The sequence below is a fragment of the Streptomyces sp. NPDC088400 genome (assembly GCF_044753355.1).
GTDB lineage: Bacteria > Actinomycetota > Actinomycetes > Streptomycetales > Streptomycetaceae > Streptomyces.
The window spans coordinates 381,941-439,611 of the sequence record NZ_JBIVMZ010000003.1 but is presented as its reverse complement, the minus strand read 5'-3'; the positions used below and the strand labels follow the sequence as shown (position 1 = coordinate 439,611).

Here is a 57,671-nt window from a genome sequence, read left to right as displayed (position 1 = left end):
AGGGCCACGCCCAGGGTCTCCCCACGCGCCCGCATCGGCACCACCATCAGATGGAACCCCGATCGCGGCGCCGCGTGGACCGCTGTGTCCTGATCCGCCCACGGCCCGCTGGTGGAATCCGGCCCGGTGACCAGTCGCAAAACGGTGCGCCTGGTCCCCAGGCACTCAGCCTGGGGCGAAGCCTCCGGATAGGTCCGCAGGTCGTCGACCGTGAGGGGAATCTCGGGGCAGGTCTCGGTGATCGACGCATGGGCGAGATGGCGGAGCACTATGGGCGTGACCGTCCGCGAGGGGGAGTCCGGCTCACCATCGACGTCACCGGGGGTGAGTATGTCCACACCCACGAAGTCCGCCAGCCCTCGAACGGCCACGTCGACGAGTTCCTGTGCGGTGCGCACCACGTCCAGGGTGCTGCCGATACTCGCGCTCGCCTCGTTGAGCAGTTGGAGCCGCCGCCGCGCCCAGTACTGCTGGGTCTCGTCGTGCCCACTGAGACATACGGCGTTCACCTCGCCGTCGGCGTCTCGCAGCGGGGCGAGGGCGACCGCCCATGCCTGGTGGCGGCCCTGGCCGGGTGTACTGAAGACATTCTCCCGATGCTGTGGCCTGCCCGTCTCCAGCACCTCGCCTATGGCCTTGTCGGTGGCCTCCAGATCAGGGTGCGGAACGATCTCCGACACACGCAGCCCACGTATCTCCGGCAGCGCGAGACCCAATCCCCGTTCCATCACCACGTTGGCCAGCCGCATGCGCCGGTCACTGCCGTAAATCGCGACGCCGCAGGACTGCTGGGCGAAGGCCCGCTCCAGCAGTTCGGCGTCGTCCTGAGGGCTGGCCTTGCCCACGACGGGCGACACGACCAGCCACTCGCTCTCCCCTTGGCTGCCGAAGAACCGCCGATGCGCCAGCAACCTGACCTCCACGCTGCGACCGTCCCGGTGCCGCAGCCGGACCGTCCCGTGCCATCGGGGCTGGTCCGCCCAGGGAACCCGGTCCGCCAAGGATCGCAGTGCTGGTCCAGACAGGTCTTGCGCCAACAGACTAGCGGCGGCCTGTCCCACGATTTCCGCGGTTGTATAGCCCAGCAGCATGTGGGCCTCCGCACTCCAGCCCGTCACGTTGCCCCGCCCATCGACGACGGCTGAAGCGGTGTAGCCGACGGAAGTGTCGTGCTCCATGGTCTGATCCCCTCATTCCGGGGAGCCCCCTCCCGTGTCCCCCAGAGGGCTTCACCGGCGAGCCGTGTATTACCAGCATGCGCCCTCGCACGGCGAAAGCCCAAGGCTGGTGCTTGCCGTCAGCGCCAGGCGGGGTCGCCGCGGCGGTACGGCTGGCACGGCCCCGCACCGTTGTCGCCCGGCCTTCAAGAGAAGGGGGCCTTCCCCCAAGGCCGGGTAGTTAACGTTCTCGCAGGTTACGCAAGCCAGTCGGAGGAATTCTGACGCAGGACAACGGAGCTCGTTGGTACAGGCAGTCGACCAAGACAGCTTGTATCCGAGGAGCTCCGTTGCCTTTGCACGGTGTCCTGCCGCCTGCGCTGACGACTATCACCCGTACGGTCACTGTGGGCCGGTTTGCACCGGGGCATCTGGGAGAGCTGACATCGGTCGTGCCGTTCGAGCTCGTGGACGCGGTCCTTGAGGAGACGACCGTGAAGGTGCGGGTCATCGACGCACAGATCGCCGTGACCTGCGCGGACGGCACGTCCTTCACAGAGTTCTACCGACTGGTCACGACCCTGATAGACGCCCGCCGTTACCCCGCCACCGTGCTGGTGGGTCTCTACCACCAGCGGTGGGAACACGAATCGGCGTACTACGCGCTCCGCCACACAATCATGAACGGACGCAACCTGCGCTCGGGCGACCCGGCAGGCATCGAGCAGGAGATGTGGTCCCTGCTCACGCCCTACCAGGCCCTACGCACCGTGATGGTCGACGCCGCCGAGTCCGTCCCCGGCACCGACCCGGACCGCTGCTGTTTCAACAGCGCACTTCAAACCGCCCGGTACCAGGTGATCCAGGCCACGGGCATCATCACCGCGGACACCGATCGGGACACTCGGCCTCGGGACGATCGGCCACCGGATCCTGACTGGCCTGCTCCCTCCCCGGCGGCAACGGGTCAGCACCCGCAGGGTCAAGTCACCGATGTCCCGCTACAGCGAGCGCCACGCCGACGGCCGGCCCGATACCAGCCGCACCGTTACCCGCCTCGACGTCACCGTCCTCGAACCCGTTGATCAGTCACCCGCGCTGCCCACGGCCTCCCGGGACGACCGGCACGCTACCCCTGCCGCGCGGCGCCGACACCGCATCCTGGCACTCCTCCAGCACGACCCCACGCGTCTGTGGCAACCCCGTGAAATCGCCGCTCACTTCGGCGACATCACGCTGGAGACCATGTACAGACAACTGAATCGGTGGGTCGCCAGCGGCCTCATCCACAAGCTCGGCCCCGGCCTCTACGCCGCAACACCATGGTCACCAGCCCCACTTGCGTGACCTGCGAAAACGTTAACTACCCAGCCTTGGGGTAACCCCCGCCGGAACCTCCCCCCCTCGACTGGACCCGCCCTCTCGGCGCGGGCAAGGGTGGCGGCATCTGGCTGCACGTCGACCACGGCGGACCCACGCACGGCTGCGTGAGCCTGGTGCAGGAGCATATGAAGCAGCTGCTGCGCACGCTCGATCCCGACCAGCACCCCGTGATCGTCATGGGTGACGCCGAGTCCCTCCGACGCTGACGCCCACGGTCGAAGACGTAATAGAAGCGCCCCGGAGGACTCCGGGCGCTCGCACAACTGCTCACATGGATCGCCTTTGCCGCGGTACTCGCGACAGCGGCAGGATCACCAGGTCCCGCCGCGGTCCAGCAGGGCCCCTGACCAGCACCGACCACGTATCGCTGATGCTGTCCAGGACGTCATAGATGCCGCAGTCCGGGGCGGTGTTCGCGATCGCCGGGATTCAGATCGGCGGGGGCGGTGCCCCTATGGGTTTCGTCAACCGGTGGGGGTGGGTTGGGGGTCGTACGAGGTGGCAGCATCGAGCCAGGGGACAGACGGTGGAACACGCCAGCCCACCTGCACGACGGCACACGTCGGTCCGCTTCGGTGGAACTGCAACAGCCGAACCAGCCTCTACTCGACCCCGGCGAAGCGTCTCCCAGAATTCGGTGACCGATCGGGCCTCATGGGCCGGGACCGGTACTCGATGCGGAGGTGAACGACTTCGCACCACCCGCGCCACGCAGGGAAACAGACCTGTGTAGCATCTGTCCGAAGCAAGGGACACAGATCTGTTTCCTCTGTTCTCAGGAGAGCTCCATGCCCGACACCTGCGCCCTCACAGCACCAAACCTGTTCATCGACGGGGAAAACGGGATCCGCTACGCCTACCGCCGCTTCGGTGCTCCGCGGCCCAGCACGGTCCCGCTGATCCTCCTTCAGCACTTCCGGGGCAAACTCGACAACTGGGACCCGGCCTTCGTCGGCCCCATTGCCGAAGAGCGCGAAGTGATCCTTCTCGACAACGAAGGCGTGGGGGGCTCAAGCGGGACCGCCCCAAGCACAGTTGCAGAGATGGCCACGGGCGCCCTCGCCTTCATCGACGCTTTGAGGCTGAACACGTATGACCTTCTAGGCTTTTCGTTGGGCGGGTTCGCAGCTCAGGAAATCGCCTTGACTCGCCCACATCAGGTTCGGCGGATGATTCTCACAGGAAGCGACTCCGAGGGAGGCCGCGGTTTTCACCACGTGACCGGCGAGGTCGGCGAGACGGCCCGCCGGGATGAGCCCGGCGCCGAAGATCTCCTAACTCTGTTCCTCGAACATTTTCAGGCGGCCAGCCAGGAAAAAGAGGGCGAATTCGTCCGTCGGCTGTTCACGAGGCACAACGACCGTGAAGAGCCGACGGACTTGGCGACTCGACATACACAATTGGCTGCGGTCTCCCGATGTTGCATCCCGGACAACAGCCGTCTCGGGCGACTGGCCGCAATCAAGCAGCCCGCTCTGGCAGCCAACGGCAATCATGATGTCATGACACCGACGGAGAACACATACCTACTCGGAGGCCACCTGCCTAATGCCCAAGTGGCCATCTATCCGGATGTAGGACATGGATTTCTCTTCCAGCATCCTTCCGAATTCAGCGCCGAAGTCAACTCGTTCCTTGACGCATAACCATCCCACTTGAGTACTCCAGATGCCCTGGACGACGCCGATGAACCGCTCCGGGATCGGTGGAAGTTCTTCCCCTGGTTATCCGGGGATCCTGCCCATACGGCTCAACAGTGCGATTTATGGCATCGCGCTGATCGGTATCCTGCAGCCGGAATACACGGTCGAGGGATTCCACTAGCTGGTCCGGGTCGCGATTGCACGGGCTAACGCCACGAAACAAGAATTCGCGGACAGGTCGGAGCGGGGCCCTGCTCTTGTGAACAGACTCAAGGATCAAGCGATAGGGCTCGGGTGACCAAGCCCGCAGCTCCGAAACCCCGCACGGGGAAGCTCGCATTAACTCACGACAGTGCGTTCGATATCACGTCTCGTCGGGACGCAACTGACAAAGCCGCTCCAGAACACCTCAGGAGGAACCACTATGCAAATTTCAGTGGACAGTGAGACGTACATCGATGTCGCGGTTTTCGGATCGGATGAGGGCATACCATTGCTGATCATTAATGGCACCGGACTATCGTGGGGACTCTGGGGTGAGGCTGCTCAAGTGTTCGCAAAGGACGGGTACCGGGCGATGTGCTACGACCACCGCGGTATCGGCGCCTCTGCGCGTGGCGTCACGAAAATAACGATGCAGAACCTGGCTGCCGACGCTCTCGCCGTCCTCGACGGGCTCGGTGTGCCCGAGGCGCACATCCTCGGGTGGTCCCTGGGCTCCTGCATCGCTCAAGAACTGGCCCTCGCGCATCCTGACCGTGTGACCTCGCTCATCCTCGCTAACACCTGGCACCGAACCAGCGTCTACCAGCGATCGCTCTTCACTCCGTTCCAGCACCTGTGGTCGACCGGCGAAGGAGATCTAGCCTGGTTGTCCCAGAGTGCCGCGTCCTTCTCTCCAGAATTTTTGGAGGGAGCGGACTACGAAGAGACAATGGCGATGCTCGCCCCGCTTCTCCCCTCCAACAGGGAACAGGCGTGGACTGTCTCTGAGCAGTGGGGTGCGGAGCTCGGCCACGATACTTCCGAGCGGCTGCCGTCCATCGTCTGCCCCACACTCGTCGTGGCGGGAGAACAGGATTTGGTAACGCCTGCGTGGCAGGGCCAGGCCGTGGCTGAAGCGATTCCCAGGGCCGAGTTGGTGCGACTGGCGGGCCCCGGCTCCAGCCACGCCCTTGCCTGGGAGCGCCCGCAAGAGTTCACCGAGAACGTCGGCGATTTCCTGGCCCGAATCCGTTAATTTCGACGTATTCAACAGTTGTACACCCCCAGTGCGTAAGGGGTCCTGTAACTGCTGAGGGCCGGGTGCTGCCAGTGGCCACGTACCGGTGGAATCTCCTGCCTCTGCGTCAAAAGCTGATTTTCCCGCAACCGGTTCCGTAAAGACAGCGCCCTGGTCCATACTCGCGCCAACCACGCCGCTTGGCGTCCCCGTGCTCCGACACCAGCAGCACGGGGACGCCCCACTCACCACCGAGTGCGAACCCCTGGATCAGCCGCAGCACGGTCAACAGCACGGGAGCGGCCGTACCGATGGTGGCGTGAGTGGGCATCAGCCCGATGGCGAACGTCGCCCCACCCATCATCAACAGACTGAGAACCAGCAGCTTCTTACGCCCGATCCGGTCCCCGTAGTGGCCGAACACCAACGCACCGAGCGGCCGCGCGGCGAAACCCACGGCATAGGTGACAAAGGACAGCAGCGTTCCGACGAGCGGATCGGAGTCGGGGAAGAACAGCTTGTTGAACACCAGAGCCGCTGCGGATCCGTACAGGAAGAAGTCGTACCACTCGATGGTCGTGCCGATGAGGCTGGCGGCAACGATGCGCTTGAGTGAGCTGGGTGTTGGCGGAACGGATGCCGAGGCAGCCATGGTCACCACTTCCGGGCGAGTGTCGGGGGACGATTTCGTGTCGCAACACCGTAGAAATGCGCAGATCAGGAGCCCATGTGGTGGGACACCATAGTTCGTGCGTGAGGTGTGCGCGCGGGACCCATGTGAACGGTCGTAGGCCTGCGCCATGGGCTCGGCCGAAGCGCGCTCCAGGCTGTTCGACTACCAGCCCGACCGTTCGGTGCGAGCGCAAGAGCAGTCGCTCCTTGCCTTCCGCGCCCTCGCAACCGCGCTGATCCGGTACAAGTAACCTGCCAAACCGACCACATGGGACATCGTCATTTCATTCGATCAGGTACGGACTTCTCGCTGTGACTCTCGCGACACCGTGTCGGGTTGCGATCGCAATGAGGGGTTGGATAATTGGTTACAAGCGAACTGCGCTGGTACAGAAGAAAATTGAGATCTGAGATCGATGCACCACCCGAGCTGGTGCTGCCCCGAAGCATTGGATTGCAACTGAGCGCTCCCGCTGCAATCCCGACATGTCTGGTTGAGTTAACTGATGCGCCTTGTCCACTTTTCGACGACTGTTGACTCCAACCGCTTGAGGTTACGGAGATGTTTCAGTGCCCGCACCGGTCGGTGTCTGCGGTGAGGGCCCGAATCCTTGTCCAATCCCTTTGTCGGCGAGCCGTGTTCGCCTTCTTTCTTCTCATGTATGCGGGATCCCGCGTATCACCTGAAGCGCACCGCGGAGTGGATGCGCTGTGTCAGCGTCAGTGCCGCAGGGACGGCCGAGTAACTCGTCCCCACTCGCGTGGACCGACCGCGCCGCGCCCTGAGTCCCATCGACGCAGCTCGACGACGCATCGCCGCCCTGGTCAACGGCGGCTGCACGGCGAGTGTTTCGCCCGGGACGGTGAACCTCGGAGACTTCGGGGCCCATCCCGGACACGTTGTCGCAGTCGGCTCAGGAGTTGTTGAGTAGCCGTCAAATATCCCCCTATCGCCCCTTGTTCGCCTCGCCGGCCGTGGTCGCCTGGCGAGGAATAAGCAGCGCAGGGCGCGCATCTCGGCTCAGTGTTCAGGTGGCTTCGTCTTCAGCGCTTTTGGAGTCGTTTCCAGCCACTGCCCTACCATTTTCCGCCACCGCAAGGGCTCGGCCGGTAGCGGTACTTCGGGCTGCCGTAAAGCGGCCCACGTCGACGTTTCACACTACGGTTTTCACTAGTGAAAATCGTGTGGCTACACGCGTAATCTGTCGAAGCTGATTGACCGTCACGTCTGCTCAAGTGCGGTGCCCGTGCCCTCTGCACGCACCCGATACGGCTGAGACCGTCATTCGATCGAATCAATATCGCCAGGACCTCGGAAAGGTTGGCAACCCTCATGTCAGTCGGTAGTGACCGCGGTGGGTCGTCGCGCTCGACGGAACCAGTGGCGATCGTCGGAATTTCCTGCCGACTCCCCGGAGCGCGCGATCACAGGCAGTTCTTCCGGTTGCTCAGGTCCGGAAAAGAGAGCATCTCCGAGGTCCCCGAGAACAGGCGGGCGGCGTTGTCCGTCTCGTCGGTCGAGTTGCGGGCCGGCTTCATCGACTCGGTCGACGCGTTCGACGCGGGCTTCTTCGGCATCTCGCAGCGCGAGGCGGCCGCGATGGATCCGCAGCAGCGACTCATGCTGGAGCTGGGCTGGGAGGTGTTCGAGGACGCCGGCTGGCCGGCCGATCGGTTCCGGCGCTCCGACACCGGGGTCTTCGTCGGCTCCATCGGCACCGAGTACGCGACCGTCGTACACGACCAGGGCCCCGCGGCGCTCTCCCCGCACAGCCTGACCGGGCTGCTGCGCGGCGGCATCGCGAACCGTGTCTCCTACTCCCTCGGTCTGCGCGGGCCGAGCCTGGTGGTCGACTCCGGGCAGTCGTCCTCCCTGGTCGCGCTGCACCTCGCGGCGGAGAGCATGCGGCGGGGCGAGTGCTCGGCCGCTGTCGCCGGTGGGGTCAACCTCATCCTCACCCCCGAGGGCACGCTCGCCGTCGACAAGGCGGGTGCGTTGTCACCGGACGGGCACTGCTACACCTTCGACGCGCGCGCCAACGGCTACGTACGCGGCGAGGGCGGCGGCGCCGTACTGCTGCGTTTCCTGTCCGACGCGCTGGCCGACGGCGACCACGTCTACGCCGTGCTCGCCGGAAGCGCGGTGAACAACGACGGCGGGGGCCCGGGGTTCACCGTCCCCGACGAGCAGGCGCAGGCCGAGGTACTGCGCCTCGCCCACCGGAGCGCCGCGGTCGATCCGTCCGACGTGGACTACGTCGAGTTGCACGGCACCGGAACCGCACAGGGCGACCCCGTCGAGGCCGCCGCACTGGGCGCTGTGTTCGGCGCGTCGCGCCAGGACGGCGCACCGCTGAGGGTCGGGTCGGCGAAAACCAACATCGGCCACCTCGAAGGCGCTGCCGGCATCGCGGGGCTCATCAAGACCGTACTGTGCCTGCATCACGGGGAGTTCGTGCCGAGCCTCAACTTCGAGGCGCCCAACCCGCGCATCGACCTCGACGAACTCAAGCTCAGTGTGCAGCGCGAGGCCGAAGCATGGGCCTCCGAGCGGGCCAGGGTGGCCGGGGTCAGCTCCTTCGGTATCGGCGGCACCAACTGCCACCTGGTGCTCACCGAACACGTCGCCGCCGACGCGCCGGAGCGTCCCGCGGCACCGGAACGGCCCGTATCCAGCGAGGAACCCGAGCTGGTCACCGAGACCGCGCCCCTCGCCTGGGTGCTCTCCGGTCACACCTCCGACGCGCTCGCGAGCCAGGCGAAGGCACTGTCCGCGCTGCTGGCCGATCGACCCGACGCGACCCCGGCCGACGTGGCGTTCTCCCTGGCCACGACCCGTACCCACGCGCAGTACCGGGGCGCGGTGGTCGGCGGTGACCGGGCGGAGCTGGTGCGCGCACTGGACGCCCTGGCGGACGGCACCCCCACGAAGGCCGTGACGAACGGGCGATCGCTCGCCGCTCCCGGAACGGTCTTCGTCTTCCCCGGCCAGGGCTCGCAGTGGGCGGGCATGGCCGCGGAACTGATGGACTCCTCGGCCGTCTTCGCCCGCTCCGTCGCGGAGTGCGAGGCGGCACTGAGCCCGTACGTCGAATGGTCCCTGTCCTCGGTGCTGCGCGGCGAGCAGGGCGCGCCGACCCTGGACCTGGGCGACGGCGTCGTACAGCCCGCCCTGTTCGCGGTGATGGTGTCGCTGGCCTCGTTGTGGCGGGCCTCCGGCGTGGAGCCCTCCGCCGTGGTCGGACACAGCCAGGGCGAGATCGCGGCGGCAGTCGTGGCGGGCGCGCTGTCGCTGGAGGACGGCGCGCGCATCGTGGCGCTGCGCGCGCGTGCCCTCACCAAACTCGCCGGGCACACCGGGCTGGTCACACTCGCGCTGTCCGTCGACGAGACCGAGGAGCTGCTCCAGGAGTGGTCCGGTGCGCTGACGATCGCCGCGGTCAACGGGCCCGCCGCCACCGTCGTGGCCGGTCCGCGCGCCGAACTGACCGCACTGACCGCGAGGTGCGAGCAGCAAGGCGTGCGCGCCCAACGGGTGCCGATCGACTACGCGTCCCACTCGCCCGCGGTGGAGCCCCTGCGTGAGGAACTGGCGGAGATCCTGGCCGGGGTCACCGCGGTCGCGACCGACGTGACCATCATGTCGTCGGTCACCGGCCGACCGGTCGACGGCACCGAGCTGGGCTCCGCGTACTGGTATCGCAACCTGCGCAGCCCCGTCCGCTTCGACACCGCCGTACACGCACTGCTCGACGAGGGACACCAGGTGTTCGTCGAGATCAGCCCGCACCCGGTCCTGACCGTCGGCGTCACCGAGATGGCGCGGCGGCACGAGACGGCGGCCGAAGCGCTGCCCACGCTGCGGAGGAACGACGGCGGGTGGCGCCGGTACCTCGGCGCGCTCGCCCGCGCGCACTGCCTGGGCGTCGAGGTCGACTGGACCGCCGTACTCGCCGCTCACCGTCCGGTGCGCGTCGACCTCCCGTACTACGCCTTCCAGCGCCGCGACCTGGGGGCCGCCGGTGAGGGCGCCGCGACACGCCGTCGCGCGCCGGCCGCCCGGTCCGAGCGGGCGCTCGGGCCGGTGGGCGAGGACGAACCGGGTCCCTCCGTGCCGTCCACCCGCTTCGAGCGGGCGTCCGCGCCCGGCGGTGCCCGGCGGCGTACGCTGCTGAACCTCGTCCGGGACGAGGCTGCCGCCGTGATCGGGCATGACGACGCCATCGAACTGCTGCCCACGACGAGCTTCCGTGACGTGGGGTTCGACTCCGCGCTGGCCGTGGAACTGCGCGACCAGCTCGTGGCGGTGACCGGGCTCGACCTGCCCACCACGCTCATGTACGACCACCCGACGCCGAACGCGGTCGTCGATCTGCTCGTCGGTCTGCTGGACACCGACCCGGCCGAGGCCGCGCCCGTGCACGTGGCGCGGGCCTCGGACGACGACCCGATCGCGATCGTGGCGATGTCCTGCCGGCTGCCCGGCGGAGTGCGCTCGCCCGAGGACTTCTGGTCGCTGCTGACCGCGGAGGGCGACGCGATCGGCGGCTTCCCCGCGGACCGGGGCTGGCAGTTGGACCGGCTGGCGGACGCCGTACCCCGCGCGGGCGGATTCCTGCACGACGCGGCCGACTTCGACGCCGCTCTGTTCGGCATCTCGCCTCGCGAGGCCACGGCGATGGACCCGCAGCAGCGGGTGCTGCTGGAGACGGTGTGGGAGGCGTTCGAGCGCGCCGCCGTCGACCCGGCCCGGCTGCCCGACCGCCGGGTCGGTGTGTACGTGGGCGCCATGTCCCAGGACTACGGGCCGCGCCAGCACGAAGGGGCCGAGGCGGTACGCGGCCACGTGCTCACCGGCGTCACCGCCAGCGTGCTCTCCGGCCGTATCGCGTACGCGTTCGGCTTCGAGGGCCCGGCGATCACGGTCGACACCGCGTGCTCGTCCTCGCTGGTGGCCCTGCACCAGGCGGCCGGCGCGCTGCGCGCGGGGGAGTGCGAGCTGGCGGTCGCCGCCGGCGTCACCGTGATGGCCCGGCCAGGGATCTTCGTGGAGTTCGCCGCCCAGGACGGGTTGTCACCCGACGGCAGGTGCCGGGCATTCGCCGAAGGCGCGAACGGAACGGGATGGTCCGAGGGGGCGGGTGTGCTGCTCCTGGAGCGGCTCTCCGACGCCCGCCGCAACGGACACGAGGTCCTCGCGGTACTGCGCGGCAGCGCGGTCAACTCCGACGGCCGGTCCAATGGCCTGACCGCGCCGAACGGTCCCTCGCAACAGCGGGTGATCCGTGACGCGCTGGCCTCCGGCGGGCTGCGCTCCGACGAGGTCGACGCCGTCGAGGCGCACGGAACCGGGACCTCGCTGGGCGATCCCATCGAGGCGCAGGCGCTGCTGGCGGCCTACGGCCGCGACCGTGCCGAGCCGCTGTGGCTGGGCTCCGTCAAGTCGAACATCGGGCACACCCAGGCGGCGGCCGGGATGGCCGGCGTCATCAAGATGGTGCTGGCGATGCGGCACGGCATGCTGCCCAGGACCCTGCATGTGGACGAGCCCACCCCGCACGTGGACTGGTCCTCGGGGCAGCTGCGGCTGCTGACCGAGGCGCGGCCGTGGCTCGAACTCGACCGTCCCCGCCGGGCGGGCGTGTCGTCGTTCGGCATCAGCGGCGCCAACGCGCACGTCATCATCGAAGAGCCCACGGAGCAGAGCTCCGTGCTCTCCCCGGCAGGAACCCACGAGGCCCCGGTCCAGGCCACCGACGGGGACACGGACGCGCCTGCCGTGCCGCTGGTGCTGTCCGCCGCCGACCCCGACGCGCTGGCCGACCACGCACGCCGGCTCGCCCACCTGCTGGGCGACGGCGGCGAACGGCCCCTGGACATCGCGTACTCACTGGCCACCAGCCGTACCGCACTGCCGTACCGCGCGGCCGTGCTCGCCGCGGACGCCGGGACGGCTCGCGACGGGCTGCTCCGGCTGGCCGAGGGCGCGTCCGCGCTGCCCGTCGACAAGGCGGGGTCACACACCGTGGCCTTCCTCTTCTCCGGCCAGGGCTCGCAACGCCACCGGATGGGCAGCGAGCTTTACCAGGCGTATCCGGTGTTCGCCGAGTGGTTCGACACCGTGTGCGCCGAGTTCGACGGCTTCCTGGAACGTCCGCTGCGCGAGGTGATCGACGAGGACCCGCGACTGCTGAACGAGACCCAGTACACCCAGCCCGCGCTCTTCGCGGTCGAGGTCGCGCTGTTCCGGCTGCTGGAATCCTGGGGGATACGGCCCGACCTGCTCGTCGGTCACTCGATCGGCGAACTGGCCGCCGCGCACGTCGCGGGCGTGTGGTCGTTGGCCGACGCGTGCACCGTGGTCGCGGCCCGGGGCCGGCTCATGCAGAACCTGCCCGGCGGCACCATGGTCGCGGTGGAGGCATCCGAGGCCGAGGTCCTGGACCGGCTTCGCGAGAAGTCGGCGGCCGGCGCCGAGGTGGACATCGCGGCGGTGAACGGCCCGTCCGCGGTGGTGCTCTCCGGCGAGACGGACGCCGTGCGCGAGATCGCGGCCGAGTTCGCCGCGCGAGGCGCCCGCACCCGCGAGCTGCCGGTGAGCCACGCGTTCCACTCGCCGCTGATGGATCCGATGCTCGCGGAGTTCGCCGAGGTGCTGCGCGGGGTCGACTTCGCGGAACCGAGTCTGCCGGTCGTCTCCAACGTCCTGGGAGAGCTCGCGGGCGGCGAGTTGTGCACCCCCGAGTACTGGGTGTCCCACGTGCGGCAGGCCGTGCGCTTCGGCGACGGCGTCGCCGCGCTGCGCACCGCGGGCGCGACGGTCCTCGTCGAGGTGGGACCGGACGCGGTGCTCTCCGGGATGGCCATGCAGGTACTCGCCGACGCCCCCGGGACACTGGTCCTGCCCACGCTGCGCCGCGACGGCTCCGAGCAGCGCTCGGCGGCCACGCTGGCCGCCCGGCTGCACGGCCGTGGTGTCGAGGTGGACTGGGACGCGTACTTCCGGGGGACAAACGCGCGTCTCGTCGGGCTGCCCACCTACCCGTTCCGCAGGCAGCGGTTCTGGGCGGAGCCCGACGCGGACGACCGGCGGGTGTCGGCCGCACCGGACACCGACTTCTGGGACGCGGTCGGCCGCTCCGACGTGGCGGAGCTGAGCCGTACGCTCGGGGTGGACGGCGACGAGCCGTTCCACACCGTGGTCGAGGCGCTGGGCTCCTGGCGGGCCGAGCGGCATCGTCAGGCCACCGCCACGCGGTGGCTGCACCAGATCGAGTGGCACCCGGTCACCCCGGCCCGCCGAGCGGCGCGTGGCAGCGCGCTGCTGGTACTGCCCGCCGACGACCGGGCGAGCGGACTGAAGGCGCTGGTCGAGGACGCGCTGGCCGCCGAGGACGTGACGGCGCGCACGATCACGACCGACGGTCTCCCGCTCGCCGGACGACTGCGAGAGCTGTTCGACGAGGCACCGGTGGACATCGTGGTGTCCCTGCTGGACTCGGTCGAGGCGACCGTCGCGCTGGTCCAGGAGCTGGCCGAACTGGAGCGGCCCACCCGGCTGTGGTGCCTGACCACGGGCGCCGTCACTGTCGCCGGGGAGACCCTGGAGAACCCGGAGCAGGCACAGCTGTGGGGGCTCGGCCGCGTAGTGGCGCTGGAACACCCCGGCCTGTGGGGCGGCATGGCCGACCTGCCCGTGGCGCCCGGCGCCCGGACCGCCCGTCTGCTGGCCCAGGCTCTGGGAGGCGAGGGGGACGAGGACCAACTCGCCGTCCGCGAGTCCGGGGTGTACGCCCGGCGGCTCGTTCCGCTGCCCGCCCGCCCGGGTCCCGAGCAGACGTGGAACCCGACCGGCACGGTGCTGATCACCGGAGGTACGGGAGCGCTGGGCGCACACGCCGCCCGGTGGGTGGCCGGGCTCGGGGCGGAGCACGTCCTGTTGCTCAGCCGCTCCGGCCGGTCCGAGGCGACGGCCGAGTTGGAGACCGAACTGACCGGGCTCGGCGCGCGGGTCAGCGTCGAGGCGTGTGACGTGACCGACCGGGACGCACTGAGCCGGGTGCTCGCGGGCATCCCGGAGGAGTTCCCGCTGACCACCGTGCTGCATACGGCGGGCGTGGTGGACGACGGCCTGCTCGTCGACCTCACATCGGAGCGGATACGTGCCGTAGCCGAACCGAAGGTCGCGGGCACGCGCAACGTGCACGAGCTGACCCGGGACCTGGACCTGAGCGCGTTCGTACTGTTCTCCTCGTTCACCGGCGTCATGGGCAACGCCGGCCAGGCGAACTACGCGGCGGCCAACGCCTACTTGGACGCCCTCGCCCGGCAACGCGCCGCCGACGGCTTGCCGGCCGTGTCCGTGGCGTGGGGGCCGTGGGCCGGCGGCGGGATGGCCGCGGGGGACGCGGTCGGCCGGCGCATGCGCGGGCTCGGCCTGACCGACCTGGAGCCGGAGCCGGCCCTGGCCGCGCTGCGCGGACTGATCGGACGGGGCGACGTCCCGGCGGCCGTGGCGCTGGACGTCGACTGGTCCCGCATGCTGTCCACGATCGCCGCCGTACGCCCCGACCGGCTCTTCACCGAGCTGGGCGACATCCGCGGCGAGCGCACACCGGACGGGCCGGTCACCCCGCGAGCGGGGCTCGGCGCAGAACTGCACGCGCTTGCCGCGGACGAACGGCTGACCAGGCTCACGGCCCTCATCCGCGACCAGGCGGCCTCGGTGCTCGGCCACAACGCGGTCACCGCCGTGGACACCGGCCGCGCACTGCGCGAGCAGGGCTTCGACTCGTTGGCCGCCGTCGACTTCCGCAACCGCCTCGCCGCGCTGCTGGACCTGGAGCTGCCCCGCACCTTGGTGTTCGACCACCCCACTCCGGACGCGATCGCCCGCCACATCCTGACCGCGCACTTCGACGAGCCGAGCGCCGAGGTGCTCCGTCCCGTCACCGTGCGGTCCGTCGCGGACGATCCGATCGCGGTGGTGTCGATGTCGTGCCGGTTCCCGGCGGGCGTCGACAGCCCGGAGGACCTGTGGAGGCTGCTGCACGAGGGCGGCGAGACGCTGACCGAGTTCCCCGCCGACCGCGGCTGGGAACTGGACGGCCTGTTCGACCCCGACCCCTCGAACCCGGGCACCACGCACGTACGGGTGGGTGGATTCCTCGACCACGCCGCCGAGTTCGACGCCGCCTTCTTCGGCATCTCACCGCGCGAAGCGCTCGCCATGGACCCGCAGCAGCGCATTCTTCTGGAGCTGGCCTGGGAAGCGCTGGAGCGGGCCGGAATCGACCCGGCCACCCGGCGCGGCAGCGACACCGGTGTGTTCGTGGGCACCAACGGCCAGGACTACGTGGCGCTGCTGCGCGGGGCGGCCGAGGACACCGAGGGCCACATCACCACCGGCACCGCCTCCAGCGTGCTGTCCGGCCGACTGGCCTACACCCTCGGGCTGGAGGGGCCCGCCGCGTCGGTGGACACCGCCTGCTCGTCGTCGCTGGTCGCACTGCACCTGGCGGTCAAGTCACTGCGGGAGGGGGAGTGCTCGCTCGCCCTGGCCGGTGGCGCGACCGTGATGACCACGCCGAACCTGTTCGTCGAGATGTCCCGCCAGGGCGCGCTGTCACCGGACGGACGGTGCAAGGCGTTCGGCGCGGGCGCGGACGGCACGGGCTGGAGCGAGGGCGCCGGGCTGGTGCTGCTGGAGCGGCTGTCGGACGCGCGACGCAACGGACACGAGGTGCTCGCGGTGGTCGCGGGCTCCGCCATGAACCAGGACGGTGCCTCCAACGGCCTGTCCGCGCCCAGTGGCCCCGCACAGCAACGGGTCATCCGCACCGCGCTCGCGCATGCCGGGCTGGAACCGGCCGACGTGGACGCCGTGGAGGCACACGGCACGGGCACCTCGCTCGGAGACCCGATCGAGGCGCAGGCACTGCTGGCCACCTACGGTCAAGTCCGGGAGCAGCCACTGCTGTTGGGTTCGGTGAAGTCCAACATCGGCCACACCCAGGCGGCCGCCGGGGTCGCCGGCGTGATCAAGACGGTACTGGCGCTGCGGGCGGGCGAGTTGCCCCGTACCCTGCACGCCGACGAGCGCACGCCCCACGTGGACTGGTCGGCGGGTGCGGTCGAGCTGGTCACCGACCGGACCGCGTGGCCCGAGGTGGAGCGGCCGAGGCGCGCCGCGGTGTCGGCCTTCGGGATCAGCGGCACCAACGCGCACATCATCCTGGAGCAGGCCCCGTCCGACGACTCCGCGGTGGCCGACGTGTCGGCCGATCCGGGCCTCGACGCCGGAGCCTCGGATGCACCGGAGACCGTGGTGCCCGTCGTACTGTCCGGCAGGTCGGCGGCCGCGGTACGGGACAACGCCGCGCGCCTCGCCGGGCTGCTCGGTGACGAGCCGTCGCTCCGTCCGGCCGAGGTGGCGCTCGCCGCGCGCACCACGCGCGGCCTGTTCGATCACCGGGCCGCCGTCGTGGCCCGGGACCACGAGGAACTGGTCGCCGGGCTGGGCGCGCTCGCCAAGGGCATGGACGAGACGAACGTGGTCACCGGTGTGGCGGACGCGACGGGCGGCGTGGTGTTCGTCTTCCCCGGGCAGGGCGCGCAGTGGCCCGGGATGGGACGGCAACTGGCCGGGAGTTCGCCGGTGTTCGCCGCGAGGCTGGCGGAGTGCGAGCGAGCGCTGGCTCCCTTCGTGGACTGGTCGCTCACCGACGCGCTGGACGACACGGAGCTGCTGGGCCGGGTGGACGTGGTGCAGCCGGTGCTGTGGGCGGTGATGGTGTCGCTGGCCGCCGTGTGGGCGGAGCACGGAGTGCGCCCGGCGGCGGTCGTCGGGCACTCGCAGGGCGAGATCGCGGCGGCCTGCGTGGCCGGGGCGCTGTCGCTGGAGGACGGCGCGCGGGCGGTGGCGCTGCGGTCGCGCGCACTGGGCGCCGTGGCGGGCACCGGCGGCATGGTCTCGGTGTCCCTGCCGGCCGAGGAGGTCGAACCACTGCTGAGCGAGGTCGACGACGTGTCGATCGCCGCGGTCAACGGCCCGCGTTCGGTGGTGATCGCGGGACCGAACCGGCCGTTGGAGCTGGTGCTGTCAAGCCTGATCCAGCGGGAGGTCCGGTGCCGCCGCGTCGAAGTGGACTACGCGTCGCACTCGGGCGAGATGGAGCCGCTGCGCGACGAACTGCTGCGCCTGCTAGCCCCGTTGACGCCCCGGGACCCGGAGATCCCGTTCTACTCCACGGTGGAGGACGCCTGGGTCGCCCCGGGTGAACTGCTCGACGCCCGCTACTGGTTCCGCAACCTGCGCCAGACCGTGCGCTTCGAGCCCGCCGTACACGGCCTGCTCACCGACGGGTTCCGGACGTTCGCCGAGATCAGCCCGCACCCGCTGCTCACCGTACCGATCCAGGAGGCCGCCGAGTCGGTGGACGTTCCGGCCGTGGTGACCGGGACGCTGCGGCGGCAGCAGGACGAAGAGGCCCAGCTGGTGACCGCGCTGGCGTGGCTGCACGTGCACGGGGTGCCCGTGGACTGGCCGTCGGCGGAGCCCGGGGACGGCACCGCGCGACGGGTGGAGCTGCCGACGTACGCCTTCCAGCGACAGCGCTTCTGGCCGTCCCCGGCGGCGAGCGCCTCCGATGCGGCGGCGATCGGCCTGCGCACGGCGGGTCACCCGCTGCTCGGCGCGAGCACGGAGCTGCCGCAGAGCGGTGGGCACGTGTTCACCGGCAGGTTGTCCCTGCGCGCGCAACCGTGGCTGGACGGCCACCGCGTGCACGGTGTCGCGGTGTTCCCCGGCACCGGGTTCGTCGAGCTGGCGACCAGGGCGGGCGAGGACGTGGGCTGCCCCCGGATCGGCGAGCTGGTCCTGCACGCGCCGCTGGTCCTGCCCGAGGAAGGCGGGGTACGGATCCAGGTCGTGCTCGGCGAGCCGGACGACGCCGGGGCCCGGACCGTCGAGGTGTACGCGTGCGGCGACGACGAGGAGGAGTGGAAGCAGCACGCCGGCGGTGTGCTCACCCCGGCCGTCGAGGCGGAGACCGGCTGGGCCGGCGAGGCCTGGCCGCCGGCCGGCGCCGAACCGGTGGCGGCCGACGACTACTACCCGGAGCGTGCGGCGGCCGGTTTCGGCTACGACGGGCCGTTCCGGGGGCTGCGGTCGGTGTGGCGGCGCGGCGACGAGGTGTTCGCCGAGGCCGTGCTGGCCGAGGACACGGCCGACGACGTGGAGCGCTTCGTGATCCACCCGGCGCTGCTGGACTCGGCGCTGCACGCCGGCGGCTACAGCGCCCTCGCCGAACCGGAGCAGGGCTGGCTGCCGTTCGCGTTCAGCGGGGTCACCGTGCACGCGGTCGGAGCGCGTACGGTCCGGGTGCGGATCACCACCCTCGGCCCGGAGTCGGTGGCCGCCGAACTGGCGGACCCGGCGGGCCGGCCGGTGCTCTCACTGGCCTCGATGGCGGTACGCCCGGTCGCGCCGGACGCGTTGCCGGTACCCGGACGCCGGGGCGACGACATGCTTCTGGGGCTGTCCTGGCCCGCCGCGAAGGAGCGGACCGCCGACGGGCCGGCGCCGGAGACCGAGGTGGCCCGGATCGGAGCCGGGACCGGCGACGTCGGCACCGAGGTGCGCGCGGCCGTGGCCGAGGCACTCGGCCTGGTGCAGCGGTGGCTGGCGCGGACGGACGCCGACGACAAGCGCCTGGCCGTCGTCACCCGCGGCGCGGTGAGCACCACCGACGGGGAGCCGGTACGCGACCTCGGCGGCGCCGCCGTCTGGGGGCTGCTGCGCTCGGCGCAGACCGAACACCCGGACCGGTTCGTGCTCGTGGACCTCGACCCGGACGCCGAGGAGACCGAAGGACCACTGGCGGACGCGGTGGCGACGGGAGAGGCACAGGTGGCGGTGCGCGGTGGCAAGCCGCTCACCCCCCGCTACGCCCGGCTGTCCACCGACGACCTCCTTCCCGTACCGGACGGAGAGCCGGTCTGGCGGCTGGAGATCACGGAGAAGGGCTCGCTCGACAAGCTGGCGCTGCGGCCCGCCGCCGAGGTGGCCGGGGCACTGGGTCCGGACGAGGTACGGGTGTCGACGCGCGCGGTGGGCCTGAACTTCCGGGACGTCGTCAACGCCCTCGGCATGATCCCCGGGCAGAACAATCTGCTGGGTACCGAGGCGGCCGGAGTCGTCACCGAGGTCGGCGCCGGTGTCACCCGGGTGCGCCCGGGTGACCGGGTGCTCGGCATGTTCCACACCAGCGGCGCGGGCCCGGTCATGGTCACCGACGAGAGGCTGCTCACGCGGATACCGGCCGGCTGGTCGTTCGCCCGTGCGAGCTCGGTGGCCGCCACCTACCTGACCGCCTACTACGGCCTGGTCGAGGTGGCCGGGCTGCGGGCCGGGGAGTCCGTGATCGTGCACGCGGGGGCCGGCGGTGTCGGCATGGCCGCGGTCCAGCTGGCCCGTCACCTGGGCGCGGAGGTGTTCGCCACCGCGAGCCCGGCCAAGTGGGACCGGCTGCGTGAACTGGGCGTCGCCGACGACCACATCGCCTCCTCCCGGACTCTCGATTTCGAGCGGTCCTTCGGCGAGGTGACCGGCGGGCGCGGTATGGACGTGGTCCTGAACTCGCTGGCCGGCGAGTACGTCAACGCGTCGCTGCGGCTGCTGGGCGACGGCGGGCGCTTCGTGGAGATGGGCAAGACCGACATCCGCGATGCCCACGAGGTCGGGGCGCACCACCCCGGTGTCGCCTACACGGCCTTCGACCTGATGGCGGTGGGCCCGGAGGGGACCGCGCGGATGCTGGACGCGCTCGCGACGCTGTTCGAGGACGGCGCGGTGGCTCCGCTGCCGGTGACGACCTGGGACATACGGCGGGCGCCCGAGGCGTTCCGGTTCGTCAGCCAGGCCAGGCATGTGGGCAAGGTCGTACTGACCGTGCCGAGGCCCCTCGATCCCGAGGGCACCGTCCTGATCACCGGCGGTACCGGCGGCCTGGGCGCGCTGTTCGCCCGGCATCTGGTGACCGAGCACGGTGCGCGGAATCTGCTGCTGACCAGCCGCAGGGGCGCCGCGACGCCCGGGGCCGGGGAGTTGGTGGCGGAACTGACGGCGCTCGGGGCCCAGGCCCAGGCGGTGGCCTGCGACGTCACCGACCGGGACGCGCTGGCCGGGGTGCTGGCCGCCGTCCCGGCGGAGCACCCGCTGACCGCAGTCGTGCACACCGCGGGCGTGCTTCTGGACGCGACGGTCGGATCGCTGAGCGCGGAGAGCGCCGAGCCGGTGCTGGCGCCGAAGCTGGACGGGGCCTGGAACCTGCACGAGCTGACCATGGACGCGGACCTGTCGATGTTCGTGATGTTCTCCTCGGCGGCGGGCATCCTGGGCAGCCCGGGGCAGGCCGCGTACGCGGCGAGCAACACGTTCATGGACGGTCTGGCGGGCCACCGCCGGTCGTTGGGGCTGCCCGCGACCGCGATGTCCTGGGGCACGTGGTCCCGGGAAGTCGGCATGACCGGCTCGCTGACCGAGGAGGACATGCGCCGCATGGCGCGCATCGGCCTCGCCGAGATGCCCGCCGAGGTCGGTGTCGAACTGTTCGACGCCGCGCTCACCGTGGACCGGGCGGTGGTCTCGCCCATCCGCCTCGACCAGCGGGCCCTTCGCGCGAACGGCCACCCCTCGCCTGTCGTCAAGGACCTTGCCCCCCGCGCGCGGCCGGTACGGCGCACCGCGGCGGCCGCGGACCTCGGCGGGCGGGAGGGGCTCGCCGCCACCCTGGCGGCGCTGCCGCCCGCGGAACGGACCCGCGAGGTGCGGGAGCTGGTGTCCAGGCTGGTCTCGGCGGTGATCGGCCATTCCGACGCCGAGACCGTCCACGCCGGCGTGGCCTTCAAGGACCAGGGCTTCGACTCGCTGACCGCGCTCGAACTGCGCAACCGGGTCACCGCCGCGACCGGGCTGCGGCTGCCGGCGACCGTGGTCTTCGACTACAGCACGCCGAACGCGCTGGCCGACCACCTTCTCGGGCAGCTGCTCGGCGACGACGCGGCGCCCGGGACCACCGCGGTCACCGCGACCACGGCGGTCACCGTGGACTCCCGGGACGAGGACCCCGACGACGACCCCATGGTGATCGTCGGAATGGCCTGCCGACTGCCCGGCCAGGTCAACTCCCCCGAGGAGTTCTGGCAGTTGCTGGAGTCCGGGACGGACGCCGTCGCGGGCCTGCCCACGGACCGGGGCTGGGATCTCGCCGGGCTCGCCGCGGCCGGCTGCGCGACCACCTCGGGCGGATTCCTCTACGAGGCCCCCGGGTTCGACGCCGACTTCTTCGGCATCTCCCCGCGCGAGGCGCTGGCCATGGATCCCCAGCAGCGGATGGTGCTGGAGACCTCGTGGCAGGCCCTGGAGCACGCCGGGATCGTTCCGGCTTCGCTGCACGGCAGCCGTACCGGCGTGTTCATGGGCGCCAGCCACGGCAGCTACCTGGACGGCGGCGGCGAGGGGCTGGAGGGCTACCTGCTGACCGGCAACACCTCCAGCGTGCTCTCGGGCCGGATCGCCTACACCCTGGGGCTGGAGGGACCGGCCGTCACCGTGGACACCGCGTGTTCGTCCTCGCTGGTGGCGCTGCACCTGGCCGGCCAGTCGCTGCGCTCGGGCGAGTGCGAACTGGCGGTGGTGGGCGGCGTGGCCGTGATGTCCACGCCCGGCCTGTTCCTGGAGTTCACCCGGCAGGGCGGACTGTCGGCGGACGGGCGGTGCAAGGCGTTCTCCGCCTCCGCCGACGGCACCGGCTGGGCGGAGGGCTGCTCGACGGTGATCGTGGAGCGGCTGTCGGCCGCGCGCCGCAACGGGCATCCCGTGCTGGCCACGATCCGGGGCTCGGCGGTCAACCAGGACGGCGCGTCCAACGGTCTGGCCGCGCCCAGCGGTCTCGCGCAGCAGCGGGTCATCAACCAGGCGCTGTCCTCGGCCGGTTTGACCAGCGCCGACGTCGACGTGCTGGAGGGCCACGGGACGGGCACCACGCTGGGTGACCCGATCGAGGCGCACGCGGTGATCTCGACGTACGGACAGAACCGGACCCGGCCCTTGCTGTTCGGGTCGGTGAAGTCCAACATCGGCCACACCCAGGCGGCGGCCGGCGTCACCGGCGTGATCAAGATGGTGCTGGCCATGCGGCACGGCACGGTGCCCCGGACGCTGCACGCCGAGGAGCGCTCGCCGCACATCGACTGGTCCGACGGTGTCGTCGAGCTGGCCACCGAGCAGCACGAGTGGCCGGACACCGGGCGGCCGCGCCGTGCCGCCGTGTCGTCGTTCGGCATCAGCGGAACCAACGCGCACGTGATCATCGAACAGCTGGAGCCCGTCGCCGAGCCCGCCGCCCGCGAGGGGGAGCACCGGGAGTTCACCGTGCCGGTCGTGCTGTCCGCGCGGACGCCCACCGCGGTGCGCGACCAGGCCGGCAGGCTCGCCGCGTTCGTGGCCGAGCGGCCCGGACTGCCCGTCGCCGACGTGGCGTTCTCCATGGCCACCGGCCGCTCCCGGTTCAAGACCGGTGCCGTGGTGACGGCCGGCGACCGGGACGCTCTGCTGGCCGGGCTCCGCTCGGTCGCCGCCGGGGAGACGCTCGCCGAGCCGGTGGTCACCGGGCCCGTGGCGTTCGTGTTCTCCGGGCAGGGCTCGCAACGCGCGGGCATGGGCCGGGAGTTGTACGAGCGGTTCCCGGTGTTCGCCGAGGCGCTGGACGAGGTGGCCGAGGCGCTCGCCGCCGCCGGTCTGGCCGGCCCGCTGCGTGAGGTGGTCTTCGACGACCCGGAGCGCCTGGACCGTACGGAGTTCACTCAGCCCGCGCTGTTCGCGCTGGAGGTCGCTCTGTTCCGGCTGCTCCGTTCCTGGGGGGTGCGTCCGGACCACGTCGCCGGGCACTCCATCGGCGAGATCACCGCGGCGCACGTCAGCGGCGTGCTGTCGCTGGCGGACGCGTGCACGCTCATCGTGGCGCGCGGCGCGCTCATGCAGGCGCTGCCCGAGGGCGGCGTGATGGTGTCCGTCCGGGCCTCCGAGGAGTTCGTCGCGGCCCTGGTGGAGGACGAACCGGAGGTGTCGATCGCGGCGGTGAACGGGCCCAGGTCGGTGGTCGTCGCGGGAGCGGACGAGGCCGTCGGACGGATCGTCGAGTCCTGTGCGAGCCGACAGGTGAAAACCCGTCAGCTGAGGGTGAGCCACGCGTTCCACTCGCAGCTGATGGAGCCGATGCTGGCCGAATTCCGGGTACGGCTGGAGCAGCTGGAGTGGCGGGCACCGGAGATTCCGCTGGTGTCGACGGTGACCGGTCTCCCGGCCACCGAGGAGTTCGGCTCGCCCGAGTACTGGACCGAGCACGCACGGGCGGGTGTGCGCTTCGCGGACGCGGTCACCTGGCTGCGGGAGTACGGGGTGTCCACGTTCGTCGAACTCGGACCGGACGCGATCCTCACGGCGATGGTCGGCGAGATCGCCGACGGCGCCCCTGACCTCGTGGCGGTGCCGGCCCTGCGCCGGACACAGGACGAGCAGCCGGCGATCCTCGCGGCGGTGGCACGGGCCTGGCTCGCGGGCGCCGAGGTGGACTGGCCGGTGGTGCTCGCGGACACCGGGGCGCGCCGGGTGGAACTGCCCACGTACCCCTTCGAGCACCAGCGGTTCTGGCCGGAGCCGACGAGCGGGCGCGCGGATTCGTCGGATGCCGAGTTCTGGGCGGCGCTGGAGAACGACGAGGTACTGACGATGCTGGCCGGCGTGGACGCCGAGACCCCGGCGAGCCGACTGCTGCCCGAACTGGCCGCGTGGCACCGCCGGCGGCAGCAGGACGGCGCCGTCCGGACGTGGAACTACGACATCGGCTGGGTGCCCGCCACCCGGCGCGGCACGCAGCGGCTCGAAGGCCGCTGGCTGGTGCTGACGCACGCCGGCTCCACGACCGGGTCGGTGGCCGAACTGGCGGCCGAACTGGTGGAGCGCGGTGACGACACTCAGGTCGTGCACGTGGACCCCCACACGCTCGACCGTGCCGCGCTCGCCGCGCTACTGGCCCCGTACTCCCGCGACGGCGAGCCCGTGGCAGGGGTGCTGTCGCTGCTCGCACTCGACGACGCGCCGTCCCGGCGCGAGGGGCCCGAGGCCGTGCTGGCCGCGACCACGACGACGCAGGCGCTCGCCGACGTCCTGCCGGACGCGCCGCTGTGGTACCTCACTCGGGACGCGGTGGCCGTCGGCGCATCGGACGGCGGACGGACCAGTCCTTCGCAGTCGGCTCTGTGGGGCCTGGGCCGGGTGGCCGCACTGGAGCTGCCCCAGCAGTGGGGCGGGCTGATCGACCTGCCCGCCCGGCTGGAACCGGACACCGTCACCGACCTGATCGGTGTGGTCACGGCAGGCGGTGAGGATCAGGTCGCGCTGCGCACCGACGGGGTACGGGCACGTCGCCTGCGCAGGGTGATGTCGCTGCCGGACAACGGCCGGCGGGTGCCCGACCACGGCACGGTGCTCGTCACCGGCGGTACGGGCGCCCTCGGCCGGCACACCGCGCGGTGGCTGGCCGGTGCCGGGGTACCGCACCTGCTGCTGGCCAGCCGCCGCGGCCCGGACGCCGACGGAGTGGCGAAGCTCCGTGCCGAGCTGCTCGAACTGGGCGCCGAGACCACCGTCGTGGCCTGTGACGTCGCCGACCGCGACGCTGTCTCCGGGGTGCTGGCGGCGCTTCCGGAGGACCTCCCGCTGACGGGAGTGGTGCACACGGCGGGCGTGCTGGAGGACGGCGTCCTGGACGGGCTCACTGCCGAGCGGCTGACCGCGGTGTGGCGCCCCAAGGCGGACGCGGCGCTGGTGCTGCACGAAGCCACGCTGGACGCCGACCTGTCGATGTTCGTGGTGTTCTCCTCGCTGGCCGGGATGGTCGGCGCGGCCGGCCAGGCCGGATACGCGGCGGCGAACGCCTTCCTGGAGGGGCTCGTCACCCTGCGGCGCGCCCAGGGGCTGCCCGCGACGGCGGTCGCCTGGGGTGCCTGGGCAGGCGGTGGCATGGCTGCCGACGGCGCCGCGGCCGCCCGTACCGCGCACACCGGGGTGCTGCCCATGCCGCCGGAGCCGGCCATTGCCGCACTGGAGACCGCGCTGCGCGCGGACGCCGCGACGGTGATGGTGGCCGACGTCGACTGGGACCGGTTCGCCGCCACCCAGACCGCGACCCGGCCGAGCCCGCTGCTCGCCGAATTCACCAGGACCGGTGGAGGTGTCCAGGGCGGCCCCGCGCAGCCCGGGACCGACGGCGGCACGCGGCTGCGGGAGCAGATCGACGGGCTGAGCGGCCCGGCGCGACGGGAGTTGCTGACCGGGCTGGTGCGTACGCACGTCGCCGCGGTGCTGCGGCACCCCGACGACAGCGGCGTCGCGACGGACCAGCAGTTCAAGGAGCTTGGCTTCGACTCACTGACCGCGGTGGAGCTGCGGAACCGGCTGAACGTCGTCACCGGCCTGCGGATCAGCGCGACCGCGGTGTACGACTACCCGACGCCCGGCGACCTGGCCGGTCACCTGCTGGCTCAGCTGGCACCCGCGGAGCTGAGCCCGGCCGAGCGGATCCTGCGCCGGCTGGACCAGCTCGAACCCGAGGTCGAATCGCTCGCGCACGGTGACGACGCGAGCGCCGAGATCGGGCAGCGGATGCGCCGCATCCTGACGCTGCTGAAGGCGGGCGCGCCGGTGCCGTCGGGGCCGGTCGACACGGGCGCCGACGCCGACGACACCGATATCGACGAGGTCTTCGCCTTCATCCAGAACGAGTACGGCGGTTCCGACACCGATCCCCGGTGATCACATCCGAGTCCCGCAGACCGATTTCCTTCCCACCAGGGGTTGTTGATGAGTGTGAGCACTGACGAGAAGCTCGTGGGTTACCTCAAGAAGGTCACCACGGATCTCCAGGAGACCCGACGGCGGCTGCGCGAGCTGGAGTCGGCCGCGGCCGAGCCCATCGCGATCGTGGCCATGTCCTGCCGCTTCGCCGGCGGCGTCGACTCGCCCGAGGGGCTGTGGGACGTGGTCGACGCCGGCCGCGACATGATCGGCGACTTTCCCACCGACCGGGGCTGGGACACCAGCGACTTCGACCCCGGCATCTGCCAGCGGGGCGGGTTCCTGTCCGACGCGGCGGCCTTCGACGCCGACTTCTTCGGCGTGTCGCCCAAAGAGGCGCTCGCCATGGACCCGCAGCAGCGGCTGCTGCTGGAGACCACGTGGGAGGTGCTGGAGCGGGCCGGAGTGCCGGCCTCGTCGCTGCGCGGCTCGGCCACCGGGGTCTACGTAGGCATCACCGCCCAGCAGTACTGGCCCAAGGACGACACCGAGCAGCAGCAGACCATGGGCCATCTGCTGACCGGTACCACGGACAGCGTGGCCTCCGGGCGGCTGGCGTTCATCCTCGGCACGGAGGGGCCGGCGCTGTCCATCGACACCGCCTGCTCGTCCTCGTTGGTCGCGCTCCACCTGGCGGTACGGGCGCTGCGCGCCGGGGAGTGCACACAGGCGCTGGTCGGTGGGGTCAGCGTGATGGGCGGTCCCGCGCTCTACGCCGAGCTGTACGAGCAGGGCGGACTGTCGGCGGACGCACGGTGCAAGGCGTTCTCGGGGGACGCGGACGGCACCGGCTGGGGCGAGGGCGCGGCGATGCTGCTGCTGCGCCCCCTGAGCGAGGCGCGACGGCTGGGCGAGCCCGTGCTGGCCGTGGTCCGGGGCAGCGCGGTGAACTCCGACGGCGCGTCCAACGGGCTGACCGCGCCCAACGGCCCCTCCCAGCAGCGGGTGATCCGCCAGGCGCTGCGGGACGCCGACCTGAGCGCCCCTCAGGTCGACGTGGTCGAGGCGCACGGCACCGGCACCCGGCTCGGTGACCCCGTCGAGGCACAGGCGTTGCTGGCCACCTACGGCCAGGGCAGGCCGGACGACCAGCCGTTGTGGCTGGGGTCGGTGAAGTCCAACATCGGGCACACCCAGGCGGCGGCCGGGCTGGCCGGCGTGATCAAGATGGTCATGGCGATGCGGCACGGCACGCTGCCCCGGACGCTGCACGTGGACGTACCCACCCCGGAGGTCGACTGGTCGTCGGGCGACGTGCGGCTGGCGACCGAGGCCCGTTCCTGGCCCCGTACCGGACGGCCGCGCCGCGCGGCTGTCTCCGGCTTCGGCATCAGCGGGACCAACGCCCACGTGGTGATCGAACAGGCCCCCGAGCCGGCCGAGGGCGAGGCGCCGCAGGACGAGCCCTCGGCGCCCGGCGATCAGGCTCGGGCCGCCTCTGCGGACTCGGAGGTGCCCGCCACGCTGCTGGTCACTGCGCGGGACGCGAAGGCGCTGCGCGAGTCGGCGGCCCGGTTGCGGGAGTTCGTCGAAGCGCACCCCGAGACGACCGGCGCGGAGCTGGCCGCGGCTCTGGCGACCACCCGGGACCGGCACCCGCACCGGGCGGTCGTGGTGGGCGCCGGCCGGGAGCAGTTGCTCGGCGGCCTGGAGCTGCTGGCCCAGGGGCGCACCGGGGCCGGGGTCGCCCACTCCCGCGCCCGCCGGCACGGCGGCACCACGTTCCTCTTCAGCGGCCAGGGTGCCCAGCGCGCCCGGATGGGCCGGCAGCTGTACGAGGCGTTCCCCGCGTTCGCCGCCGCGTTCGACGAGATCACCGCGGCGTTCGCACCGCATCTGTCCGAGCCGCTGTCCGAGGCGATGACCTCCGACGAACTCGTCTCCCGGGCCTCCATAGCCCAGCCCGCGCTGTTCGCCGTCGAGGTGGCCACCGTGGAGCTGCTCAAGGACTGGGGCCTGACCCCCGACTACCTGCTGGGGCACTCCCTCGGCGAGTTGGCCGCCGCGCATGTGGCGGGGGTGCTCGACCTCGCGGACGCCGCCGCGCTGGTCGCCGCCCGGGGCCGGCTCATGCAGGGCACCACCGGCGGAATGGCATCGATCGCGCTGTCCGAGGAGGAACTGCGCGAGATCCTCACCGAGACCGGGCAGCACGTCGACATCGCCGCCGTCAACTCGCCGCGCTCCATGGCGGTCTCGGGCACCGACGAAGCGATCGAGAGCGTCGTCGCGGCCTGCGAGGCGCGCGGAAGGCGCGCCCGGCAGCTGTCGCTCGGCCTCGCGGGCCACTCCGCCTCCATGGACCCGATCCTGGAGCCCTTCGGCGAGGTCGCGCGCACCCTGACCTACCACCCGCCGAAGATCCCGCTGATCAGCGACATGACCGGCGAACTGGTCAGCCCCGACGAGATCACCGACCCGGACTACTGGGTACGGCACATGCGCCGGCCGGTGCGCTTCCGTGACGGTATCGAGCGGCTGGCCGGGCTCGGCGTCACCGCGTTCCTGGAGATCGGTCCCGGTGGCCTGGCCCTGCCCACCCGCGAGTGCGTGCAGGACTCCACGGAGACGCTGACCGTCGCCTCCACCATGCAGCGCGACCACGACGAACCCGAGACGCTGCTGCTCGCCCTCGGCGAGCTGTTCACGGCGGGCGCGCCGGTGCCGTGGGAGAAGATGCTGGCCCCGGACGGCGCGGTGCGGCTGGACCTGCCCACCTATCCGTTCCAGCGGGACCGGTACTGGCTGACCGGAACGGGCGCCACCGGGACCGCGGCCCCCCGCAGGACCGGGACGGCCGCGCCCCGCACCGGGACCGCGCCCGAGGTGGCGGCGCCGGTGTCCGCTCCGCCGTCCGAGTCCGACCCCGCGGAGCTGCGGCGACGGCTGCTCGCCGACGTACGCCTCGCCGCGGCCGATGTCCTCGGTTTCCGGGACCCCCTGGACATCGAGCCCGACCGTGCGTTCACCGAGATCGGCATGGGCTCCATGTCGGCGGTGCGACTGGCCGACCGGATCAGCAACGACATCGGCAGCCGCCAGCCCGCCACCCTGGTGTTCGACCACCCCACCCCGGCCCGCGTCGTCGACCACCTGGTCGCCGAACTGCTCGGCCGCGACGATGTGTTCGACACGGACACCGCGGTCCGCGCCGATACGGACGATCCGATCGCGATCGTCGGCATGGCCTGCCGGTTCCCCGGCGGCGAGGGCCCGGACGAGCTGTGGCGGCTGGTACGCGACGGCGCGAGCGGCGTCAGCCCGTTCCCCACCGACCGCGGCTGGCAGCTCGACGACCTCGACCTCTCGATCTGCCGGGAGGGTGGATTCCTCGCCGACGCCGCCGGGTTCGACGCCGACTTCTTCGGAATCAGCGGGCGGGAGGCACTGGCCATGGACCCCCAGCAGCGTGTGCTGCTGGAGGTGGCCTGGGAGGCCGTCGAGAACGCCGGAATCGACGCCGGAACACTGCGGGGCCGCAGGACCGGAGTATTCGCCGGGGTCGGCGGCTCGGACTACGAGCACGCGATGTCCGGAACGGCGAGCTCCGGCGGCCACCTGCTGACCGGTACCGCCGCCAGCGTGGTCTCCGGCCGGATCGCCTACCTGCTCGGCCTGGAGGGCCCCACCCTGACCGTCGACACCGCGTGCTCGGCGTCACTGGTCGCGCTGCACCTCGCGGTGCGCGCGGTGCGGGCCGGCGAGTGCGAACTGGCCCTCGCGGGCGGCGTCGCGATCATGTCGACCGAGCGCGGGTTCCGTCAGTTCGCCGAGCTGGGCGGGCTGGCCGGCGACGGGCGGTGCAAGGCCTTCTCCGACGACGCCGACGGCACCGGCTGGAGCGAGGGCGCCAGCATGCTGCTGGTCGAACGGCTCTCTGACGCCCGCCGCCGGGGACACCGGGTGCTCGCGCTGGTGAGCGGCACCGCGATCAACTCGGACGGTGCGTCCAACGGGCTGTCCGCGCCGAGCGGACCGGCCCAGCAACGGGTCATCCGCGCGGCCCTCGCCGACGCCGGTACGCAGGCGTCCGATGTGGACGCCGTCGAGGCCCACGGCACCGGCACCGTACTGGGCGACCCCATCGAGGCCCAGGCCCTGATGGCCGTCTACGGCCGGGACCGCGAACCCGAACACCCGCTGTGGATGGGATCGGTCAAGTCGAACATCGGCCACGCCCAGGCGGCGGGCGGAGTCCTCGGCGTGATCAAGATGGTGCAGGCCATGCGGCACGACGTGCTTCCCCGCACCCTCCACGTGGAGCGTCCCAGCACCAAGCTCGACTGGTCGCGCGGCAGTGTCGGGCTGCTCGCCGAGGAGCAGCCGTGGCCGGTGTCGGAACACCCGCGCCGCGCGGGTGTGTCCTCGTTCGGGGTGTCCGGTACGAACGCCCACGTCATCCTGGAGCAGGCGCCCGAGGACCCGGCGCCGGCGCCGCTGCCGGAATCCGGTGCCGTACTGCCGTGGGTGCTCACGGCCCGAGGCGACAGGGCGCTGCGGGAGCACGCGGGGCGGCTGGCCGACAGCACCGCCGAGACCGGCGAGGACCGGCCCGGCATCGGTGAGATCGCGTCCGCGCTGGCCGGCAACCGCGCCACGTTCGACCACCGTGCGGTGGTGCTCGGCACCGACCGCGACACGCTGGCCGCCGGCCTGCGTCTGGTCGCGGCGGGCGAGAGCGCCGACGGCGTGGTCACCGGGACGGCCCGGTCGTTCGACCGCGCGCCGGTCTGGATCTTCCCGGGACAGGGCAGCCAGTGGCCCGGCATGGCGAACGAACTGCTCGACAGCTCTCCCGCGTTCGCCGCCCGGTGGGACGAGTGCGACCAGGCGATGCGACCGCACCTGGGCTGGTCGATCACCGACGCGGCCCGTTCCGGCTTCGGCGACCGGGACCCGGAGGCCGCCGACGTGGTGCAGCCGATGCTGTTCGCCACCATGGTGTCGCTCGCCCGGCAGTGGGAGTCATGGGGGGTACGGCCCTCGGCGGTGATCGGCCACTCGCAGGGCGAGATCGCGGCGGCCTGCGTCGCGGGCGCCCTGTCGGTCGAGGACGCCGCCGCCGCGACCGTGCTGCGCGCCCGAGCCCTGCGTGAGCTGTCCGGAAAGGGCGGGATGCTCTCGCTCGCCGCGACCCCCGACGACGTGACGCGCTGGATCGAGCGCTGGGGCGACGCGGTGTCGGTCGCGGTGTTCAACGGCCCGGCCTCCACCGCCGTCTCAGGTGAACTGCCCGCGCTGCGAGAGCTTCAGGCCGAGGCGGAGAGCAAGGGCGTGCGCTCCCGCTGGATCGGCATCGACTACGCCTCGCACTCCGCGCAGGTCGAGCCGCTGCGCTCGCGCCTGCTCGACATTCTGTCCCAGGTCACCCCCCGCACCGGCGACATCCCCTTCTTCTCCACCGTCACCGCCGACTGGCTGGACACCGCGGCACTGGACGCGGAGTACTGGTACGGCAATCTGCGCCGGCCGGTGCGGCTGACCGAGGCGGTCACCGCGCTCGCCCGCCAGGGCCACCAGGTGTTCACCGAGATCAGCCCGCACCCGGTGCTGACCCTGCCGGTCACCCAGACCGTGGAGGAGGCCGGAGTGACGGCCCTGGTGACCGGAAGTCTGCGCCGGGGCGACGGCACGGAGCGCCGGCTGATGACCTCGCTGGCCGAGCTGTACGTCAACGGAGCCCCGGTCGACCTCGCGAAGGTCCTGCCGGCCGGGCCGGTGGGCCACGTCGAACTGCCCACGTACCCGTTCCAGCACCGGCGTTTCTGGCCCGACGCGCCGCGCAGCGCGGGTGCGGGCGCGACCGCGCCCCGGGAGACGGCCTACGAGACCGAATGGGCGCCGCTGGACCCGTCCGGGGAAACCGTCACCGGCCGGTGGCTGGCTCTGGTTCCCGCCGACGGCACGGACACGACGGCCGGTGCGGCGGACCCGGTGCTGGCCGCGCTGCGGGAGGACGGTGCCGAGGTCGTCACGATCCCGGTCCGCCCCGACGAACTGAGCGCCGACACCGAGGCCGACGTCGCCGCGCTGGCCGACCGGATCCGTACGGCGGCCGCCGGAACCACCCCGTCCGGAGTGCTCAGCCTGGCCGCGCTCGACCAGACCCCGCACCCGCACCGCCCGGAGGTTCCCACCGGGCTGGTCGCCACGCTCGTCGCGGTCCGGGCGCTCGCGGAGGCCGGACTCGGCGTACCGCTGTGGTGCCTCACCCAGGGGGCGACCGGGGAGACGACGAACCCCGCACAGGCCGCCGTGTGGGGCCTGGGCCGGACCGCGGCGCTGGAGTACCCGGACGGCTGGGGCGGCCTGATCGACCTGCCGGACACGCTCGACGAGAAGTCCGGCCGACTGCTGCGCGCCGTGCTGGGCGGAGCGGGCGGCGAGGACCAGATCCGCGTGCGGGACGGGCAGGTGCTGGGCCGCAGGCTCGTGCCCGCCGGGCTTCCCGCACGGCCCGGTGACGGATGGCGCCCGGCGGGCACCGTCCTGGTCACCGGCGGGACAGGGGCACTGGGCGGCCACATCGCCCGCTGGCTCGCCGGGCACGGCGCCGCCCACGTGGTGCTGGTCAGCAGGCGGGGCCCCGACGCACCCGGCACGGACGAACTCCTCGCCGACCTGCGGGCCGAGGGAGTCGACGCCACCGCGCTGGCCTGTGACCTCACCGACCCCGACGCGGTGACCGGACTCGTCGGCACGCTGCGCGACACGGGCGAACGGGTGTCTGCCGTGGTGCACGCCGCCGGCGTGGGCGGCAGCGCGCCGCTGTCCGCCACCGGCGTCGATGACCTGGCGACCATGCTGGCCGCCAAGGTCCAGGGGGCTCTCCTCCTGGAGTCGGCCCTCGACCCCGCCACGCTCGACGCCGTCGTGTACTTCTCCTCGGTCAGCGCCGTCTGGGGCATCCGCGACCACGGCGCCTACGCCGCGGCCAACGCGGTGCTCGACGCGCACGCACGGAACCTGCGGACACGGGGAGTCCAGGCGCTGTCCGTCGCCTGGGGACCGTGGGGCGGTGCCGGGATGGGCGACGACGCCGCGTTCCGGGAGGGCCTGGCCCGTACCGGCGTACGCCTGATCGACCCGGCCGAGGCGATCCGCACGCTCGACGCGCTGCTGGCCGCCGACCGTACCGAGGTCGCCGTCGCCGACATCGACTGGCAGCGGTTCCTCTCCGTGTACACCTCGGTCCGGCCGAGCATGTTGTTCGGCGCGCTGTCCACGCCGGGGCAGGACGCCGTCGACTCCCGTGACGGCGACGGGCGTTCGGACGGTACGGGCTTCGCCGACACGGTGCGCGGGCTCGGCACCGTCGAGCAGAACGAACGGCTGCTGCGGCTGGTGCAGCGGATCTGCGCCCGCGTACTCGACCACCCGGACCCGACAGAGATCTCCGCGGGCCGCGCGTTCCGCGATCTCGGGTTCGACTCGCTCACCGCGGTCGAGTTCCGCAACGAACTCAACCGCGCCATGGGCCTGCGACTGCCCGCGACCGTCGTGTTCGACCACCCGAACCCCACCGAGCTGATCGCCCAGTTGCGGCGGCGGCTCGAACTGGACGAGCCGGACACGTACGCCACCGAAGAAGAAGCACGGGTGAGGCACGCCCTGGCGACCCTGCCGCTGGAGCGGCTGCGCCGCGCGGGCGTGCTCGACCTCCTGACCACCTCGACCGACTCCGATCGGGACACCGACGCCGGCGCGGAGCAGGAATCCGGGGCCATCGACGCGATGGACACCGCGGACCTGCTGTCACTGGCCCGGCAGAGCATCGCCGACTGACCACCGTTATCCCGAGAGGACACCCCCCCATGGACAACTCCGCCGAAGTCGTCGCGGCACTGCGCGGGACGCTCAAGGAAGTCGAGCGCCTGCGCAAGCAGAACCGAACGCTTCAGGACGCGGCCTCCGAGCCGATCGCCGTCGTCGGCATGGCGTGCCGGTACCCCGGCTCGGTGCGTTCCCCCGAGGACCTGTGGCATGTGGTCGCGGAGGACATCGACGCGGTCGGCGAATTCCCCGACGGCCGGGACTGGGACGTGGATTCGCTGTACGACGCGGATCCGGAGGCCCCCGGCAAGAGCTACACCCGCCACGGCGGGTTCCTGGACGACGCCGGTGAGTTCGACGCGGGTTTCTTCGGTATCTCCCCGCGCGAGGCGGAGGCGATGGATCCGCAGCAGCGTCTGCTGCTCGAAACCTCCTGGGAGGCGATCGAAAGGGCCGGGGTCGACCCTGTCTCGCTGCGCGGCAGCCGTACGGGAGTGTTCGTCGGGACGAATTACTACTACTACGGCGCGAAGGCCCGGAAATCGCTGGAGGACATTTCCGGGTACGAGGTGACCGGCACCTCGACGAGCGTCACGTCGGGCCGGATCTCCTACACGCTCGGACTGCAGGGACCGGCACTGACCGTGGACACGGCGTGCTCGTCGTCGCTGGTCGCGATTCACCTGGCGGCGCAGGCGCTGCGCCGCGGCGAGTGCTCGACGGCGCTGGCCGGCGGCGTCACCGTGATGGCCGAGCCGGACACGTTCGTCGTGTTCTCGCGCCAGCACGCGCTGGCCGAGGACGGCCGCTGCAAGCCCTACGCCGAGGCCGCGGACGGCACCGGCTGGGGCGAGGGCGCGGGTGTGCTGATGCTGGAGCGGCTGTCCGACGCGCGGGCGCAGGGGCATCCGGTGCTGGCGGTGCTGCGCGGCAGCGCGGTGAACCAGGACGGTGCGTCCAACGGTCTGACGGCGCCGAACGGCCCGTCGCAGGAGCGGGTGATCGTCCAGGCGCTGGAGGACGCCGGTCTGTCGGCGTCGGACGTGGACGTGGTGGAGGGCCACGGCACGGGGACGCGCCTGGGGGACCCGATCGAGGCGCAGGCGTTGCTGGCCACGTACGGGCGGAGTCGTACGGCGGGCGGGACGCCGCTGTTGCTGGGGTCGGTGAAGTCGAACATCGGTCATACGCAGTCGGCCGCCGGTGTGGCCGGTGTGATCAAGATGGTGATGGCGATGCGTGCCGGGGTGGTTCCCCGGACGTTGCATGTGGACCGTGTGTCCTCGCATGTGGACTGGTCCTCGGGTGGCGTCGAGGTGGTGACCGAGAAGGTCGCCTGGCCGGATGCCGACCGTCCCCGGCGGTCCGGGGTGTCCTCCTTCGGCGTCAGCGGCACCAACGCGCACCTGGTGCTGGAGCAGGCTCCGGAGCCGGCACCCGCGGTGGCCCCCGAACCGGCCGACGGGGCGGACCCCGGGACGCCGCGGCACACTCCGGTCGTGAGCGACCTGCGGGCCGTGCCGGTACGCGTGTCCAGCCGCACGGCCGAAGGACTGCGGGAACAGGCCGGCACGCTGGCCGAGTTCGTCCGGTCCCGTCCCGGGACCCGTCTGATCGACCTCGGACTGTCCTCGGTGCGTACCCGCTCGGCGTTCGAGCGCCGCGCCGTCGTCGTCGCGGCCGACCGGGACGAACTGCTGGACGGACTGGACGCGCTCGCGGCGGGCCGCGAGCACCCGGCGGTGATCTCCGGCTCGGTGTCCGGCACGGTCGAGGACGGTTCCGGTGTGGTGTGGGTGTTCTCCGGCCAGGGATCGCAGTGGTCCGGCATGGCGGTGGCACTTCTCCAGTCGTCGCCGGTCTTCGCCGAGGCGCTCGGGGAGTGCGAGCAGGAGCTCTCCGAGCTGACCGGCTGGTCGCTGACCTCGGTGCTGCGCGGCGAGCCGGGCGCGCCGGGGCTGGAGCGGGTGGACGTCGTACAGCCCACGCTGTTCTCGGTGATGGTCTCGCTGGCACGGGTGTGGCGGGAGCTGGGCGTGTCGCCCACCGCGGTCGTCGGTCACTCACAGGGTGAGATCGCGGCGGCGGTCGCCGTGGGCGCCATGACGCTGCGCGACGGCATGCGGCTGGTGGTCGAGCGCTCCGGCGCGATCGGGACGAGCCTCTCCGGCCACGGCACGATGGCGTCGATGGCCGCGTCGGCCGAGGACGTACGGGCCGAACTGCGGGACGGCGTGGAGATCGCCGCCTACAACGGGCCCCGCTCGGTGGTGATCTCCGGTGAGGTGGACGGCGTCACCGAGATGGTCGCCGCGTTCGAGGCGCGCGGCACCCGTGCCCGGGTCATCCCTGTCGACTACGCCTCCCACACCGCGCAGGTCGACGCCCTCACCGAGGTGATCCGCGCGGTGGCGGGCCGGGTCGGGGCGGTGTCCCGCCCGGAGACCTTCCTGTCCACGGTGACCGGAGCCCCGGTCGACACCAGGACGCTGGCCGGCGACTACTGGGTGGACAACCTGCGCCGCCCGGTGCTGTTCGACCAGGCGGTGCGCGCACTGCGCGAGCGGGGCCACGGAACGTTCCTGGAAGTGAGCCCGCACCCGGTGCTCTCCGGCTCGGTCGAGGACACCGTCGACGACGACACGGTGCTGGTCAGCGGCACGCTGCGGCGCGACCGCGACGACGTGACCTCGCTGCTCACGGCGATCGGCACGCTGCACGTGCGCGGCGTGGAGGTGGACTGGGCCCGGCTGTACGACGGGACCGGTGCCCAGGTCGTCGAGCTGCCGACCTACGCCTTCGAACGCCGCACATACTGGCTGCGCGGCGGCTCAGCGGGCGTGGACGGGCGGGCGCTGGGGCTGCGCACCACCGGCCACGGTCTGCTCGGCGCGGTCGTCGACCAGCCCGACGGCGGGGCGGTGCTGACCGGGCGTCTGTCACTGCGCACGCACACGTGGCTGAGTGACCACCGGGTCCGGGGCGGGGCCGTGATGCCGGGTACCGCCCTGCTGGAGATGGCGCTGCTGGCCGGCGACGAGACCGGCTGCGGGTTCGTCGAGGAGCTGACCTTCCACGCCCCGGTCGTGCTGCCCGAACGCGGTGAGCTGGACGTGCAGGTGGTCGTGGATCCGCCGGCCGGCCCGGCACGAGGGATCCGCCTGCACTCCCGGCCGGTCGGGGAGGCCGGCGCGATCTGGCAGCTCCACGCGAGCGGGACACTGTCCGACAGTGCCCCCGCGGCGCAGGGGCCGTCCCTCGAACAGTGGCCGCCGCACGGCGCGCGGGCGCTGGACGTGAGCGGCGCCTACGACCGGTGGGCGGCGCAGGGCCTTGAGTACGGCCCGGTGTTCCAGGGGCTGACGGCGGCGTGGGAGTCCGGCGACGAGATCTTCGCCGAGGTCGAGCTTGAGGAAGGCGCCCTCGGCGACGGGCGGTTCGCGCTCCACCCGGCCGCGCTGGACGCGGCGCTGCACGCGGCGCTGCTCACCGTGGCCGACGACACCGTCAGGCTGCCGTTCTCCTGGCAGGACGTGTCTCTTTACGCGACGGGGGCGACCGCCCTGCGGGTGCGGCTGACCCGCGCCGGTGAGGCCACCGGCGTACTGGTGGCGGACGCGGAGGGCACTCCGGTCCTGACGGCGGGATCGGTCGTGTCCCGTCCCCTTCCCGAGGCCGGCGTGGCCGGCGCGGGGGCCGGCGGGCTCCACCAGGTGGACTGGGTGCCCGTGGCGGAGCGCCCCTCGGTGTCCGCGACGGCCGGTGCCTGGCCCGTCGCCGGCGGGGACGTTCCGGACGTGCTGGTGCTGGACTGCCCGGACGGCGATCCCGGGGACGTGGTGGAGTCCGTACTGGCCACCGTGCGGGACTACCTGGGCGACGATCACTACGTCAACTCCCGCCTCGCTGTCGTGACGCGCGGCGCGGCGTCCGGCGAGAATCTCGCGGCTGCCGCCGTCTGGGGCCTGGTGCGGTCGGCGCAGACCGAGAACCCCGGCCGGATCCTGCTCGTCGACTCCGCCGAGCCCGTGCCCGAGCCGTCCTGGGGTGCGCTGCTGGCCCTGGAGGAGTCGCAGCTCCGGCTGCGCGAGGGCGAGACGCTGGTGCCCCGCGTGGTGGCCGCCGAGCAGCGGATGACCCCGCTGCCGCAGCCGTGGCGGCTGGAGCCCGGCCCGGAGGGCACGGTCGACGCTCTTTCCCTGATGCCGGTCCCCGACACCGGCCGGAGCCTCGGCGAACACGAGGTCCGGATCGCGGTGCGCGCGGCCGGAGTGAACTTCCGGGACGTGCTCATCACCCTGGGCATGTACCCGGACAAGGCACTGCTCGGCGGCGAGGGCGCCGGCGTGGTCACCGAGACCGGCCCCGGCGTGACCGGCCTGTCGGTGGGCGACCGGGTACTGGGCCTGATCGACGGTGCCTACGGGCCGGTGGCGGTGGCCGACCACCGCATGCTGGCCCGCATTCCCGAAGGCTGGTCGTTCACCGACGCCGCCGCGATGCCGACGGTGTTCCTGACGGCCTACCACGGCCTCGTGGACCTCGCCGGGCTGCGAGCCGGCGAGCGGGTCCTGGTGCACGCGGCGACCGGCGGGGTCGGCACGGCAGCGGTGCAGCTGGCCCGCCACCTGGGCGCCGAGGTGTTCGCCACCGCGAGTCCCGGCAAGTGGCACGTCCTGCGCGAGATGGGGCTGGACGACGCGCACATCGCCTCCTCGCGGACACTGGAGTTCGAGCAGAGCTTCGGCGACGGGCCCGGCATGGACGTCGTACTGAACGCTCTGGCCGGAGAGTTCACCGATGCGTCCATCCGGTTGCTCGCCCCGGGCGGCCGGTTCATCGAGATGGGCAAGACCGACATCCGTACGGAGGACTCCCTCCCCGAGGGCGTCATGTACCGGGCGTTCGACATCGGCCGGGTGGATCCCGACCGGCTGCGCGGCCTGCTGGCGGAACTGCTCGCGCTCTTCGAGCAGGGCTCGCTGGCCCTGCCGCCCATCACCACCTGGGACTGCCGCGCCGCCCGGGACGCCTTCCGGCACATCTCGCAGGCCCGGCACATCGGCAAGAACGTGCTGACGATCCCGGTGGTGCCGGGGTCGGAGGGCACGGTGGTGGTGACCGGGGCCACTGGCACGCTGGGGTCCATGCTGGTGCGTCATCTGGTGGTGGAGCACGGGGTGCGGCGGTTGTTGCTGCTGAGTCGTCGGGGGCCGGCTGCCGAGGGGGTCGGTGGGCTGGTCGAGGATCTGCGCGGGTTGGGCGCCGAGGTGGAGGTGCGGGCGTGTGATGTAGCGGATCGGGAGTCGCTGCGGTCCGTGCTCGATGGTGTGGTGGTTGGTGGTGTGGTGCATGCGGCGGGTGTGCTGCATGACGGGGTGGTGGAGTCGCTGGGGGCGGAGCAGCTGCGTGAGGTGCTGGCGCCCAAGGTCGCTGGGGCGTGGAACCTGCACGAACTGACCCGCGATCAGGACCTCTCGATGTTCGTGCTGTTCTCCGCCGTCGCCGCGACTGTCGGTGGCGCGGGGCAGGGGGCGTACGCGGCGGGCAACGCGTTCCTGGACGCTCTGGCGCAGGATCGGGTACGTGCCGGGTTGCCGGGGCTGTCGCTGGGCTGGGGCCTGTGGGAACAGGCCAGTGGCATGACGGGCGGAATGTCGGATGTGGACCGGGCCCGGGTGTCACGCGCCGGTGTCCGGGCACTGTCGACCGAGGACGGACTGCGGCTGTTCGACCGCGCCCTCGCCGGATTCGACGGCGCGGTGCTGGCGGCCTCCTGGCACAACGATCCCGCGATCGAGGTCCCGCCCGTGCTGCGGACCCTGCTCGGTGCTCCCGCGCGGCGGCGCGCGGCCGCCCGGCAGACCGGTGACCGGCAGGGGCTCGCCGACCGGCTCGCTGCCCTGCCGCAGGAGCAGCAGCTCGCGCGGCTGGCCGAACTGGTCCGTGAGCAGGCCGCACTCGTACTGGGTCACGGCTCCGCCGACGACATCCCCGCCGACCAGGCGTTCAAGGAACTCGGCTTCGACTCGCTCACCGCGATCGAGCTGCGCAACCGGCTGACCCCGGAGATCGGACGCCGGCTGTCCGCCACGCTGGTGTTCGACCACCCCACGCCGGCCGCGTTGGCCACGCACTTGCGCGATCTTCTGCTGGGTTCGGCCCCGAAGCGGGTATCGGCGTCGGCCACCCGGTCCGCTGTCACCGACGACGACATCGCGATCGTCTCCATGGCCTGCCGATTCCCGGGCGGCATCGCCTCGCCCGACGATTTGTGGCGGCTGGTCGATTCCGGAGGTGACGCGATCGCCGACTTCCCCGACGACCGGGGCTGGGACATCGACGGCCTCTACGATCCCGAAGGAGAACGGCCGCGCTCCAGCCGTACCCGGTCCGGTGGATTCCTCTACGACGCCGCCGACTTCGACCCGGGTTTCTTCGGTATCTCCCCGCGCGAGGCGGTGGCCATGGACCCGCAGCAGCGTCTGCTGCTGGAAACCTCCTGGGAGACCATCGAGCGGGCCGGGATCCGGCGTGACGTCCTGCGCAACAGCCAGACCGGTGTCTACGTGGGCATGTCGTACAACGACTACGACAGCCGGCTGGACGAACTCGACGACATGGAGGGCCACCGGGCGACCGGTAACACGGCCAGCGTCGCGTCCGGCCGACTGGCCTACGTACTCGGTCTCGAAGGGCCGGCGCTGACCGTGGACACGGCGTGCTCGTCGTCGCTGGTGGCGATTCACCTGGCGGCGCAGGCGCTGCGCCGGAACGAATGCGAGCTGGCGCTGGCCGGCGGCGTGACCGTGATGTCCTCACCCGCCATGTTCGTCGAGTTCTCCCGGCAGGGCGCCCTGTCCCCGGACGGCCGGAGCAAGGCGTACTCGGAGGCGGCGAACGGATTCGGCTCCGCCGAAGGTGTCGGTGTGCTGATGCTGGAGCGGTTGTCCGACGCGCGGGCGCAGGGGCATCCGGTGCTGGCGGTGCTGCGCGGCAGCGCGGTGAACCAGGACGGTGCGTCCAACGGTCTGACGGCGCCCAACGGTCCGTCGCAGGAGCGCGTGATCGTCCGGGCGCTGGAGGACGCCGGTCTGTCCGCGTCGGACGTGGACGTGGTGGAAGGACATGGCACGGGGACGCCGTTGGGCGATCCGATCGAGGCGCAGGCGCTGCTGGCGACGTACGGACGGGATCGTCCGGCGAGTGGCGCGCCGTTGCTGCTGGGTTCGGTGAAGTCGAACATCGGTCATACGCAGTCGGCCGCCGGTGTGGCCGGTGTGATCAAGATGGTGATGGCGATGCGTGCGGGTGCGGTTCCCCGGACGCTGCACGCGGATCGCGTGTCGTCGCACGTGGACTGGGCCTCGGGCGGCGTCGAGGTGGTGACCGAGAACGTCGCCTGGCCTGAGGCGGACCGCCCCCGTCGGGCCGGAGTGTCCTCCTTCGGTATCAGCGGCACCAACGCGCACGTCATCGTGGAACACGTGCCCGAGCCGGAGCCGGTGGACGCCGAGGAGGACGGAGCGGCGCTGCCGTTCGTGGTCTCGGCCCGGTCGGCGGGCGCGCTGCGTGAGCAGGCGGCCCGGCTGGGCGAGCACATACGGTCCCGGCCGGCACTGCCGCTCGCCGACCTGGCCGCCTCACTGGCCGTCAACCGGTCCCGATTCGAGTACCGCGCCGCGGTCGTCGCCTCGGGCCGGGACGAGCTGCTGGCCGGCCTGGAGGACATCCGCGCCCAGTCGCCGTCCCCCGCCTCGGCCGCCGCGCACGTGGCGATGGTGTTCTCCGGCCAGGGCAGCCAGCGGGCCGGCATGGGGCAGGAACTGTACGAGCGCTACCCGGTGTTCGCCGAGGCCTTCGACGCCGCGCGGACCGCGGTGGAGGAGGCGACCGCGGCGCTCGGGCTGCCGGAGGTGGATGTCGCCGCGGCGATCACCACCGGAGAACTGGACGCGACCGGCGTGGCGCAGCCCGCGATCTTCGCCGTCGAGGTGGCGCTGTACCGGCTGCTGGAGTCCTGGGGAGTACGCCCGGACATGGTCGCCGGCCACTCGGTCGGTGAACTCGCCGCCGTCCACGTGGCCGGGGTGTTCGGCCTCAAGGACGCGGCGACGCTGGTGGCGGCCCGAGCCGGGCTGATGCAAGCACTGCCGGAAGGCGGGGCGATGCTCGCGGTCCAGACGTCCGAGGACGCCGTCGCCGCCGACCTGACCGACCGTGTGGGGCTGGCCGCGGTGAACGGGCCGTCCTCCGTGGTGGTCTCCGGCGACGCGGACGACGTGGCGGCCCTCGGCGCCCGGTGGCGGGAGCAGGGGCTGCGCACCTCGATGCTGCGGGTCAGCCACGCCTTCCACTCCGCGCACATGGACCCGATGCTGGGGCGGTTCGCCGAGCTGGTGGCCGATGTGGTCGCCGGCGCGGCAGAGCCCTCCGTGCCGGTGGTGTCCACCGTCACCGGTGAGCGGGCGGGCGCCGACCTGTTCGGTACCACCGCGTACTGGGTGGACCAGGTGCGGAGCACCGTCCGGTTCGCCGACGCGGTGGCCGGCATCGACGCCGGGCACCGGCGGCCGGGCATGGTCTTCCTGGAAGTCGGCCCGGACGCGGCGCTGACGCCGATGGTGACGAACTGCCTCGGCGGGCGGCCGGACGCGCCCACCGCGGTGTCGACCCTGCGCCGGGACCGTTCGGACGTGGTCTGCCTGCTGTCCGGCGTCGGACAGGCGCACACCCGCGGCGTGCCGGTGGACTGGGCGGGGGTGCTCGCCGGAGCCGGCGGGCGCGTGGTCGACCTGCCCACGTACCCCTTCCAGCGCGAGCGGTACTGGCCGAGGGCGGCCGCCGGGAGGGTGGACGCCGCCTCCGCCGGTCTGGCCACCACCGGGCACCCGCTGCTCGGCGCGACCGCGAGCCTGGCCGGCGGTGACGAGTACCTGTTCACCGGGCGGCTGTCACTGGCGACGCATCCCTGGCTGTCCGGACACATGCTGCACGGGCGGGTGGTGTTCCCGGGCACGGCGATGCTCGAACTCGCACTGCACGGCGGGCGCGCTCTGGACCACCCGGTGCTCGCGGAACTGACCCTGGCCCGGCCGCTGGTCTTCGACGACCGGCAGGCCGTGCAGGTCCAGCTGCGGGTCGGGTCGGAGAGTGCGGAAGGCACCCGGCCGTTCACCGTGTACTCGCGTCCTCAGGACGCCCCGGCCGGTGAGCCGTGGACCGAGCACTCCTCGGGTGTGCTCGCGCGGGGACCGCAGGCGGTCGACTCCGAGCGGCTCGCCCCGCTGTCCGGCAGCTGGCCCCCGGCCGGGGCGCGAGCGCTGCCGACCGAGGGCGTCTACGAGGCGATGGACGACTCCGCCGTCTACTACGGTCCCGAGTTCCGGGGCATGCGGGAGGTGTGGGAACGCGACGGCGAGCTGTTCGCCGAGATCGCGCTGCCCACGGCGTCCCATGCCGAGGCGGCGACCTTCGGGCTGCACCCGGCGTTGCTGGACGCGGTGTTCCATCCCGTACTGGTGGCTCCCGAGCTGATCCACGGCCACAGCGGTGAGGACAACGGGCCCGGCCAGGTCCGAATGCTGTTCTCCTGGTCCCGGATGTCGATCCACACCCTCGGCGCGCACTCGCTGCGGGTGCGGCTCACCCCGATCGGGCCCGACCAGATGCGGCTGACCATCACCGACCACACGGGACTCCTGGTGGCGGCGGCCGACTCGGCCGCCATGCGCCCGGTGGCCCAGAAGCAGCTCGCCGGGGCCGGCACGGTGACACGGGACGGGCTGTTCCACACCGAATGGACACCACTGCGGCCACAGACGCGGGAGCGCTCGGCCGGCTCGTACGCGGTCCTGGGCGAGGACGCGCACGGTCTCGCGGACGTACTGGCGGAGCTGGGGCTGGACACACGGAGCCACGCCGACCTGGCCGCGCTCCTCGCCGAGTCCGGCCCTGCGGCCGATTCCGTATCCGCGACAGGGCCTGACGCCGTACCCGCGACAGGGCCCGGCATCGTGCTCGCGCCGATCGACGTGCCCGAGCACCTCGATCCGGCCCGGAGCGCGCACCTCGTACTGGCCCGGGGCCTGGCGCTGCTGCAGGACTGGCTGAAGGACGAGCGGCTCGCCTCGACACGGCTGGTCGTGGTCACCCGGGGCGCGGTCGCGACGGACGACGGTGCGTCGGACCCGGCGCTCGCCGCGCTGTGGGGCCTGGTCGGCTCGGCCCAGTCCGAGCACCCCGGCCGGTTCGTCCTGCTCGACCTGGACGCGTCGGACGCCTCGGCCACCCTCGTGCCCGAAGCGGTCGCGGCCCTGGAGCTGGACGAACCGCAGTTGGCGGTGCGTACGAGCACCGTGCGGGTGCCCCGGTTGCGGCAGGCCACGCCGTCGGCCGAGGAGGACACCACGCTCGACCCGGCAGGCACCGTGCTGATCACCGGTGGTACCGGTGCGCTGGCCCAGCATGTCGCCGAGCATCTGGTGAAGGACCGGGGCGTCGCACATCTGCTGCTGCTCAGCCGCAGGGGCCCGGACGCGCCCGGCGCCGAGGAGTTGGTCACCGGGCTGACCGGGTACGGCGCCTCGGTGGAGGTGGCGGCGTGTGACGTGACGGACCGGGACGCCCTGGCCAAGACGCTCGCCGCCGTGCCCGCCGCGCACCCGCTCATCGGTGTGGTGCACACCGCCGGGGTGGTGGACGACGGCGTGGTGGCCTCTCTCGACGCCGGCCGGCTGGAGGCGGTCCTGCGGCCCAAGGCCGACGCGGCCTGGCACCTGCACGAGCTGACGCGCGACATGGACCTGGCGTTCTTCGCGCTGTTCTCCTCGGCCGCCTCGGTGCTGGGCGCGCCCGGCCAGGGCAACTACGCCGCGGCCAACGCCTTCCTCGACTCGCTCGCGCGGCTTCGCCGGGCCGAGGGCAGGACGGCCACGTCGATGGCGTGGGGGCTGTGGGCCGACGGTGGGATGGGCGGCCGGATCAGCGAGCGGGAGCTGGAGCGCATCACCCGCTCCGGAGTGTCCGCGATGCCCGCGGGCGACGCCCTGGAACTGTTCGACGCCGCGCTGCGGACCCACACCGCCGCGCTGGTCACGGCGGTGCTCGACCTCAACCGCATGCGCACCTCGGGGGCCCCGGTGCCCGCCGTACTGCGGACGCTGATTCCCCCGACGGCGCGCGCGAGCACGGCGGCGACTCCGGAGAGCGGTGACCCGCTGGTGGCCCGGCTCGCCGGACTGCCGCCGCACGACCAGCGGCGCGAGCTGCTGGCACTGGTACGGAACCAGACCGCGACGGTGCTCGGACACTCGTCGTCGGACTCCGTGCTTCCCGACGCCGGATTCCTGGAATCGGGGCTCGACTCGCTCACCGCTGTGGATCTGCGCAACAGGCTGGCGATGATGACGTCGATGCAGCTGCCGCCGACGCTGGCGTTCGACTACCCGTCGCCCGCCGCGCTCGCGGAGTTCCTCTGGTCGCAACTGGAGCCCGCGGAGACGGACACGGGGATCAGCACGGCCGCCCTGCACGGCGAGTTGGACCGGCTGGAGACAGTGCTTCGGTCCGTCGAACTGGCGGGTGGCGAGTACGACACCGTGATGGCCCGGCTGAGCACGCTGATGGCGCTGCCGAGCGCCCCGTCCGACGCGACCGCCGGGGATTTCGGCGGTGGATACGGGAGCGACCTCGACGACGATGTCGCCGGCCTCGAAGAGGCGTCGGCCGACGAGGTGGTCGCCTTCATCCAGAGGGAGTTCGGTTCGGACTAGTACCCCTCCCGGCAGGTCCGCCCCGTCGGGCGGACCTGCCGGTCGCGGCACTGATCGTACCCCCGCGCAGCACCCTTACCACATCAATCCATGCCGAACCGACTTCTTCCTGGTGGTACCGGATATGACCGAAACAGCCGCGTCCGGCAAAGGCAACGGCCTGCTGGAGAACCTCAAATTCGTCACGACCGAGTTGCACCGCACCCGCCGTCGTCTACGCGACGTCGAGGCGCAACGCCGGGAACCCATCGCCGTGGTGGGCATGGCCTGCCGCTTCCCCGGCGGGGTGAATTCACCGGAGGACCTGTGGCGGTTGGTCGACGACCGCGTCGACGCGATCACGCCGTTCCCCGAGGACCGGGGCTGGGACATCGACGGCATCTACGACCCCGACCCGGCGCACCTCGGTCATACCTACGTCAAGGAAGGCGGGTTCATCACCGACGCCGCCGACTTCGACGCGGATTTCTTCGGCATCTCCCCGCGCGAGGCGGTGTCGATGGACCCGCAGCAGAGGCTGTTGCTGCAGACCTCGTGGGAAGCCATGGAACGCGCCGGGGTCGACCCGTTGTCGCTGCGCGGCAGCCGTACCGGGGTGTTCGTGGGCGCGGCGTCCGCGGGGTACGCCAACCCGGGCGGCCGGGACATCCCGGCCGAGCTGGCCGGCTACATGCTCACCGGCAACACGCTCAGTGTCATGTCCGGCCGGGTCTCCTACACCTTCGGCCTGGAGGGGCCGTCGGTCACGGTCGACACCGCGTGCTCCTCGTCGCTGGTGGCGCTGCACCAGGCATGTCACGCGCTGCGCGAGCAGGAGTGCACACTCGCGCTCGCGGCCGGCGCGTCGGTGACGGCCACCCCGTTCATGTACGTCGAGTTCTCCCGCCAGGGCGGAGCCTCGCCGGACGGCCGGTGCCGGGCGTTCGGCGAAGGTGCGAACGGCACCGGGTGGTCCGAGGGCGTGGGTGTGGTGATGCTGGAGCGGCTGTCCGACGCCCGGCGCAACGGTCACCAGGTGCTCGCCCTCGTCCGCGGGTCCGCGATCAACCAGGACGGCGCGAGCAGCAGGCTGACCGCGCCCAACGGTCCCTCCCAACAGCGTGTCATCAGGCAGGCGCTGAAGGCCTCGGGCCTGTCCGCCTCCGACGTGGACGTGGTGGAGGCGCACGGCACCGGAACCCGGCTCGGTGACCCGATCGAGGCGCAGGCGCTCCTCGCGACCTATGGCGTGGACCGTCCGGCGGACCGGCCGCTGTGGCTGGGCTCGCTGAAGTCCAACATCGGGCACACACAGACGGCCGCGGGGATCGCGGGAGTCATCAAGATGGTGACGGCGATGAACGCCGGAGCCATGCCCGCCACGCTCCACGCCGAGCAGCAGACCTCCCGGGTCGACTGGTCGCCGGGCGGGGTGAAACTCCTGACGGAGAAGCGGGAGTGGCCCGACGCCGAGCGGCCCCGCCGCGCCGCCGTCTCCGCGTTCGGGATCAGCGGCACGAACGCGCACGTGGTACTGGAACAGTCCCCGGCGTCCGACACACCGTCACCGACGCCCGGCACAGGAGCGTTCGGCCAACTGCCCGTCGTGCCCGTGGTGGTTTCGGGCCGTTCGGCGGCGGCAATGCGCGGGCAGGCGGCCCGACTGGCCCGGTTCGTCACGGAACGGCCCGAGCTGCGCCCGGTCGACGTGGGGCTGTCGGCGGTGACCTCCCGTGCCCTGTTCGATCACCGCGCCGTGGTGCTCGCCCCGGACCGCGAGACGCTGATCGAGGCGCTGACCGCGCTCGCCGAGGACACGCCGCATCCCGGCGTCGTCACGGGCGTGCTGACCCGGACGGTGGCCGACTCCGGCGTGGCCTGGGTGTTCCCGGGACAGGGCTCGCAGTGGGCCGGGATGGCGCTGCGGCTGCTGGAGAGCTCCCCGGTGTTCGCCGAGGCGATGGCGGAGTGCGACACGGCGCTGTCCGAGCTGGTCGACTGGTCGCTGCCGGCGGTGCTGCGAGGAGAGACCGGCGCGCCGGGGCTGGACCGGGTGGACGTCGTCCAACCGGTGCTTTTCGCGGTGATGGTGTCCCTGGCCCGGCTGTGGCGCGAGGTCGGCGTCGGAGCCCGTGCGGTGATCGGACACTCACAGGGGGAGATCGCCGCCGCGGTCGCGGTCGGTGCGCTCTCGCTGCGCGACGGACTGCGCCTGGTGACGGGCCGGTCCGCCGTACTGGCACGGTCGCTGTCCGGTCACGGCACGATGGCGTCGATCGCGCTGCCGGCGGCCGAGGTCGAGCGCCTGTTGCCCGACGGGGTGGAAGTGGCCGTGGTGAACAGCCCGTCCTCGGTCGTGGTGTCCGGCACGGTGGAGGGCGTCGAGGCGCTGGTCGCCACCTGTGTGGCCCGGGAGATCCGTGCCCGGCGGATCGCGGTGGACTACGCCTCCCACTCCGCGCAGGTGGACGGGATCGCCGCCGAGCTGCGGCCCGTCGTGGCCGGGGTGAACGCGGTGTCCCGGCCCGAACTGTTCTGCTCGTCGGTGACCGGAGAGGTGGTCGACACGGCGTCGCTGTCCGGTGACTACTGGCTGGCCAACCTGCGCAAGCCGGTGCTGTTCGACCGCGCGGTGAAGACTCTGCGCTCGCAGGGCTTCTCGGTGTTCGTCGAGGTCAGCCCGCACCCGGCACTGTCCGGCGCGGTCGAGGACACCGTGGACGACACGTCGGTCGAGGTGACGGGTTCGCTGAAGCGGGACCGCGACGACACGACGTGCTTCGTTGAGTCGCTGGCGAAGCTGTTCGTACGGGGCGTCCAGGTCGACTGGACGCGCGTGTACGGCGGACTCGGCGCGACGCGCGTCCCGCTCCCCACCTACGCGTTCCAGACCGAGCGGTACTGGTACGAGGCCCCTGCCGTCGCAGACGTGCGCGGGGTCGGCCAGCGTCCGACGGGAACCCCACTGCTCGGCGCGCAGATAGACGGCCCGGACGGGCGGCTGGTGCTGACCGGGTGCCTGTCGCTGCGGAGCACGGGGTGGCTGGGTGACCACCGCGTCGACGGTGCCGCGCTGCTGCCGGGGACCGCGGTGGTGGAGATGGTGCTGTCCGCGGGTGACGAGGTCGGCCTCGGGCGGATCGACGAACTGGTGCTGAGCGAGCCGTTGATCATCCCCGAATCCGGGGATGTGCGCGTCCAACTCGTCGTGGAGACCGAGGACGAGCAGGGCAACCGGCCGTTCGCGCTGTATTCGGGCGGCGACGGATCCTGGCGCGGTCACGCCACCGGCACGCTCACCGCCGGCACCTCGGCGAGCGCCGTCGAGTTCACTCAGTGGCCGCCGACCGGTGCGGAGCCGGTCGAGACCACCGACTGGTACGAGCGACTCGCGGGCGTGGGGCTGGACTACGGCCCGTCGTTCCAGGGGCTTGAGGCCGTGTGGCGGCGCGGTGAGGACGTATTCGTGGAGGTCGGCCGGCCGGCCGAACAGCGGCCCGACGACGGTTTCACCCTGCACCCGGCACTGTTCGACGCGGTGCTGCACGGTATGGCGGTGTCCGGCGAAGGGGAGTCCGCGGCGCTGCCGTTCAGCTGGCGGGGGGTGGAGCTGCACAGCAGCGGGGCGACCCGGCTGCGCGCCCGCATCTCACCGGCCGGTCCGAACGCCGTCTCGCTGGCGGTGGCCGACGGCACCGGTGCCCCGGTGGCCGAGGTCGAGACCCTGGCGGTGCGGCCTCTGACGAAGGGCCGGCCCGACCGGGTGGACGAATCGCTGTTCGCGCTGGACTGGGTTCCGGCCGCCGCCACTGCTGACGCCACCGGACTCACCGTGGACGTCTGGCCGGTCGAGGCCGGCCGGCCGGACGTGGTGGTGGCACGGTGTCCGGACCGTACGGACACCGACCCGGTCGCAGCCGTGCAATGGTGCCTGGAGGTGCTCCAGTCGTGGCTGTCGGACGAACGCTGGGCCGAGTCCCGGCTGGTTGTGTCGACGCGGGGCGCGGCCTCCGGGCAGAACCTGGCGGCTGCCGCCGTGTCCGGGCTGGTCCGCTCGGCCCAGACGGAGAACCCGGGCCGCATCGTACTCATCGACTCGGAGGCAGACCTGGACTCGGAGTCGGAGTCGGACTCCGACTCCGGCTCTGTTGGAGAGCTGCCGACGGAGAAGGTGGCGTCGCTGGCGCACGGTGACGAGCCTCAACTGCTCGTGCGTGGCACCGAGGTGCTCGTGCCGCGGATCGTTCCGGCCGCCCTGGCCGCCGATTCCGTGGCCCCGGTGGTATCGGGGTCGGAGGGCACGGTGGTGGTGACGGGGGCGACGGGGACGCTGGGTTCGGCCTTGGTGCGTCATCTGGTGGTGGAGCACGGGGTGCGGCGGTTGTTGCTGCTGAGCCGTCGGGGTCTAGCTGCCGACGGGGTCGGTGAACTCGTCGAGGAGCTGCGCGAGTTGGGCGCGCTGGTGGACGTGCAGGCGTGTGATGTAGCGGATCGGGAGTCCCTGCGGTCGGCCCTCGATGGTGTGAAGATCGATGGTGTGGTGCACGCGGCGGGTGTGCTGCACGACGGGGTGGTCGAGTCGCTGGGGGCGGATCAGCTGCGTGAGGTGCTGGCGCCCAAGGTCGCGGGAGCGTGGAACCTGCACGAGCTGACCCGCGATCAGGACCTGTCGATGTTCGTACTGTTCTCCTCCGTGGCCGGCACGCTCGGGCCCGCGGGGCAGGGAGCGTACGCGGCGGGCAACGCGTTCCTGGACGCTCTGGCGCAGGCTCGGGTACGTGCCGGGCTGCCGGGGTTGTCGCTGGGCTGGGGCCTGTGGGAGGAGGCCAGTGGCATGACGGGCGGAATGTCGGATGTGGACCGGGCCCGGGTGTCACGTGCCGGTGTCCGGGCACTGTCGACCGAAGAGGGGCTGCGACTGTTCGACCGCACGCTCGCGGGCGGCGAAGGGGTGCTGCTCCCGGTGCCGCTGCGCGCCGACGCGCTCGGCGACGACGTGCCCGCGATTCTGCGGGCACTGGCCCCCCGGCGCACTCGCAGGCGCCGTGCGGCCGAGGGCGCCGCGCGGCTCGATGTCGCCGCGCGCCTGGCGACCATGGCTCCCGACGAGCGGGAGCAACTGCTGCTGGGCGTGATCCGGGAGCAGATCGCGACGCTGCTCGGGCATACCTCGGCCGAGCAGGTCGGCCCGGACCGCAGGTTCAAGGAGCTGGGCTTCGACTCGCTCAGCGGCGTCGAACTCCGCAACCGCATCGCGGTCCTGACCGGCAAGCGGTTGCCCGCCACCATCGTGTTCGACTACGACGGCCCCCGGGCCCTGGCCCAGCATCTCAGCGGGCTGACCTTCACCCCGGGCGACACCGGCCCGGCCGAGACCCGTCCACAGGGCGACGACTTCATCCTGTCGTTGCAGCGCAAGGCGATCGCCACCGGCGGCTACCAGCACTTCCTCGACGTGCTCCAGGCGGCAGCGCAAGTCGAGCCGACCTTCGAACGGGCCGACGACGAACTGGCGAAGCAGATCGCCCACCGGATCGGCGACGGCCCGGCCGGGCCGGGGCTCATGTGCTACCTGTCGCTCGTCGCGCCGTCGGACATCGACCAGTACACCCCGTTCGCCCGGCGCATGGCCGGACAGCGCGAGACCTGGGCAAGCGCCTCGCCGGGATTCGGGGCGGCAGAGCCACTGCCTGCCGACCTCGACGCCCTGCTCGACCTGCACCGGGCCACGCTGCGGGCGACGTTCGACGACCGGCCCCCGGTGCTGGTCGGGCACTCGTCCGGCGGCTGGGTCGCCTACGCCCTCGCACAACGCCTGGAGGAACTCGGCGAGCCACTGGCCGGTGTGGTGCTCATCGACACCTACCTGCCCCCGCCGCACATGGACCAGCAGGTGCAGGAGCGCATGCTGCAGGAGAACACCCAGCGGACCATGCTGCTCTCGGACGCCCCCGGCGCGGCATCACGCCAGTTCGTGGCGATGGGCGCTTACGCGCGTCTGTTCAGCACGTGGAACCCCACTCCTCTTTCCACCACCCCGGTGCTGTGCCTCACCGCCGCCGAGTGGCTCGACGAAAAGGTCGAAGACCCGTGGTGGCGGGCTTCGTTGGGCATCCCGCTTGAGCGGATCGAGGTCCAGGGCAACCACTTCACGATGATGACCGAGCACGCCGAATCCACGGCGGAGGCCGTGGACCGATGGCTGTCGAAGGGGGACCTGTCCACGCGCCCGGACGCGACGGGGCAGTGAAGTTCGGTCGGGCCGGATGCGGGAGCGGTCCGGAGACATTCCGGAACAACCGGTCGTGACCGGGACGACAGCGGGACGAAGTAGGGGCGAGGACGTGTTTCGCCTTGCTGCTTGAACAGTGCCCGTGAAGGGGCGCCTGATGGGAATACTCCCGGTCAGGCGCCCTTCCTCGTACCCCTGGAGTGGGGCGTTGGTCCGGTCACTCCCTCGCTCCCAGGGGCGGGAGGTTCGGTCCCAGGCGCTGGGTGTGGGCGCCCCTGGCACGCGGCACCGTCTTGCGGATCTTGCCGGCGACAACTGCCGCGTCCGACCGTCACCGACCGGCCGTCGGAAACGAGTTCAGCGATCACATCGGCCGTCAGGACCGTGATGCCCGGGTTGCTGACGACCACTACACACGTCGCGTTCCCCACCACACCACACGAACCATGAGCAACGCTCACAAGCTTGACGTCTCACCGCCTACCGTGCACGAGACTCGTCAGGTATCGCCACGGTCGAAATCGCCATGGCCGCAGCTGGAATGGGCCGGGGGCGACCAAGTGGTCGCCCGCGCTCAACCGCCCCGGCGGAACTTTCGGCGGGTTCATCCCCCCGGCTGCCCGCTGACCGCGGCTGGATCTTCGTATCCATCCCACGCGGTGCGCGTCCAACGCGTGGGTTCATACCGCGCGAGGCAACAGGTTCTCGCTCGCACCCACGGGGCGGGGCTGGATGCGCGCAATACTGGGCCGAGACCGGAACGTGATACGGATCCAGGAGCCCGCGATGTCCGCGACGACGACCGCATCAAAGTACCGCCCACGCGGTACCGCTGTCCCACGGTAGGAGGGCGACTCGCGAGCAAGGCGGTTTCTAGAACCGGCCGGAGATCGATTCAGTCCACCACCGTGTGCGGTCCTCGCACCTCGCGTTTCAACGCGCCCGGCGGTGCCCGGTTTTCGCGGGGTGATCCGGCTTTCGTTCTTCTTATCGAGCTTCCCCGGCTCTCCGCAGATGACGGCCCGAAAGGCAGTTGAGGTCAATGCGTCCGGATGCGACAAAGAGCAGTTCTTCGCCGACGGCAGCCCCACCCATTGGCGGATACCGGCTGCCGTGGCTGATCCGATCGATCAACCGGTTGCTCGATCCGGTCGGAACCCGCTTGTGGCCCGTCGAGGCCGCCGAACTCGCCGACCGGGCCCGAGCCAGAACCGGACTGTCGGATTTCGGTGATCTCGCTCCTTTCGAGGAGCCGCTGGAGATTCTGTGCCGTTCGGCCAACCAGGAGGTCGACCTCAGCGTTTTCGGCCGCCTGATGGTCCGCCGACTGCTCACCCAGCCGATGGTCCACCGGCTGCGGTTGACCGAACTCGCGGCCAGGCAGCCCGAACTGTTCGAGAAACCGGTCAACGCACCGCTGTTCGTGGTGGGCATGCCCCGAAGCGGCACCACCTTTCTGCATCGGACGATGGCGCGGGACCACGCCTGGCACCACATGCCTTTCTGGGAATCGCTGGAGCCGATCCCGGCCGGCGGCACCTCGCGCGGCAGCGGGCCCGATCCGCGCGTACGGACGGGCGAGCGGTTCGTGCGCGCCATGTCCTGGACGTTCCCCGGATTCGTGGACAGCCATGAGATAGCCAACGACGAGCCCGAAGAGGAAATGCCGCTGCTGGACGCCGCGCATGTGTCGCTTCAGTTCGGTTTCGGCTATTTCCCGGAATACACACGGTGGTACACCGACGCCGATCACTCCGGCGGGTATCGGCTGCTCCGGCAGTACCTCCAGGCCATGCAGGCCGATCGGCCGGACGGTGGCCGCTGGTTGCTCAAAACGCCCACGCACCTGGAGATGCTGCGCCCCTTGCTGACGGTGTTCGACGACGCGACGGTGGTGCAGACCCACCGCGACCCGATCTCTTCCCTGGTATCTCTCGCCGCACTGAGCACGTTTTCGACCGGAATGCTGCTGCGGAACCCCAATCTGCACCACATCGGCCAGTTGTGCGCCGACTACATCGAGCGAGCTCTGCGTTCGATGGTCGACTACCGCGACAGCGCCGAGGGAATCGCGAACGCGGACCAGTTCGTCGACGTCGCTTTCGGTGAGCTGGTCAGCGATCCGATCGGTACGGTGACCCGAATATCCTCGGCGGTGGGCCACGAACCGGACGACACCGCCATGGAAGAAATGCGCGCCTTCACCGCGAGAGCGGACGGACATCGCAGCAGGCAGCGCTTCACCATGGACGACTTCGGGCTCGACAAGAACGAATTGCGTGAGCGGTTCAAGTTCTACTACGAGCGATTCGACGTGCCGATGGACCGCGTCTAGGCGTTCCAAGCGCTTCTCCGACGGCAGGGCCGGCTGGTGCCGCCGGCCGCTGCCATGTCCCCTTGTCACGAGTGGCTACCCGAGAGAACTCTGATGCCTGAATCCTCTTTGGACCGGGGCCCGATCGCCGTTGTCGGCGTGTCGTGCCGATTGCCGCATGCCGCCAGTCCGGCGGCCTTCTGGACCCTGCTGCACGACGGCGTGGACGCGATCTCGACGACTCCCGCCACTCGTTGGGACGCTGCCGACGGCCCCGGTCCCGACGCCGATGGCACGGCGTTCGGGGGCTACCTGGAGGGCATCGACCAGTTCGACGCGGCGTTCTTCGGGATCTCGCCACGTGAGGCCGCCGCGATCGACCCGCAGCAGCGGCTCATGCTGGAGCTGAGCTGGGAGGCGCTGGAAGACGCCGGGATCGTCCCGGATCAGGTGCGGGGTGCCGACGTCGGTATTTTCGCCGGTGCCAACAAGGACGACTACGCGGCTCTCCTGCACCGCCGCGGGCTGGACGCGATCACCGCACACAGCACCACCGGTGTGCAGCGCGGAATGATCGCCAACCGCGTGTCCTACACGCTCGGGCTGAGCGGCCCGAGCATCACCGTGGACACCGCGCAGTCGTCCTCGTTGGTCGCCGTGCATCTCGCGTGTGAAAGCCTGCGCCGTGGGGAGTGTTCCAGCGCGATCGTCGGCGGGGTGATCCTCAATTTCAGCCCGCACGCCGCGGTCGAGTTGTCGAGGTTCGGTGGGTTGTCGCCCGACGGCCGATGTTTCACCTTCGACGCCAGGGCCAACGGGTTCGTCCGCGGCGAGGGCGGCGCCGTGGTGGTGCTCAAGCCACTGCGGCAGGCGCTGGCCGATGGTGACCAGGTGTACTGCGTGATTCGCGGGAGCGCGGTCAACAACGACGGGGTGAGCGATGGGCTGACCGTTCCCAGCAGCGCCGCGCAGGAGGAGGTCATCCGGCGAGCGTACGAGCACGCCGGTGTGAACCCGGCCGAGGTGCAGTACGTCGAACTGCACGGGACCGGCACCCGGGTCGGTGACCCGGTCGAGGCGGCCGCGCTGGGTGCTGCGGTGGGTGGGCCGCGACGTGCGCATGGCCCCCTGCGAGTCGGTTCGGTCAAGACGAACATCGGCCACCTGGAGTCGGCGGCCGGGATCGCCGGTCTGCTGAAGGTGGTGCTGGCGATCAGGCACCGCCGGATCCCACCGAGCCTGAACTTCCGTGAGCCGAATCCGCAGATCGCGCTGACGGATCTGAACCTGCGCGTGCAGACGGAGACCGATGCGTGGCCCGACGACGGGCGGCCACTGGTGGCCGGGGTGAGTTCGTTCGGCATGGGCGGTACCAACTGCCACGTCGTGGTGAGCGAAACGACTGGTTTCGACAGTGCTGACGAACCGGTGGAGCCGGCGGACGTCCCGGCCGGTGGTGTGGTGCCGTGGTTGCTGTCGGCGAAGTCGGCGGAGGCGTTGCGGGAGCAGGCTGTCCGGTTGGGGCAGTGGGCTGCTGCGCGACCGGGGATCGATGTGGCGGCCGCGGGTCGTGCCTTGGTGACGACCCGGTCGATGTTCGACCATCGCGCGGTTGTGGTTGCTGACGATGTGACTGGTTTTGTCGCTGGGCTGCGGGACTTTGAGACGTCCGCTGCGGTGGTGCACGGTGTCGTGGCGCCGGCTGGGCTGGGTCCGGTGTTTGTGTTCCCGGGGCAGGGTGCGCAGTGGGTCGGTATGGGTGTGGAGTTGTGGGACTCCGAGCCGGTGTTCGCTCAGGCGATGGAGCGGTGTGCGGCGGCGTTGGAGCCGTTCGTGGACTGGTCGTTGCGTGACGCGCTGGGTGACGCTGAGTTGTTGGCGCGGGTTGATGTGGTGCAGCCGGTGTCGTGGGCGGTGATGGTGTCCCTGGCTGAGCTGTGGAGCTCGGCCGGTGTGGTCCCGTCCATGGTGGTGGGTCATTCGCAGGGTGAGATTGCCGCGGCGACGGTGTCTGGTGGGCTGTCGTTGGAGGACGGCGCGCGGGTGGTCGCCTTGCGCAGTCAGGCGATTGTGGCTTTGGCGGGTTCCGGCGGAATGGTGTCGGTTCGCGCGACCTTGGCTCAGGTGGAGGAGTGGATTGCTCCGTGGGCTGACTTGTCGGTGGCTGCGGTGAACGGCCCGTCACAGGTGGTGGTTTCGGGTGCTGCGGAGGCGTGTGACGAGTTCGTGGCCCGGCATGCCGATGATGGTGTGCGGCGGATCGCGGTGGATTATGCGTCGCATTCGGCTCAGGTGGAGGCGATCGAGGCGCGGTTGGCTGAGGATCTGGCCGGGCTGGAGCCGACGAGCAGCCAGGTGCCGTTCCATTCCACGCTGGAGGCTGCCCTGGTCGATACGGCGGGGCTTGATGGTGGGTATTGGTATCGGAATCTGCGTGAGCAGGTGCGTTTCGCCGAGGTGATCGAGTCGCTGGTGGCGGCCGGGCATCGCACCTTCGTTGAGGTGAGTGCGCATCCGGTCCTCGCGATGGCGGTCGAGCAGGCCGGTGAGGGACTGGCCGTGACCGGTACGTTGCGTCGTGATGACGGCGGCCGGGGCCGGTGGCTGCGGTCCCTGGCAGGTGTTCATGTCGCGGGCGTGCCGGTGGACTGGACCACGCAGGTCGGCACGCGGACCCGTACCCACACGATCGGCCTGCCGACGTATGCCTTCCAGCGGAAGCGGTACTGGCTGCCGGATGCACCGGCGGTGGCTCCGGGCCGTAACACGCCTCAAGGCACCGAACTCGACGCGTTGCGGTACGAGGTTTGCTGGGCGCCGATCGGCCCCGTGCTGGACCGGACACTGACCGGTCGATGGGTCGTGGCGGTACCAGCCGACCACTCGGAGGAGGACGCGGTCGGCCAGGTTGTCGCCGCGCTCTCGGACGACCGCGACGAGTCGTTGCTCGTTCGGGTGGACCCGGCCCGTCCGGAAACCGACTTCGGGGACCTGGGGCCGGTCGCCGGTGTGGTGTCGTTCCTGCCACCTGACGTTTCCGCGGGCATGGTGTCCGACGTTCCGGTGTGGTCCGTGACGACGGGCATGACAGGTGATCCCCGGGAATCGTCGGGAACGGAGTACTGGGATCGGCCGTCGGCTCCGGGCGGTGCCGGCGGCCGTCTCGAACTCCCTTCGGAGTGGGACGCGACGACCTCGCGCAGGCTGCGCGCCGTTCTGGCCGGTGAGTACGGAGAGGACCGCTTGGCCCTGCGCTCCACCGGAGTGTTCGCCTGGCGGGTACGGTCGGCGCCGGTTCCGAGTGCGGCCCCGCACACCTGGCGTCCCTCCGGCACCGTACTGCTGGCCGGTGGTGGCACCGGCCGGTCGGCCGAAGCGCTGGTCAGCTGGTTGGAAGGCGGCGGTGCGCGGGTCGTCCGGGGCAGTGACCTGCCCGCCGACCCGGACCTCACAGCAGTCCTGTACTTGCCGGAACCTGATGGCACGCCCGATCCCGAGGCTCTCCGGCGTCTGCACGAACAAAGTGCCGACCGTGAGCTGTCCGCGTTCGTGGTGGTGTCACGTGCGAGTGCTCAACTGGGCCTGGATCCGGACTCGAATGGCC

10 protein-coding genes and 2 pseudogenes (2 of these 12 running past the window's edge) are annotated in these 57,671 nt (G+C 71.5%); 10 read left to right on the top strand and 2 right to left on the bottom strand.

Annotated elements, in window-relative coordinates; translation table 11 throughout:
- Positions 1-1,178, bottom strand: partial view of a SpoIIE family protein phosphatase gene (locus tag ACIQD6_RS09555; protein ID WP_401880179.1) — the 5' portion only. Its footprint begins 1,324 nt before the window's first position; only the first 1,178 of its 2,502 coding nucleotides appear in the window; its start codon is at positions 1,176-1,178; its stop codon lies beyond the left edge, outside the window.
- A 386-nt stretch (positions 1,179-1,564) separates the two neighbouring features.
- Here ACIQD6_RS09555 and ACIQD6_RS09550 point away from each other — a divergent pair, with 386 nt between their 5' ends.
- From ACIQD6_RS09550 to ACIQD6_RS09535, 4 genes and pseudogenes are all read left to right on the top strand, one after another.
- A complete protein-coding gene (locus ACIQD6_RS09550; RefSeq protein ID WP_401880178.1) occupies positions 1,565-2,242 on the top strand; it encodes a hypothetical protein in 678 nt (225 codons plus the stop codon).
- A 303-nt stretch (positions 2,243-2,545) separates the two neighbouring features.
- Positions 2,546-2,746 (top strand): annotated as a pseudogene (locus ACIQD6_RS09545) (L,D-transpeptidase family protein); the annotation flags it as partial.
- A 582-nt stretch (positions 2,747-3,328) separates the two neighbouring features.
- Positions 3,329-4,186, top strand: a complete 858-nt coding sequence (locus ACIQD6_RS09540) for an alpha/beta fold hydrolase (protein WP_401880177.1) — start codon at positions 3,329-3,331, stop codon at positions 4,184-4,186.
- A 421-nt stretch (positions 4,187-4,607) separates the two neighbouring features.
- Positions 4,608-5,423 (top strand): alpha/beta fold hydrolase, encoded by an 816-nt coding sequence (locus tag ACIQD6_RS09535; protein WP_401880175.1) that lies wholly within the window; start codon positions 4,608-4,610, stop codon positions 5,421-5,423.
- Positions 5,424-5,553: 130 nt separating this feature from the next.
- Here the strand turns inward: ACIQD6_RS09535 and ACIQD6_RS09530 are convergent.
- Positions 5,554-6,057 (bottom strand): annotated as a pseudogene (locus tag ACIQD6_RS09530) (MFS transporter); the annotation flags it as partial.
- A 1,353-nt stretch (positions 6,058-7,410) separates the two neighbouring features.
- On the opposite strand from ACIQD6_RS09530, the gene ACIQD6_RS09525 reads away from it, so the two are divergent.
- The 6 genes from ACIQD6_RS09525 to ACIQD6_RS09500 all read left to right on the top strand — a co-directional run.
- Complete coding sequence (locus tag ACIQD6_RS09525) at positions 7,411-25,953, top strand: type I polyketide synthase (RefSeq protein ID WP_401880173.1); 18,543 nt, start codon at positions 7,411-7,413, stop codon at positions 25,951-25,953.
- A 54-nt stretch (positions 25,954-26,007) separates the two neighbouring features.
- Positions 26,008-33,780 (top strand): type I polyketide synthase, encoded by a 7,773-nt coding sequence (locus ACIQD6_RS09520; RefSeq protein WP_401880779.1) that lies wholly within the window; start codon positions 26,008-26,010, stop codon positions 33,778-33,780.
- A 29-nt stretch (positions 33,781-33,809) separates the two neighbouring features.
- Positions 33,810-45,542: an SDR family NAD(P)-dependent oxidoreductase gene (locus ACIQD6_RS09515; protein ID WP_401880172.1), complete on the top strand. Its 11,733-nt coding sequence runs from the start codon at positions 33,810-33,812 to the stop codon at positions 45,540-45,542.
- 124 nt (positions 45,543-45,666) lie between these two features.
- On the top strand, positions 45,667-51,771 hold the full coding sequence (locus tag ACIQD6_RS09510; protein WP_401880170.1) for an alpha/beta fold hydrolase: 6,105 nt from the start codon (positions 45,667-45,669) through the stop codon (positions 51,769-51,771).
- 1,120 nt (positions 51,772-52,891) lie between these two features.
- On the top strand, positions 52,892-54,088 hold the full coding sequence (locus ACIQD6_RS09505; protein ID WP_401880169.1) for a sulfotransferase family protein: 1,197 nt from the start codon (positions 52,892-52,894) through the stop codon (positions 54,086-54,088).
- Between the two features lie 93 nt (positions 54,089-54,181).
- On the top strand, positions 54,182-57,671 hold the 5' portion of the coding sequence (locus tag ACIQD6_RS09500; RefSeq protein ID WP_401880167.1) for a type I polyketide synthase. The gene runs 10,256 nt beyond the window's last position; the window shows 3,490 of its 13,746 coding nt (coding positions 1-3,490); it begins with the start codon at positions 54,182-54,184; its stop codon lies off the right edge, out of view.

Excerpts from the sequence above, each read along its gene's own strand:
- ACIQD6_RS09540 (WP_401880177.1), top strand. The coding sequence starts at position 3,329 with ATGCCCGACACCTGCGCCCTCACAGCACCAAACCTGTTCATCGACGGG.
- ACIQD6_RS09535 (WP_401880175.1), top strand. The coding sequence starts at position 4,608 with ATGCAAATTTCAGTGGACAGTGAGACGTACATCGATGTCGCGGTTTTC.
- ACIQD6_RS09525 (WP_401880173.1), top strand. The coding sequence starts at position 7,411 with ATGTCAGTCGGTAGTGACCGCGGTGGGTCGTCGCGCTCGACGGAACCA.
- ACIQD6_RS09515 (WP_401880172.1), top strand. The coding sequence starts at position 33,810 with ATGGACAACTCCGCCGAAGTCGTCGCGGCACTGCGCGGGACGCTCAAG.
- ACIQD6_RS09510 (WP_401880170.1), top strand. The coding sequence starts at position 45,667 with ATGACCGAAACAGCCGCGTCCGGCAAAGGCAACGGCCTGCTGGAGAAC.